Annotated in this window: 57 protein-coding genes and 1 riboswitch (2 of these 58 cut by a window edge); of the genes, 16 read left to right on the forward strand and 41 right to left on the reverse strand. The window is 73.6% G+C overall.

Annotation, left to right across the window (positions count from 1 at the left end):
- The 10 genes from Q6348_RS11045 to Q6348_RS11090 all read left to right on the forward strand — a co-directional run.
- Positions 1-660: the 3' portion of a DUF881 domain-containing protein gene (locus tag Q6348_RS11045; RefSeq protein WP_304601342.1), read on the forward strand. It extends 210 nt beyond the left edge of the window; the window shows 660 of its 870 coding nt (coding positions 211-870); the start codon falls outside the window, past its left edge; its stop codon occupies positions 658-660.
- The gene (locus tag Q6348_RS11050; protein ID WP_304601343.1) at positions 657-989 is read left to right on the forward strand and encodes a small basic family protein; all 333 of its coding nucleotides are present in this window, start codon (positions 657-659) and stop codon (positions 987-989) included. The genes Q6348_RS11045 and Q6348_RS11050 overlap by 4 nt, the downstream gene beginning before the upstream one ends.
- A 1-nt stretch (position 990) precedes the next feature.
- Complete coding sequence (locus tag Q6348_RS11055; protein ID WP_304601344.1) at positions 991-1767, forward strand: DUF881 domain-containing protein; 777 nt, start codon at positions 991-993, stop codon at positions 1765-1767.
- A 49-nt stretch (positions 1768-1816) separates the two neighbouring features.
- On the forward strand, positions 1817-2269 hold the full coding sequence (locus Q6348_RS11060; protein WP_304601345.1) for an FHA domain-containing protein: 453 nt from the start codon (positions 1817-1819) through the stop codon (positions 2267-2269).
- A 113-nt stretch (positions 2270-2382) separates the two neighbouring features.
- The gene (gene ftsR / locus Q6348_RS11065; RefSeq protein WP_304601346.1) at positions 2383-3051 is read left to right on the forward strand and encodes a transcriptional regulator FtsR; all 669 of its coding nucleotides are present in this window, start codon (positions 2383-2385) and stop codon (positions 3049-3051) included.
- Between the two features lie 54 nt (positions 3052-3105).
- Positions 3106-3615 carry a bifunctional nuclease family protein gene (locus Q6348_RS11070; protein WP_304601347.1) on the forward strand — a complete coding sequence of 170 codons (510 nt, stop codon included), beginning with the start codon at positions 3106-3108 and terminating at the stop codon, positions 3613-3615.
- 208 nt (positions 3616-3823) lie between these two features.
- Complete coding sequence (locus tag Q6348_RS11075; RefSeq protein WP_304601966.1) at positions 3824-4360, forward strand: MerR family transcriptional regulator; 537 nt, start codon at positions 3824-3826, stop codon at positions 4358-4360.
- A gap of 123 nt (positions 4361-4483) precedes the next feature.
- Positions 4484-7882 (forward strand): pyruvate carboxylase, encoded by a 3399-nt coding sequence (locus Q6348_RS11080; RefSeq protein ID WP_304601348.1) that lies wholly within the window; start codon positions 4484-4486, stop codon positions 7880-7882.
- 36 nt (positions 7883-7918) lie between these two features.
- Entirely contained in the window at positions 7919-8560 is a 642-nt protein-coding gene (locus Q6348_RS11085; RefSeq protein WP_304601349.1) for an MBL fold metallo-hydrolase, read from the forward strand.
- A gap of 17 nt (positions 8561-8577) precedes the next feature.
- Complete coding sequence (locus Q6348_RS11090) at positions 8578-8724, forward strand: hypothetical protein (RefSeq protein WP_304601350.1); 147 nt, start codon at positions 8578-8580, stop codon at positions 8722-8724.
- Positions 8725-8734: 10 nt separating this feature from the next.
- Here the strand turns inward: Q6348_RS11090 and Q6348_RS11095 are convergent, their stop codons facing one another.
- Positions 8735-9001, reverse strand: a complete 267-nt coding sequence (locus Q6348_RS11095) for a hypothetical protein (protein ID WP_304601351.1) — start codon at positions 8999-9001, stop codon at positions 8735-8737.
- A 127-nt stretch (positions 9002-9128) separates the two neighbouring features.
- Between Q6348_RS11095 and Q6348_RS11100 the strand changes: the two genes are divergently transcribed.
- The 3 genes from Q6348_RS11100 to Q6348_RS11110 all read left to right on the forward strand — a co-directional run bounded on the left by Q6348_RS11100 (position 9129) and on the right by Q6348_RS11110 (position 10706).
- Complete coding sequence (locus Q6348_RS11100; protein ID WP_304601352.1) at positions 9129-9602, forward strand: heme-degrading domain-containing protein; 474 nt, start codon at positions 9129-9131, stop codon at positions 9600-9602.
- A 120-nt stretch (positions 9603-9722) separates the two neighbouring features.
- The gene (locus Q6348_RS11105) at positions 9723-10040 is read left to right on the forward strand and encodes a hypothetical protein (protein ID WP_304601353.1); all 318 of its coding nucleotides are present in this window, start codon (positions 9723-9725) and stop codon (positions 10038-10040) included.
- A gap of 321 nt (positions 10041-10361) precedes the next feature.
- Positions 10362-10706, forward strand: a complete 345-nt coding sequence (locus tag Q6348_RS11110; protein WP_304601354.1) for an RNA polymerase-binding protein RbpA — start codon at positions 10362-10364, stop codon at positions 10704-10706.
- A gap of 74 nt (positions 10707-10780) precedes the next feature.
- Here Q6348_RS11110 and lnt read toward each other — a convergent pair whose 3' ends face one another.
- The 9 genes from lnt to Q6348_RS11155 form a co-directional block, all read right to left on the reverse strand.
- Entirely contained in the window at positions 10781-12364 is a 1584-nt protein-coding gene (gene lnt / locus Q6348_RS11115) for an apolipoprotein N-acyltransferase (RefSeq protein WP_304601355.1), read from the reverse strand.
- 290 nt (positions 12365-12654) lie between these two features.
- Positions 12655-14208: an amidohydrolase family protein gene (locus Q6348_RS11120; RefSeq protein ID WP_304601356.1), complete on the reverse strand. Its 1554-nt coding sequence runs from the start codon at positions 14206-14208 to the stop codon at positions 12655-12657.
- A gap of 41 nt (positions 14209-14249) precedes the next feature.
- Positions 14250-17060, reverse strand: coding sequence for a DEAD/DEAH box helicase (locus Q6348_RS11125; RefSeq protein WP_304601357.1), 2811 nt, complete (start codon positions 17058-17060; stop codon positions 14250-14252).
- Between the two features lie 58 nt (positions 17061-17118).
- Positions 17119-18036 (reverse strand): diacylglycerol/lipid kinase family protein, encoded by a 918-nt coding sequence (locus Q6348_RS11130; RefSeq protein WP_304601358.1) that lies wholly within the window; start codon positions 18034-18036, stop codon positions 17119-17121.
- On the reverse strand, positions 18033-18776 hold the full coding sequence (gene tatC, locus Q6348_RS11135) for a twin-arginine translocase subunit TatC (RefSeq protein ID WP_304601359.1): 744 nt from the start codon (positions 18774-18776) through the stop codon (positions 18033-18035). Before tatC ends, Q6348_RS11130 begins: the two co-directional genes overlap by 4 nt.
- Positions 18777-18825: 49 nt before the next feature.
- Positions 18826-19110 (reverse strand): twin-arginine translocase TatA/TatE family subunit, encoded by a 285-nt coding sequence (locus Q6348_RS11140; protein ID WP_304601360.1) that lies wholly within the window; start codon positions 19108-19110, stop codon positions 18826-18828.
- Between the two features lie 87 nt (positions 19111-19197).
- Entirely contained in the window at positions 19198-19518 is a 321-nt protein-coding gene (locus Q6348_RS11145; RefSeq protein ID WP_304601361.1) for a hypothetical protein, read from the reverse strand.
- A gap of 22 nt (positions 19519-19540) precedes the next feature.
- Entirely contained in the window at positions 19541-20515 is a 975-nt protein-coding gene (locus tag Q6348_RS11150; protein WP_304601362.1) for a helix-turn-helix transcriptional regulator, read from the reverse strand.
- A complete protein-coding gene (locus Q6348_RS11155; RefSeq protein ID WP_304601363.1) occupies positions 20508-21512 on the reverse strand; it encodes a helix-turn-helix transcriptional regulator in 1005 nt (334 codons plus the stop codon). The genes Q6348_RS11150 and Q6348_RS11155 overlap by 8 nt, the downstream gene beginning before the upstream one ends.
- A gap of 33 nt (positions 21513-21545) precedes the next feature.
- On the opposite strand from Q6348_RS11155, the gene Q6348_RS11160 reads away from it, so the two are divergent.
- Entirely contained in the window at positions 21546-22682 is a 1137-nt protein-coding gene (locus Q6348_RS11160; RefSeq protein ID WP_304601364.1) for a DUF3866 family protein, read from the forward strand.
- Positions 22683-22753: 71 nt separating this feature from the next.
- Here the strand turns inward: Q6348_RS11160 and Q6348_RS11165 are convergent, their stop codons facing one another.
- The 24 genes from Q6348_RS11165 to Q6348_RS11280 all read right to left on the reverse strand — a co-directional run bounded on the left by Q6348_RS11165 (position 22754) and on the right by Q6348_RS11280 (position 46900).
- Positions 22754-23203, reverse strand: a complete 450-nt coding sequence (locus Q6348_RS11165) for a PH domain-containing protein (RefSeq protein WP_304601365.1) — start codon at positions 23201-23203, stop codon at positions 22754-22756.
- A 7-nt stretch (positions 23204-23210) separates the two neighbouring features.
- Positions 23211-24059 (reverse strand): ATP phosphoribosyltransferase, encoded by an 849-nt coding sequence (hisG, locus tag Q6348_RS11170; RefSeq protein WP_304601366.1) that lies wholly within the window; start codon positions 24057-24059, stop codon positions 23211-23213.
- A 40-nt stretch (positions 24060-24099) separates the two neighbouring features.
- Positions 24100-24363, reverse strand: a complete 264-nt coding sequence (locus Q6348_RS11175) for a phosphoribosyl-ATP diphosphatase (RefSeq protein ID WP_304601367.1) — start codon at positions 24361-24363, stop codon at positions 24100-24102.
- Between the two features lie 67 nt (positions 24364-24430).
- On the reverse strand, positions 24431-25147 hold the full coding sequence (gene pnuC / locus Q6348_RS11180) for a nicotinamide riboside transporter PnuC (protein ID WP_304601368.1): 717 nt from the start codon (positions 25145-25147) through the stop codon (positions 24431-24433).
- A complete protein-coding gene (gene ribH, locus Q6348_RS11185; protein WP_304601369.1) occupies positions 25144-25647 on the reverse strand; it encodes a 6,7-dimethyl-8-ribityllumazine synthase in 504 nt (167 codons plus the stop codon). Before ribH ends, pnuC begins: the two co-directional genes overlap by 4 nt.
- Positions 25644-26912, reverse strand: a complete 1269-nt coding sequence (ribB, locus tag Q6348_RS11190) for a 3,4-dihydroxy-2-butanone-4-phosphate synthase (RefSeq protein WP_304601370.1) — start codon at positions 26910-26912, stop codon at positions 25644-25646. The genes ribH and ribB overlap by 4 nt, the downstream gene beginning before the upstream one ends.
- Entirely contained in the window at positions 26909-27523 is a 615-nt protein-coding gene (locus tag Q6348_RS11195) for a riboflavin synthase (RefSeq protein ID WP_304601371.1), read from the reverse strand. The genes ribB and Q6348_RS11195 overlap by 4 nt, the downstream gene beginning before the upstream one ends.
- A complete protein-coding gene (gene ribD, locus Q6348_RS11200) occupies positions 27523-28554 on the reverse strand; it encodes a bifunctional diaminohydroxyphosphoribosylaminopyrimidine deaminase/5-amino-6-(5-phosphoribosylamino)uracil reductase RibD (protein WP_434062052.1) in 1032 nt (343 codons plus the stop codon). The genes Q6348_RS11195 and ribD overlap by 1 nt, the downstream gene beginning before the upstream one ends.
- A gap of 88 nt (positions 28555-28642) precedes the next feature.
- Positions 28643-28787, reverse strand: a riboswitch (FMN riboswitch).
- 119 nt (positions 28788-28906) lie between these two features.
- Complete coding sequence (rpe, locus tag Q6348_RS11205; protein WP_304601372.1) at positions 28907-29569, reverse strand: ribulose-phosphate 3-epimerase; 663 nt, start codon at positions 29567-29569, stop codon at positions 28907-28909.
- Positions 29570-29598: 29 nt separating this feature from the next.
- Positions 29599-31080 carry an RsmB/NOP family class I SAM-dependent RNA methyltransferase gene (locus Q6348_RS11210; RefSeq protein WP_304601373.1) on the reverse strand — a complete coding sequence of 494 codons (1482 nt, stop codon included), beginning with the start codon at positions 31078-31080 and terminating at the stop codon, positions 29599-29601.
- Positions 31077-32012: a methionyl-tRNA formyltransferase gene (gene fmt / locus Q6348_RS11215; RefSeq protein WP_304601374.1), complete on the reverse strand. Its 936-nt coding sequence runs from the start codon at positions 32010-32012 to the stop codon at positions 31077-31079. Before fmt ends, Q6348_RS11210 begins: the two co-directional genes overlap by 4 nt.
- 44 nt (positions 32013-32056) lie before the next feature.
- The gene (locus Q6348_RS11220; protein ID WP_304601375.1) at positions 32057-34111 is read right to left on the reverse strand and encodes a primosomal protein N' family DNA-binding protein; all 2055 of its coding nucleotides are present in this window, start codon (positions 34109-34111) and stop codon (positions 32057-32059) included.
- Between the two features lie 45 nt (positions 34112-34156).
- Positions 34157-35365 carry a methionine adenosyltransferase gene (gene metK, locus Q6348_RS11225; protein ID WP_304601376.1) on the reverse strand — a complete coding sequence of 403 codons (1209 nt, stop codon included), beginning with the start codon at positions 35363-35365 and terminating at the stop codon, positions 34157-34159.
- 4 nt (positions 35366-35369) lie between these two features.
- On the reverse strand, positions 35370-36557 hold the full coding sequence (gene coaBC / locus Q6348_RS11230) for a bifunctional phosphopantothenoylcysteine decarboxylase/phosphopantothenate--cysteine ligase CoaBC (RefSeq protein WP_304601377.1): 1188 nt from the start codon (positions 36555-36557) through the stop codon (positions 35370-35372).
- Position 36558: 1 nt separating this feature from the next.
- Positions 36559-36825, reverse strand: a complete 267-nt coding sequence (rpoZ, locus tag Q6348_RS11235) for a DNA-directed RNA polymerase subunit omega (RefSeq protein WP_304601378.1) — start codon at positions 36823-36825, stop codon at positions 36559-36561.
- A gap of 87 nt (positions 36826-36912) precedes the next feature.
- Complete coding sequence (gmk, locus tag Q6348_RS11240) at positions 36913-37482, reverse strand: guanylate kinase (protein ID WP_304601379.1); 570 nt, start codon at positions 37480-37482, stop codon at positions 36913-36915.
- Entirely contained in the window at positions 37483-37794 is a 312-nt protein-coding gene (gene mihF, locus Q6348_RS11245) for an integration host factor, actinobacterial type (RefSeq protein ID WP_304601380.1), read from the reverse strand.
- 118 nt (positions 37795-37912) lie between these two features.
- A complete protein-coding gene (pyrF, locus tag Q6348_RS11250; RefSeq protein WP_304601381.1) occupies positions 37913-38758 on the reverse strand; it encodes an orotidine-5'-phosphate decarboxylase in 846 nt (281 codons plus the stop codon).
- Positions 38755-42087, reverse strand: a complete 3333-nt coding sequence (carB, locus tag Q6348_RS11255; RefSeq protein WP_304601382.1) for a carbamoyl-phosphate synthase large subunit — start codon at positions 42085-42087, stop codon at positions 38755-38757. The genes pyrF and carB overlap by 4 nt, the downstream gene beginning before the upstream one ends.
- On the reverse strand, positions 42071-43258 hold the full coding sequence (carA, locus tag Q6348_RS11260; protein ID WP_304601383.1) for a glutamine-hydrolyzing carbamoyl-phosphate synthase small subunit: 1188 nt from the start codon (positions 43256-43258) through the stop codon (positions 42071-42073). Before carA ends, carB begins: the two co-directional genes overlap by 17 nt.
- Complete coding sequence (locus tag Q6348_RS11265; protein WP_304601384.1) at positions 43255-44571, reverse strand: dihydroorotase; 1317 nt, start codon at positions 44569-44571, stop codon at positions 43255-43257. Before Q6348_RS11265 ends, carA begins: the two co-directional genes overlap by 4 nt.
- Positions 44568-45545, reverse strand: a complete 978-nt coding sequence (locus Q6348_RS11270) for an aspartate carbamoyltransferase catalytic subunit (protein ID WP_304601385.1) — start codon at positions 45543-45545, stop codon at positions 44568-44570. The genes Q6348_RS11265 and Q6348_RS11270 overlap by 4 nt, the downstream gene beginning before the upstream one ends.
- Entirely contained in the window at positions 45545-46102 is a 558-nt protein-coding gene (gene pyrR / locus Q6348_RS11275) for a bifunctional pyr operon transcriptional regulator/uracil phosphoribosyltransferase PyrR (RefSeq protein ID WP_304601386.1), read from the reverse strand. Before pyrR ends, Q6348_RS11270 begins: the two co-directional genes overlap by 1 nt.
- Positions 46103-46162: 60 nt before the next feature.
- Entirely contained in the window at positions 46163-46900 is a 738-nt protein-coding gene (locus Q6348_RS11280) for a helix-turn-helix domain-containing protein (protein ID WP_304601387.1), read from the reverse strand.
- A 77-nt stretch (positions 46901-46977) separates the two neighbouring features.
- Here Q6348_RS11280 and Q6348_RS11285 point away from each other — a divergent pair, with 77 nt between their 5' ends.
- Both Q6348_RS11285 and Q6348_RS11290 read left to right on the forward strand, forming a co-directional pair.
- Complete coding sequence (locus Q6348_RS11285) at positions 46978-50259, forward strand: proline dehydrogenase family protein (protein ID WP_304601388.1); 3282 nt, start codon at positions 46978-46980, stop codon at positions 50257-50259.
- A 54-nt stretch (positions 50260-50313) separates the two neighbouring features.
- Positions 50314-52530: a putative bifunctional diguanylate cyclase/phosphodiesterase gene (locus tag Q6348_RS11290; RefSeq protein WP_304601389.1), complete on the forward strand. Its 2217-nt coding sequence runs from the start codon at positions 50314-50316 to the stop codon at positions 52528-52530.
- Between the two features lie 3 nt (positions 52531-52533).
- On the opposite strand, the gene nusB is transcribed toward Q6348_RS11290, so the two are convergent.
- The 7 genes from nusB to aroC form a co-directional block, all read right to left on the reverse strand.
- Positions 52534-52944: a transcription antitermination factor NusB gene (gene nusB, locus Q6348_RS11295; RefSeq protein WP_304601390.1), complete on the reverse strand. Its 411-nt coding sequence runs from the start codon at positions 52942-52944 to the stop codon at positions 52534-52536.
- 1 nt (position 52945) lies between these two features.
- Positions 52946-53509, reverse strand: a complete 564-nt coding sequence (efp, locus tag Q6348_RS11300) for an elongation factor P (protein ID WP_304601391.1) — start codon at positions 53507-53509, stop codon at positions 52946-52948.
- Between the two features lie 90 nt (positions 53510-53599).
- On the reverse strand, positions 53600-54034 hold the full coding sequence (locus Q6348_RS11305) for a hypothetical protein (protein ID WP_304601392.1): 435 nt from the start codon (positions 54032-54034) through the stop codon (positions 53600-53602).
- Positions 54031-54630, reverse strand: coding sequence for a sigma factor-like helix-turn-helix DNA-binding protein (locus Q6348_RS11310; RefSeq protein WP_304601393.1), 600 nt, complete (start codon positions 54628-54630; stop codon positions 54031-54033). Before Q6348_RS11310 ends, Q6348_RS11305 begins: the two co-directional genes overlap by 4 nt.
- A gap of 82 nt (positions 54631-54712) precedes the next feature.
- Complete coding sequence (gene aroB / locus Q6348_RS11315; RefSeq protein ID WP_304601394.1) at positions 54713-55828, reverse strand: 3-dehydroquinate synthase; 1116 nt, start codon at positions 55826-55828, stop codon at positions 54713-54715.
- Complete coding sequence (locus Q6348_RS11320) at positions 55825-56370, reverse strand: shikimate kinase (protein WP_304601395.1); 546 nt, start codon at positions 56368-56370, stop codon at positions 55825-55827. The genes aroB and Q6348_RS11320 overlap by 4 nt, the downstream gene beginning before the upstream one ends.
- 65 nt (positions 56371-56435) lie before the next feature.
- Positions 56436-56829, reverse strand: the 3' end of a protein-coding gene (gene aroC / locus Q6348_RS11325) for a chorismate synthase (protein WP_304601396.1). 800 nt of this gene lie beyond the right edge of the window; 394 of the gene's 1194 nt are visible here — the last part of the coding sequence; its start codon lies beyond the right edge, outside the window — the gene reads right to left on this strand; its stop codon occupies positions 56436-56438.

Here is a 56829-nt window from a genome sequence, read left to right on the forward strand (position 1 = left end):
CCGACCGCGGCGCTGCGGGCTTCCCGGCAGCTGCTCGTCGACCAGGTCTCCGAGCGCACCCAGCAGGCGGACGACCTTGCGGCGGCGAATGCCGCGATGAGTGACCAGATCGCCGCGCTCCAGGCACAGGCCCTCGAGTCGAGCGACCCCCAGCTGCTCGCCCGGCTGCGGGGCTACGAGCTGGCGTCCGGGGCCATCGCGACGATCGGCCCCGGCCTGGTGTTCGAGCTCACCGACGCGCCCGGCGACGGCGCTCCCGCGGAACCGACGAGCCTCGTGCAGGACGTCGACCTGCGCGTCCTGGTCAACGGTCTGTGGGCCGCCGGGGCGGAGGCGATCGCGGTCAACGGCGTCCGCCTGACGGCGACCAGCCCGATCCGCAGCGTGCACCAGGCGGTCTTCGTCAACCTGGTGCCGGTGACCTCGCCGTACACGGTCAGCGCCATCGGGGATCCACAGACCATGCAGACGCGGCTGGCCCAGGGCACCACCTCGAGCTACCTGGCCCTGCTGACGAGCGCCTACGGGATCGCCGTGTCGACGAAGGCCGCCGACCACCTGGAGCTTCCGGGCGCGGGGGCGTCGGTCCTGCGCTATGCCGAGCTCGCCGATGTGGCATCGTCTGACGCTCAGGACTCGGAGGGGGTGACCACGCCATGATCGCCGTGATCGGCCTGCTCCTCGGCGCGCTGGCCGGCATCTTCCTCGAGCCGTCCGTCCCGACTGTCCTGCAGCCCTACCTGCCGATCGCGGTGGTCGCCGCACTCGACGCGCTCTTCGGCGCGCTGCGCGCGATCCTGGACGGCACGTTCGACGACCGGGTCTTCCTGGTCTCGTTCCTGTCCAACGTCCTCGTCGCCGCGCTGATCGTGTTCCTGGGCGACCAGCTCGGGGTCGGTTCGCAGCTGTCGACGGCCGTGGTCGTGGTGCTCGGCATCCGGATCTTCTCCAACGCGGCGGCGATCCGCCGGCACCTCTTCAAGGCCTGACATGGACGTGCGCGACGCTCCCGAGCCACCCCGACCGCGCGCCGGGGCGTGGCGGCGGCTGGCCCGCGCGCTCGCGCCGCGACCGACCCGCGGCCAGCTGATCGCCGGGGTGCTCTGCGCGATCCTGGGCTTCGGACTGGTGGCCCAGGTTCGCGAGACCCACGCTGACGACCTGTCGTCGTTGAGCCAGGACGAGCTCGTGCGGCTCCTGGACGAGGTCACGAAGCGGACCGACTCGCTCGAGCAGCAGGCTGTCGCGCTGCGCTCCCAGCGGGCAGACCTCGTGACCGGCGCGGACAGCGAACGCGCGGCCCTGGAGGCCGCGGCGAAGCGGGCCACCGTCCAAGGCATCCTCGCGGGCCGGTTGCCGGCGCAAGGCCCGGGCGTCCGGCTCGTGCTCACCGAGCCGGGCCCGCACCTGTCGGCCACGCTGCTCGTCGACGTGCTCGAGGAGCTGCGCAACGCAGGCGCCGAGGCGATCCAGATCGACCGCTCTCGGATCACGGCCTCGAGCTACATCCTGGACACGGCCGACGGCGTGGAGATCGACGGTGTGGCGCTACGGGCCCCGTACGTCTGGCTCGTCATCGGCGACCCGAACACGCTCGTGCCGGCCCTGGAGATGCCCGGAGGTGCGCTCGCGTCGGTGCGCGGCGACGGCGGGGGGACCAACCTGGAGACGATGAAGCACGTGGTCGTGGACGCCGTGCGCGAGCCGCCCAGCGACCACTACGCGACCCCCGCGCCCTCGCCGCCGGCAGACAGCTCCGGAGACTGACGCGACGCCCCGGGTGCGCATAGGCTTGGCCCACCGTGGAGGAGGTGTGATGGACGAGCGCGAGCCCCAGCAGTGGTCCAGCGACACGACGATCAACTTCGGCAGCTCGCTGCTGCCCGACCAGGAGCCGGCAGTAGCGCTGAGCCCGGAGGAGCATGCGGCGGTCGCTGCCCTGCCGCCGACGTCGGCCCTGCTGGTCATGCAGCGGGGCCCGAGCCACGGGGCGCGTTTCCTGCTGGACTCGGACCGTACGAGTGCGGGCCGCAGCCCGTCGGCCGACATCTTCCTGGACGACGTCACGGTGTCCCGCAAGCATGCGGAGTTCCTGCGGGAGGGCGAGGACTTCGTGGTTCGCGACGTGGGGTCGCTGAACGGCACCTACGTCAACAGGGACCGGATCGACCGGGCGCTGCTGCACCCGGGTGACGAGGTGCAGATCGGCAAGTTCCGGATGACGTTCCACCCGAGCCCGGGCCGGCACGGCTCGGCCGGAGCGCCGTGACCTCGGCCCGGACGGCGGGCCTGCCCTCGGGCGACCCGGAGCGCCCGGGCCCGCAACCGGCGCGGCCGGCCGCCGTGGAGCCCTGGCCGCAGGGCGTGTCACGCGAGCCGTCGATGCGGATCTCGGACGTGCTCGCCGACCTCCAGCCCGACTTCCCGACCCTGAGCCCGTCCAAGCTGCGCTTCCTCGAGGAGCAGGGGCTCGTCGAGCCGCGCCGAAGCCCTGGCGGCTACCGGCAGTACAGCAGGGCCGACGTCGAGCGGGTTCGCTACGTGCTTGCGCAGCAGCGGGACCGGTACCTGCCGTTGCGGGTCATCGGCGAGCAGCTCGCCGCGCTGGACCGGGGGGAGGTCACCGAGGCGGTGACCCCCCGGCTCGCCACGTCGGACGGTGAGCGCGCCTCCTTGCGCAGCGCCGGCCGGCACACGGTCGCGTCCTTGGCGGAGGAGGCGGGAGCCGACGTGACCCTGGTCGCGGGCCTGGCTGAGGCCGGCGTGATCAGTGCCGGCACGGGCGGCCACTTCGAGCCCTGGACGCTCGAGGTGGTCCGCGCCGCGGCGGGCCTGGCCGAGCACGGCGTCGAACCGCGCCACCTGCGCGGGTTCCGGACCGCGGCGGACCGGCAGGTGGCCGTGGTCGAGCAGATCGTGGCACCGCTGCGTGGGCAACGCGCCGTCGCAGCCCAGGCGCACGCCGCGAGCGTCGCGGCCGAGGTGGGCGAGCTGTGCGCGCGCCTGCACACGGCGCTCGTGCGGGCCGGCGTCGCCGATCTCGCGCCCTGAGGCCGCCTCCGCGTTCACCTGTCGCGGGGCGCCAGCGCGACGTAGCGTGGATGCATGGCTGCGGGACTCGTGGAGCTCGAGGTGCTGGGGGTGCGCCGGCAGACCTCGGTGGACCAGGTCGTGGTGCTGCTCCTGGACGTCTCGGGGCGGCGCCTGCTGCCGGTGGTCGTGGGAGCCACGGAGGGTGCCGCGATCGCCGCGGGTCAGGCCGGGGTCGTGCCTCCCCGGCCGATGACGCACGACCTGCTCGTCTCGGTGCTCAGCACGTGTGGTGTCGAGGTCGAACGGGTCGAGATCGTGGAGCTTCGCGAGGGGGTCTTCCACGCGGCGCTGGTGCTCGACACGGGCGACCGGGTCGACTCCCGGGCCTCGGACGCCGTAGCCGTCGCGGTGCGGGTGGGGTGCCCGGTGCTGTGCGCGCCCGACGTGCTCGACGAGTCGTCCCTCGAGGTCGAGGGAACCACCCCGGAGGACGAGCTGGCGGAGTTCCGCGCCTTCCTCGAGAACGTCACCCCCGAGGACTTCGAGAACGCACCGCCCGAGGGGCCGACGGAGGGGCCGTGACCCCGCGTGTCGGCCGAGCTCGGCCCACCAACTCACCTTCAACCTCATCCTGAGACACGCCGAGAACGACACGCCGGGCGCGTCGAGCCCAGCGTCGTTGACGGTCCCAGACAGCGGCCCTAGCGTGACTCATGTCCGGTGAGCGCCGGACGCATCGAGGGGAGACGCCGTGAGCGGCACCGAGCAGACCGCCGGACCGACGGGCGAGATGCCGCAGCGCGTCCAGGGCCTGCTGTTCGGGGACGAGCTCCCGGACCTCGACTCCGGCACGGGGTACCGGGGACCCACCGCCTGCCGCGCGGCCGGGATCACGTACCGCCAGCTCGACTACTGGGCTCGCACGGGCCTGGTCGAGCCCAGCGTCCGCAGCGCCAGCGGCTCCGGCACCCAGCGGCTCTACGGATTCCGCGACATCCTGGTCCTCAAGGTGGTCAAGCGTCTCCTGGACACCGGCGTGTCACTGCAGCAGATCCGCAGCGCGGTCGCCCACCTGCGCGAGCGCGGGGTCGACGACCTCGCGCAGATCACGCTGATGTCGGACGGCGCATCGGTGTACGAGTGCACCTCGGCCGACGAGGTCGTCGACCTGGTCCAGGGCGGCCAGGGAGTGTTCGGGATCGCTGTCGGTCGCGTCTGGCGCGAGGTCGAGGGAAGCCTTGCCGAGCTCCCGACCGCGCGCGCCGAGGACGAGGCTCTGCCGGGCGACGAGCTCGCCGCGCGGCGCCGGGCTCGCTCCGCGAGCTGACACCCGCCCGGACGACCCGCCGGACCTGGGCCGTTCGGCACTTGTCCGCGGATCGGATGACGGGCGCATCCCGGCGTGGTGCCGCTACGGTGACGGCACCAATGTCCGTGGATGGGGTGAGTCGTGTTCTCCAAGGTCCTGGTCGCCAACCGCGCTGAGATCGCCGTGCGCGGGTTTCGCGCGGCGGTCGAGCTCGGTGCCCGTACCGTCGCGGTCTTCCCGTGGGAGGACCGGAACTCCGAGCACCGCCTCAAGGCCGACGAGGCCTACGCGATCGGTGAGCCGGGTCACCCCGTGCGGGCCTACCTCGACATCGACGAGATTCTCCGGGTGGCGCAGGAGTCCGGGGCCGACGCCGTCTACCCGGGTTACGGCTTCCTGTCCGAACGACCGGAGTTCGCCCGGCGGGTCGCAGAGGCCGGTCTGACCTTCATCGGACCGCCGCCCGAGGTCCTCGACCTCACCGGTGACAAGGTCCAGGCCATCCGTGCCGCGCGCGAGGCCGGACTGCCGGTGCTGCCCTCGTCCGAGCCGTCAGAGGACGTCGACGCGCTGGTCTCGACCGCACAGGAGATCGGGTTCCCGCTGTTCGTCAAGGCCGTGGCGGGCGGGGGAGGGCGCGGCATGCGCCGTGTCGAGCGCGCTGCGGACCTGCCCGACGCGCTGCGGGCAGCGATGCGGGAGGCGGGCGGCGCCTTCGGCAACTCACAGGTCTATCTCGAGCGCGCGGTGCTGCGCCCCCGCCACATCGAGGTACAGGTGCTCGCGGACGCGACCGGAGAGGTCGTCCACCTGTTCGAGCGCGACTGCTCCGTGCAGCGTCGCCACCAGAAGGTCATCGAGATCGCGCCGGCCCCGAACCTCGACCCGGATCTGCGCGACGCGCTGTGCCGGGACGCCGTCGCCTTCGCCCGGCACATCGGCTACGTCAACGCCGGGACCGTGGAGTTCCTGGTGGACACCGTCGGCGAGCGGGCGGGACAGCACGTGTTCATCGAGATGAACCCGCGCATCCAGGTGGAGCACACGGTCACCGAGGAGGTCACCGACGTCGACCTCGTCGCTGCGCAGATGCGGATCGCGTCGGGGGAGACCCTGGCGGACATCGGCATCTCGCAGGAGACCGTCCGGGTCAACGGGGCGGCGCTGCAGTGCCGGATCACGACGGAGGACCCGGCCAACGGGTTCCGCCCGGACACCGGCCGGATCATCGCGTACCGCTCCCCGGCGGGAGCGGGTGTCCGTCTGGACGGCGCGACGGCGACGGCCGGTGCCGAGATCAGCGGGCACTTCGACTCGATGCTGGTCAAGCTCACCTGTCGCGGGCGCGACTTCCGTACGGCGGTCACGCGGGCCGGGCGGGCTCTGGCGGAGTTCCGCATCCGCGGTATCCGCACGAACATCCCCTTCCTGCGTGAGGTCCTCAACGATCCGGCGTTCGTCGAGGGGGACCTGTCCACCTCGTTCATCGAGGAACGCCCCGAGCTCCTTCTGATCAAGGAGAGCGCTGACCGGGGCACCAAGCTGCTCGCGTTCGTCGGCGACGTGACCGTCAACCGGCCCCACGGGCCCGCCGTGGGTCGTCTCGATCCCCGCGAGAAGCTCCCGGAGGCGGACCTCACGGCACCCGTGCCATCGGGCAGCCGCCAGCGACTGCTGGAGCTGGGCCCTGACGGCTTCGCGCAGGCCCTGCGCGCGCAGGACCAGGTGGGGGTCACCGACACCACGTTCCGGGACGCCCACCAGTCGCTGCTGGCGACCCGGGTGCGCACCTTCGATCTCGCCGCAGCGGCCCCGTACGTCGCTCGACTGACCCCGGAGCTGCTCTCGGTGGAGGCATGGGGCGGTGCCACGTACGACGTCGCGCTGCGCTTCCTGGGCGAGGACCCGTGGGAGCGGCTGGCGATGCTTCGCGAGCACCTTCCGAACGTCGCGATCCAGATGCTGCTGCGCGGCCGGAACACCGTGGGTTACACGCCGTACCCCACGGAGGTCACCGAGGCCTTCGTCACGGAGGCGGCCGCCACGGGCATCGACATCTTCCGGATCTTCGACGCGCTCAACGACGTCGGCCAGATGCGTCCGGCCATCGACGCCGTGCGGGCCACGGGGACCGCCGTCGCCGAGGTCGCGCTGTGCTACACGGGCGATCTGTCGAACCCCGACGAGGACCTGTACACCCTGGACTACTACCTGCGGCTTGCCGACGAGATCGTGTCGGCGGGCGCGCACGTGCTCGCGATCAAGGACATGGCCGGGCTGCTGCGACCGTACGCCGCGTCCCGGCTGGTCAGCGCTCTGCGGGAGCGTTTCGACCTGCCGGTGCACCTGCACACCCACGACACCGCGGGCGGCCAGCTGGCCACGCTGCTGGCGGCCGTGGAGGCCGGGGTGGACGCGGTGGACGCCGCGAGCGCGTCGATGGCCGGGACCACCAGCCAACCGCCGATGTCGGCGCTCGTGGCCGCGCTCGAGCACGCCCCGCGGGGGACCGGGCTGTCGATGCGGCACGTGATGGACCTGGAGCCGTACTGGGAGGCGGTGCGCCGCCTGTACCGGCCGTTCGAGTCCGGCCTGCCCGGCCCGACGGGACGCGTGTACGACCACGAGATCCCGGGCGGCCAGCTGTCGAACCTGCGCCAGCAGGCGATCGCGCTCGGTCTGGGGGACCGCTTCGAGCAGATCGAGGCGATGTACTCCGCGGCGGACAAGATCCTGGGTCGGCTCGTCAAGGTGACACCCTCCAGCAAGGTCGTCGGGGACCTCGCGCTGCACCTGGTGGCGCGCGGCGCAGACCCGGCGCACTTCGCGCAGGAGCCGGGGGAGTACGACGTCCCGGACTCGGTGATCGGTTTCCTGGGTGGTGAGCTCGGCACCCCGCCCGGCGGGTGGCCGGAGCCGTTCCGCACCAAGGCGTTGGCCGGTCGGCACTCCGCGCACCGCACGACACCTCTGAGCGAGCAGGACCGCGCAGAGCTCGCCGGTGACTCCGAGACCCGCCGCAACAGGCTCAACCACCTGCTGTTCCCCGGTCCGACCAAGGAGCTCGAAGCCATCCGCCTCCAGTACGGCGACGTCAGCGTGCTGGACACCGCGACGTACCTGTACGGCATGACGACCGAGCACGAGGTGACCATCCAGCTCGACAAGGGAGTCGGTCTGCTCGTCGGCATGGAGGGTGTGGGCGAGGCCGACCAGCGAGGCATGCGGACCGTGATGTTCACGCTGAACGGTCAGCTCCGGCCGCTACAGGTCCGCGACCGGTCCGTCGAGGTCGACCAGACCGTGGCCGAGAAGGCGGATCCCGGCCGCCCCGGACACATCGCCGCGCCGTTCGCGGGGGCGGTGACCCCGACGGTCCAGGAAGGCGAGCGGGTCGAGGCCGGGCAGACCGTCGCCACGATCGAGGCCATGAAGATGGAGGCCGCCATCACGACGCCCGTGGCCGGCACGGTCCATCGGCTGGCGATCGGGGCCGTGCAGCAGCTCGAGGGCGGTGACCTGGTCCTCGTCGTGGACTAACGTGCGGCTGACCGCTCCCGCCGCGAGACTGGGCGCATGGAGCTGAGCAAGTGGGGTCACTCGTGCGTCCGAATGGTCGACCACGATGTCACGGTGGTGATCGACCCGGGTGGCTGGAGCGACGTCGCCGGCGCCCTGGACGGTGCGGACCATGTGCTCGTCACGCATGAGCACGCCGACCACCTGGCCGTCGACCGGGTGGCGGCGTGGTTGGCCCATGCGCCGCAGGCCCAGGTCCACGGTCCCGCGGCGGCGCTGGCACCTCTCGAGGAAGCGGGCGTCTCACCGGAGCGGTTGAACGCCGTTCAGCCTGGGGACCGTCTGGACCTCAACGGCCTCGTCGTGCTCGTCGGTGGCGGCACCCACGCGGAGATCCACCCGGACGTGCCGAGGCCCGCGAACGTCGGTTACCTCGTGGGGCCGGTGTGGCACCCGGGTGACTCCGTCGACACGCCGCCCGAGCCTGCACGTGTGCTGCTGGTGCCGGCGGGCGCTCCGTGGCTCCGCCTCGCCGATGCCGTCGAGCTCGTCCGGGCCGTGCGCCCGGAGCTGGCGATCCCGATCCACGACGCGATCTACAGCGGCCAGGGCACCGGTCTGGCCGACTCCCTGCTCTCCCGCCTCGGAGGGGCGGGGGAGTACCGTCGCACGACGAGCGGCGAGACCCTCACGGTCTGAGCCGGCGAGGAGGCACCATGACGGTCGACGCGCACGGAGCGACCCATCCCGACCCGCACGGTCATACGGGTGCGCAGATCGAGGTCCCGGTGCTCGAGGACGACGAGACCGTCCCGCCGCGTCCCGAAGAGGACGTGGCCGACGCGGCTCGCGCCGACCCGTGACCCGGCGCGGTCAGTCGGAGCTGCCGTCCTCGGTGCGCTGGCGGGCGCGCTCGGATCGCCAGTCCCGCCACAGCTGCCACGCGCCATAGAGGGCCACGCCGGCTCCCAGCACCGCGACGGCGTAGTTGCCCCACACGGCTGTGCTCGTGACGATCGGCTGCCACTGGTACGCCACGACGGCGACCCCGATCACGGTCATGACGCCTGCGGACCACCACCAGCGTGTGGTCAGCGGGGCGGGACGCGTGTCGGGGGACTCCGGCTCGGGCTTGCTCACGTCCTGCATGGTACGGGGTGCTGCGCGGGGTCCGTACCGCGAAATGACATAATGCACATTATCGGCATACATCGTGCGACGGTCGATAGGCTGCGCTGGAGTCCTGTGCAGCCGTCAAGGAGGTCCCATGTCAGACGCCGACATCGTCGCCCGCCTCGAGGTCGAGCTCGCCCGCCTCGTCCTCGAGCACTTCGACCACAACGACGCGTGGGCGCTCGGGTGCGCCCTCGTCGAGCTCGCCCAGGAGCGATCTCACCCGGTCGCGATCGACATCCACCTCGGCCGCCAGCAGGTCTTCCACGCGGCGCTACCCGGGTCGAGCGCCGAGAACGACCTGTGGATCGCACGCAAGCGTGCCGTGGTCGAGCTCACGGGTGAACCCTCGTACCTCGTCGGTCGACGCCACGCGGCCGCCGGGACCGACTTCCATGAGCTCACCGGGCTGCCGGTGCGCGACTACGCCACGCACGGCGGCGCGGTGCCGATCCTGGTGCGCTCCGTCGGTCCGGTGGGAGTCGCGGCCGTGTCCGGGCTCGCTCAGGCCGACGACCACGCCCTCGTCGTCGAGGCGATCGAACAGATGTTCGAGGTGGGAGAGTGACTCTGGGGTGCTGACACGGCCGCCGTGCCACGGGTACCGTCGCGATCGGGCGGAACCGGACATCTCGGGCAACGACGCCCGCCCCGGCTCCTCCCGGCATCCGCGACCAAGGAGGACCCCATGAGAAGGATGCTGATCGCACTCGTCGTCGCCGCCGTCGCACTCCTGGGACTCGCCGGGCCTGCGTCGGCCGCCGGGAACGGCGTGGACTCGACGCTCAACCACGTCGAGTACTGGGAGCAGGGCGGCCTGTACACCTGCACGAAGATGGAGTACTCGGACGGCATGACCAGCGTGTTCGTCCCGCGCGGCGACGGCTTCCTCGTCGTCAAGGCCGGCCGCGACGTCCACCAGGAGTGGATGGGCGCCTACTACTACCGCTGGTGGACCTCGCCCAAGGACGTCAGCTTCATCATCACCTGCTACCACAACTCCTGACGCACCTGAGACCGAGGCCCCCGGTTGTCCGCCGGGGGCCTCGGCCGCGCTCGGCCGTCGGGCCGCGCGCGACGGGCCGCGCGCGACCGGGACTGCCTGTGCGGGCGGCCCGGGAGTCTCGTGCAGAAACGGTGATGGCCCGGCTGTCCGGTTGCGGGGCCTCGTCCTGCGGAGGACGGTGGGTTCGTCGGCTCGGGCCTTCACGGAACCCGCACACCGGGGTGGAACACGGTCCGACGACGGGACGTTCTACCACCAGAACGCGCGGACGGACCGCACCTGGTCCACCGTCACCCGCCCACCCGGAACGGAGGTGTCGCGATGGCCGACCGATCACTGCGCGGCATGCGCATCGGTGCCAACAGCCTGGAGAGCGACACGGGCGTCGAGCTCGCGCCGCGCCTCGAGGCTCACTACGACTGCCCGAACGGCCACACGATCGTGCTGCCCTTCTCAGCCGAGGCCGACGTCCCGGCGGTGTGGGAGTGCCGCTGCGGTGCCGAAGCCCTGCTTCGCGATGCCGAGCGTCCCGAGGCCAAGGCCGGCAAGCCGCCGCGCACCCACTGGGACATGCTGCTGGAGCGGCGCACGGTCGGAGAGCTCGAGGAGCTCCTGAGCGAGCGACTGGAGCTGCTGCGCGCCGGGAAGCTGCGTCGTTCGGCCTGATCCCGCCGGACGGCCAGGACGCCCTCGCACGTGACGTGCGGGGGCGTCCTGGCGTGTGCGCGGGTCCTCGCGTCTCAGCGGGCGGCCTGGCGACGCGTCGCGGGACGGCGGTCCTCGGCCGGGTCTCGTCGCCGCCGCCAGGCTCCGGCCATGCCGACGACGACGATCGCGACGCCGAGGCCGCGCAGCGCCCACGAGATCTCGTCCCCGAACCGCGCCGCGGGGGTCAGCGAGGTGCGCAACGGGAGCGCCGCCACCATGTGCGCGGCCGTGAACAGGCCCGTCCGGTCCGTCATCGCCCCGTTCGGGGCGATGATCGCGCTGACACCGACCGTGGAGATCTGAACCGTCGCGCGCCCCAGCTCCATCGCGCGCAGCCGGGACATCGCGAGCTGCTGGGTTGACTCGTCGGTGTGCCCGAAGGTCGCGTTGTTGGTCTGAACGACGAGCAGCTCTCCCCCGGCGGTGACCGCCGACCGGACGATGTCGTCGTAGGCGACCTCGAAGCAGATCACGTCAGCGATGCCGACGGTGCGCCCCAGGCGAGGTACGTCCACGGGGATCAGACCCACCCCGTGCCCGGGGAGCATGTCCGTCCTGACGCGGTCGACAGCCGACGAGAAGCGGCGGGCGACCTCCCGCATGGGGATGTACTCCGCGAACGGCACGGGGTGCTGCTTGGCGTAGATCGCGACCGGACCGACGCCGTGCTCCCAGAGCATCCCGAGGTTGTACCGGCCCCCGGTGTCCGGGTACGACTGGGTACCCAGGAGGAGCGGCACGTCGAGCGCTCCGGTCACCTTCTCCACGATCGCCTGGGTCTGAGGGTCGGTGCGCGGATCGAAGTCGGCGCTGTTCTCGGGCCAGAGCAGCAGGTCCAGCTCGCCCGGTGCCACCGTCCCGAGGAGCGCGATGCTGCCGGCCTCATGGTTGCGCACCACCTCGCGCGCCTGGTCCAGGGAGTCCAGCCCTCGGTCCGGCACGTCGCCCTGCACGGCGGCGACCTTGAGCCGACCGTCCTGCGCCGCGCTGTCCAGCGGGACGGCGAGGCCCATGACGAGGACGGCGCCGGCGAGCAGGACCGCACCGCTGGCCAGACCGATGTCGAGGCGGCGGACCCGGCGCACCGCCACCGCGAGGAGCGCGGCGACGAGCACGACCGCGACGGAGACGAGGGGTGCTCCCCCGGCCCACGCGAGACGGCCGATCGGAGAGTCGGCCTGCGAGAACGCCAGGCGACCCCACGGGAAACCGCCGAACGGCATCACCGACCGGGCTTCTTCCATGGCCGTCCACACGACCGCGACTGCCGGCACCTGCCAGCGGTCCGCCGTCCGGATGACGCGGCCCCGTCTCGCCCACGTCCAGGCCGCGCCGAAGAGCCCCACGAACCCCGCCTCGGCCACGCAGAGCGCGACCCAGGGCACCGAACCCACAGCGCCGACGATCCACGACAGCTGCGGGAGGAAGAACGCCAGGCCCCACCCGGCGCCCACGACCAGGTTCCACCGGGCGGAGTCCCGGTCGAGGGCGAGGAGGAGCAGGGCGACACCCACGAAGGCCAGTGGCCACCAGGCGGTTCCCGGGAAGGACGCGTCGGTGAGGAGGCCGCCGACGACGGCGAGCAGCACGGTCGTCCGACGGCGTGGGGGGTGCACCCGGACAGCGTACGTGAGCCGCCCGGCCGACCGGCCCGTGCGCCCTTCGTACCGGACGAATGTCCGTTGTCTACTGGACGCACGGGCCAAGCCGGAACCCGTGGTGTCACGCGTCCGCACACCTGCGACGCGGATGCCGGGACACCGAGAAACTACTCGCTCCACCCGCCCAGTCAAGCGTCCGTCTGTGCAGGTCAGGATCGTCTCCGCAGGTCACTGGCGGTCGGATTCGCCCCGATCGGATCAACTGTCGTCCGGGCGGGCGGCGTGTCGCCTACGGCGTGTCGCGGTCAGTCCAGCGCGTCGTGGATCACGGTGCCCGCCCGCAACGTCCGCAGGCACACCGGCGCGGGGAGGTCCGGACCGAGCGCCGGCAGCAACGGCGTCCCGGCACGCGGGTCCGTGCTCCACGCCGCCAGCCGCCCCTCCGGCGCCTGGACGACGAGCTCCTCCGCGCGCCACAACGCGAGATGGGCGGGTGCACCGATCCGGATCTCCCCCACGCCCTGCCCGTCGAGGCCGGCGAGTCGCCACCCGCCACGGGTGTGGGCCCGGAAGGCGGCCCGGGCCGAGATCCGCTGATCGGCCTCGCGGTGCAGCACCGCGGCGCGGATGGCCGCCCACGGGTCGAAGCCGAGCGCTCCGGAGCCGACCCCGAGCGGAACCCCGGCGGCGGCCAGGTCTGCCAGGGGAAGGACTCCGGCGGCCCGCACGGTGCCCAGGCGGGCCGTGGCGAGCGTGAGCCGCCGTTCTGCCTCCGCCGGCTGCACGACGGCTCGCAGGCCCAGGAGCACCAGGCTGGCGAGGGCCGCGGCGTCCACGAGCTCGACGCCGTCCAGCCGGTGTCCGGCCGTGTTCAGCGCCGCGATGCCCTCGACATCGCTCGCCGCCCGGATGCCAACGAGCGCCTCGGCCATGGCGCGGTCACCGTGGACCCGAAGGGCCGCCTGGACGCCGGCTCGGGTCGCCGCCCCGACGTGGTTGGCAACCTGCTCGGCGCTGAGCAGGAGCCGGCCGCGGGACTCGGGGTCGTCGGCGTACGGTGCACCCAGGGCGGCTCCCCAGGCTGCGAAGGTGCCGTCCACGGCCACGTCGCCCCCGACGCCGGTCAGCCCGGGGATGTCGGCGGCGACCTCCTTGACGTCGTCGGCCGTCTCGCACAGCTCGGCCCGGTACCCGATCGCCAGCGGGACCGTGGGATCTGCGGCGGACCACGCGAGCAGGTCCGCCAGCACCGCGCGCGCCTCGAGGGCCGGGAGGCTGTGCTCGTGCACGGCGACGATGCCGGCCGCCGCCGCGGCTGCCAGTCCGCGCCGCACGGCATCGGGAGTGCTTCCCGCGACGGTGTCGAGCAGCGATCCGACCGCGAGGCCCACGAGAGGCTCGGCGGCGTCGTCGCTGCGCAGGTCGGCACTGCCCTGCGCGCGTCCCAGGTCGGCGTCGAGCAGCACGACGCTGCGGCCTGCGCCGGCCCGCGTCAGCTCGGCCGGTGTGGGAGACGACTGGTGCGGCGAGGGCGACCAGCCCACCCCCACGACGAGGGGCTCGGCCGACCGCGCCACCGCGTCGAGGACCGCGTCACGGTCGAGCCCGGTCAGGTCCACGGGGTTCGTGGCGAGCCCTGCGAGCCCGACGTGGGCGTGGGCGTCGACGAAGGCCGGTGCGACGAGCGCACCGTCGAGGTCCACGACCTCGTCCACCTGGTCCACGAGGCGGTCCGCGGCATCATCCGGCCCGAGCCACGCGATTTGCCCGTCGGCCACCAGCACGGCTTCGGCGAACGGGTCGGCGCTGGAGTGCACGACTCCGTGCCGGTACAGCGTGGCGGGGTGCTGGGGGTTCATGATCGCAACGTAGCGCAGGGGGCGGCACGCGGCGCACCGGCTCATGCTCCGCTGTACGCCACCACACCGCGCCGGACCTGCTCGACGGCGCGACGCGCGGTGGATCGCGTGGCCTGCGAGCCTGCGGCCTGCGCCACCTGGTCGAGCAGGTCGACGACCTGCTTGGCCCACCGGACGAAGTCGCCGGCCGCCAGGTCGGTGTCGGTCAGGACGGTGCCGAGGCTCTTGCCCGCGGCCCAGCGGTACATCGCGGCGACCAGACCGAGGTCGAGGGGGCGGGTCGCCGAGAGCCGGTGCTGCTCCTCGAGGTCCGTCAGGCGCGACCACCACCGCACCGTCTCGTCGACCGCACGCGCGAGCCGCGGGCCGCCGGGCAGGGCGGGTGGTTCCCCGACGTCGTCGCGGCGGGCCTCGAAGACGACGGCCGCCACCACGGCGGCCAGCTGTGCGGCATCCAGGCCGTCCCAGGCCCCGTGCCGCAGGCACTGCGCGACCAGGAGGTCGTTCTCGGCGTAAAGCCGGCGCAGGGTCTGCCCAGGCTCGGTCACGCGGAGCTCCCCCTCCCCCGTCCCGGGAGCGAGGTACCCCGCACTGCCGAGCACGTCGCAGACGGTGTCGAACACGCGTGCGATCGAGCTGGTACGACCCTCGATGCGGCGCACGAGCGCGGCGTGCTCCTGCTCGAGGCGGTGGTGGCGCTCCGCCCACCGCGCGTGGTCCTCGCGCTCGGAGCAGCCATGGCACGGATGACTGCGCAGCCGGCGGCGCAGCTCGGCGATCGTCGCGTCGTCCTGGGCGGCCGACCGGTCGGGAGCCGTGGGGGCACGTTCCACCCGCCGCTTCGGATCGGCGAGGGCGCTGCGCAGCGAGGCCGCCAGGTCGTTGCGGGCTCGAGGGTTGCGCGGCGCGAAGTGCGCCGGCACGCGCATCCGGGCGACGGTCCGGACGCCTGCGCCGAGATCAGCGGCTCGCAGGGTGCGGACCTTCCCCTCCTGGGTGAGCACGGTGGGCTCCGGCCCGTCGAAACCGTCCGTGCCGGGGTCCAGCACCACGGCGTGGCCGGCGCGACGGCCCGCGGGGATCTCCAGCACGTCGCCGCGGCGCACGCCGGCGAGCTCGGCGCGAGCGCTCGCCCTGCGCCGGCGGGAGGACTCGCGGTTCAGGTCGCGCTCGCGTGCCGACAGGGCGCGGCGCAGCTCGGCGTACTCGGCGAAGTCACCGAGGTGGCACGTCATCGCCTCGGCATAGCCGGCCAGGGCCTCGGCGTGCGTACGGGCCTGGCGGGCCAGCCCGACCACCGCCCGGTCCGCCTGGAACTGCGCGAAGCTCTGCTCGAGCACCTCACGGGCCCGCGCCCGGCCCACCTGGGCCACGAGGTTGACCGCCATGTTGTACGTCGGCCGGAAGCTGGACCGCAGCGGGTAGGTGCGGCGCGACGCGAGGCCGGCCAGGGCCACCGGGTCGAGGTGGCCGTGCTCGACCACCACCGCGTGGCCCTCGACGTCGATCCCGCGTCGCCCGGCGCGCCCGGTGAGCTGCGTGTACTCCCCCGGCGTCAGGTCGACGTGTGCGGAGCCGTCCCACTTGGTCAGGGTGTCCAGGACGACGCTCCTGGCGGGCATGTTGATGCCCAGCGCCAGTGTCTCGGTCGCGAACACGATCTTGACCAGGCCGCGCGAGAAGAGCTCCTCGACGGTCTCCTTGAACACGGGGAGCAGGCCGGCGTGGTGGGCCGCGACACCTCGTTCGAGGGCCTGGCTCCACTCCCAGAACCCGAGCACGCCGAGGTCCGACCGTGGGATGGCGGACGCACGCTCGGCGACCAGGGCCCGGATCGCCTCCTGCTCGGCGGGTGTCGTCAGGCGCATCCCGCTGCGCACACAGTGCGCCACGGCGGCGTCGCACCCGGCGCGCGAGAACACGAAGAAGATCGCCGGCAGCAGGGCCGCACGGTCCAGCACCTCGACCACGGCAGACCGCGGCAACCGCCGCGGGCGGGGCCGGTCCTGCGGGGCGCCGCCCCGGCCGGCCCGCCCCCCCGATCGGCCCCCGTGTCGGGCGCGCCCGCCGTGCTCACGCCAGGGCTGCGGCCCGGCGCGCGAGCTGCGCCGCAGCGCCACCACCAGGTCGGGGTTGATCGGCGGGTCGACACCCGGGTCGGTCGGGTCCACGTGCCCCGCGTAGAGGTCGAACAGACCGTCGGCGCCGAGCACGTGCTGCCACAGCGGAACCGGGCGGATCTCGCTGACCACCACGGTGGTGTCGCCCCGAACCTCGGTCAGCCAGTCCCCGAGCTCCTCGGCGTTGGAGACGGTCGCCGAGAGCGACACGATCTGCACCCGAGCCGGCAGGTGCAGGATCACTTCTTCCCACACCGGGCCGCGGAACCGGTCGGCGAGGTAGTGCACCTCGTCCATCACGACGTACTCGAGGTCGTCCAGCGTGCGCGAACCTGCGTAGAGCATGTTGCGCAGCACCTCGGTGGTCATGACCACGACGGGCGCTTCACCGTTGACGGTGGTGTCGCCGGTCAGGAGCCCGACCCGGTCGGCGCCGTGCTCGGCGACGAGATCGTGGAACTTCTGGTTGCTCAGCGCCTTGATCGGGGTGGTGTAGAACGCCTTGACGCCCTGGCGCAGAGCCAGGTGCACCGCGAACTCCCCCACCACGGTCTTGCCAGCGCCGGTCGGGGCCGCGACCAGGACACCGTTGCCGGCCTCGAGGGCACGGCACGCATCGGTCTGGAAGTCGTCGAGCTCGAACGGCAGGCCCCGAGCGAACCGGGCCAGCTCGGTCCGTTCCGCCGCCGCCCTCGCGCGGGCGGCGGCGTACCGCTCGGCTGGGGACGACATGGCACCAGCCTAGGCACCGTGCAGGTCGGCGCTCGACGGGGCCGCTCGTCACCGTCCCTCAGGCGAGCAGGCGAACCGCCGACGGTACGACCTCAGCGAGCAGCGGGAGGGGCCCGACCCGCTCACCGTCTGCGTAGGCCACGGGCGGGAGCGGACCCGCGTGGCTCGGCTCCAGCAGGACGCTGCGGGCCCGGACCACGGTGCACGCCGGGTGCCGGACGTGCGTGCCGGGGAACACTCGGGGGAACAGGCCGATGAGCCCTGTGCGGCTCAGGGGCCCGGCGATCACGACGTCCAGCAGGCCGTCGTCCCAGGTGGCATCGGGAGCGATCCGCATCCCTCCGCCGAAGGATGACGTGTTGGCGACGGACACGAGCGTGCTGCGCTGCTCCCAGACCTCGCCGTCCAGCGTGACGCGGTAGCCGTAGGGCCGGAACCGCACGAGCTCGTCCAGGACGGCCCGGACATACCGTGCGGTCCCGCGTGGCCGCACGTAGGTGTTGGCTCGCGCGTTGACCGCCGCGTCGAACCCCGCGGACAGGACGGCGAGGAACCATCGGGTTGCTTCGTACCCCGGCGGACCGGTCCGCACCGCGTCGACCTGTCGACCCCCGTGCTCGAGACCGCGCTCGAGGGCGGCCACCGATGCGCTGACGTCGTGCAACGGAAGGTCACCGGCCCGGGCGATGTCGTTCCCGCTGCCGGCGGCCACCACCCCGAGCGGCAGGTCCGTGCCCGCGACGACGTTCACGCCGAGGTGGACCATGCCGTCGCCGCCGACCACCACCAGCGCGTCGAGCCCGTCCACCACGGCCTGACGAGCGCGCCCCAGGGCCGCCTCCGGCGTCGCTCCCGTGAGGTCCCGGACCTCGTGCCCCCGACGTTCCAGGGCCTCGACCAGCTGGTGGCCGCGGCGCGCGCCGCGGCCGTGACCTGCCGTGGGGTTGACCACGACACCCAGCCGGGCTCCGCTCACCGCAGCCCCTCGGCGGCCAGCCGTGCGTCCCGGCGGTGGTCGGCGAGCATGCCTACTCCGATCGCTGCGAAGTACAGCACCACGATCGGCACCATGAGGATGAACATGGACAGCGCGTCGCTCGTGGGTGTCGCGACGGCGGCGAACACCGCGGAGCCCATCACCGCCCACCGCCATCCCGCCAACCACGTCGCGGCTCGCACGAGTCCTGCGAGCGTGAGGCCGACCATCACCACGGGGAGCAGGAACGCCAGCCCGAACGCCAGCACCATCTGCATGACGAACGTCAGGTAGGTCTGGGCGTCGATGATGTTCCCGGCTCCCGGCGGGGTGAAGCCGGTCAGGATCGCGACAGCCTTGGGCAGCATGAGCCAGGCGATCGCCGCGCCCGCCAGGAACAAGGGGACGGCGGCCGCGACGAAGCCCAGTGTGTAGCGCTTCTCACGGTGGGTCAGGCCTGGTGCGATGAAGGCCCAGAGCTGGTAGATCCACCAGGGGCTCGACAGGATCACGCCGGCGAACAACGAGACCTTGATCTGGATGTCCAGCGAGGCGGCAACGCCCGCGAAGTTGACCAGCGCGGTGGTGCCGCGCCGGTCCGCGAGGTCCAGGATCGGCTTCTGCAGGGCTTCGAACAGCGGCGTGTAGACCAGCCAGCCGACGACCGCGCCGATGACCACTCCGACCGTGGCCAGCAGGATACGGCGCCGGAGCTCGCGCAGGTGGTCGAGCAGCGGCATGTGGCGCTCGGGGTCGCGCCGGGGTCGGTGCGGCCGGCTGCGCCCGAGGTCAGGAGCGCGGCCGGTCACCGTCGTCGTCGGGATGACGGATCACGGTCGCGTCGTCCGTCCCGCGGGCGCCGGTGGAGCTGCGAGAGACGGTCGACCCGTCCTGCCCGCGGGTCGCGCTGTCCTCGGCCGAGCCGTCCTGCGCCCCGTCGCCCCGGAGCTCGTCGCGCATGATGCGCGCTGACTTGCCCAGGCTGCGCGCGAGGGCGGGTAGCCGCGAGGCGCCGAACAGCAGCAGGACGATGAGGGCAAGAACGAGCCACTCCTGCCCGCGAAGACCGCCCATGTTCGTCCTCCTTCGACCGCGTCGTGCCATGGTATCTCCGCCGCGCCACCCCGGCGCGCCGCGGTCCGGCCGGTCCGCGGCGGCTGCTCAGCGGGAGAAGCTCAGCCAGCGCCGGAACGTCGCCTCGCGCCGCGCGTCCCGCCTGGCGCGCCTGTCCTCGTGCCGCGCCCGCGCGGCGTCCCAGAGCCGGTGGGCGCGAGCGGGATCCTCGATCGTCACGGGCTCCACGGGGTGGGCCGCCTCGGCGGCCGCAGCGAGCTGCTCCGCGCGTTCCTGGAGGCGCTCCAACGCCTCGGTCGCCCGGTGGACCTCCGCCAGCAGCGCCTTGCCGGACCGGATCAGGTGGCGTACCAGGAAGTAGCCGCCGACGAGCGTCGCGACGACGAGCACCACCCAGAGCCACACCATCGCACCAGGCTAGCGGGCCGTGTCACGCGTCGTCGCGGACGAGGCCGAGCGAGCGGTAGACCGCCAGCGCCCGCGCGGCGGCGCGACCGGCGTCCCGTGCGACCTCGTCGGGCTGCACGTCGCGCACGAACGGTGCGAGGCGCAGGACGAGGGCACGCAACCAGGCCGAGGTGGCCACCCGCAGGTCCATCGTGAAGCCATCCGGGTCGTCCACGACGCGCTCGGTGGGCAGCTGCTCCGCAGCCCATCGCGCACGCCCCTCAAGGCTCAGCCGAACCCGAGGATGCTGCGAGGCGGGGCGGTACGTCGTGGCGACCGGCGCCGGTGTCGTGGTCACCGCCTCGTCCTGCACCCCTGCCGCGAGGATCCGGTCGAGGCGGAAGAGCCGCTCTCCTCCCGACGTGTGGCACCACGCCGAGAGGTAGGAACGCTCGTCGCCGGTGACCACCTGCCAGGGATCCACCTCGCGCTCGGTGGTGCGGTCGGCGGCGTCGACGTAGCGCAGGTGCAGCCGCCGACCGTCCCGGAGCGCGGCCCGGACGGTGGCGAGCACCTCGGGGTCCGCCTCCAGGCTCAGGCGTACGTCCACGGTCGCCGCGGCCTCCCCGGTCGCGGCGGTCAGCGCCTCGAGCGTCGATGCGAGGAGCCGGCGTTCCGCGGGCTCCAGCGCCTCCCCCACCGACGCGTCCAGCGCGCGCAGCGCGGCGACCAGCGCGACCGCCTCGCGCGTGCCCAGCCGCAGTGCGCGAGCCATACCTCGGGACTGGGTGAGACGCAGCACCCCGGAGTCCAGCGAGTCCGCGTCGAAGTCGATCAGGTCGTCCGGGAAGTACCCGGGGGTGCCGGACATCCACAGCGTGTCCACGTCCTTGAGCACCTGGACCGGGCTCACGCCGAACTGCTCGGCCACCTGCTCGACGGGCGCCCCGGGATGCCTGTCGAGGTAGGCCACCAGGCCCAGGAGGCGGACCAGGCGTTCGGGGGTGCGCTCAGCCATCGGTCGTCACTCCCAGGCGCCGAGCCATCGCGACGGCCTCGCGCAGCCGGCGCACGACGGACTCCCGCAGCTCGGGTGGGTCGAGCACCACCACGGCGTCCGTGTACGCCGCGATCTCGTCGGCGAGGTCGCTGGCGCGCGTGTACGGGACCGCCAGGACGTCCCAGCCCTCGGGCGCCGTGGGCGGCGATTCGGTGCTCGGGCGCGCGCGCGCCCTGAGCGCGCCCGCACGCTCGGGCGCCACGCCGAGCCATGCCGTGCGTGCCTCAGCCTCCTGGGCGGAGTCGAGCAGAGCGCGCGCGTCGGCGTCGGGGGGCACAGCGAACGCGTTCTTGTCCCCGACGCTCGTGACCGAGCCGACGATGCGACTCAACCGGAACACCCGTGGCGCGCCGCGTCCCCGGTCCAGCCCGACCAGGTACCAGCCACCCCGGGACGCGAGCAGGCGCCACGGCTCGACCGTCCTGTCCCGCACCTCGCCCGTGCTCGCCGCCCGGTAGGTGAAGCGCACCGCCTGACGCGCCGCCGCGGCGTCGAGCAGCGGCCCGAGGGCCGGTCCCGCGGGGTGCACGCGCGGTGCGAGCCCGAGCAGCTGCTCGCCCTCCGGCGGTCGCGCCCCCACGACGCGAAGCTTGGTCAGGGCGCGTGACGCGTCCACCTGAAGGACCTGGTCGGACCAGAACTCGGCGGCCAGCGCGAGGATCCCCAGCTGCGCGGCGGAGAGCTGCATCGGCGGGAGCTCGTAGGCGTCGGGATCCACCCGGTAGCCCTGCTCGTCGGCGTGGGCCGCACCCGTGACCGTCACCACAGGGACCCCGAGCTCGCGCAGGGTCTCCTTGTCACGCTCGAACATGCGTTCGAAGGCTTCGGTGCTCGGCGCGCGGTCATAGCCGGCAACGGACGTGCGGATCTGCTCCTTGGTCATCTTGCCGGTGGTGTTCACCAGCGCGATGACGAGGTTGAGCAGCCGCTCCGCGGCAGGCAGGGACTCGGACATCACGCCCAACGCTAGCGCCGGTAGCGTTCAGGAGTGATCTCGTGGCGTGCAGGAGCGGTGGTTCAGGTGGGCAGGCGCTGGTCCGGCGCGCTCGAGCTGCGGGTCGCCCTCGAGCGACCGGTCGGCGACGGCGACGAGGTCCGCGCCCTGGCCTACCCCGCGCTGGTGGGAGAACCCTTGGTCGGAGATCGCGTGCTGCTGAACGTCGCGGCACAGGCCAGGGGCCTGGGGACGGGCGGGTACGCGCTCGTGGTCGCTGTGCCGGACCGCCTGCCCCCCGATCCGCCGCCCGGTCCCGGGCACCTGGTCAAGGCACGGTACACACCGCTGCAGGCGATGGTCCTGGGCGTGGACGAGCAGGAGTCCGAGCACCACGGCCAGCTCGCCGGCGCCGACGACCTCGCGGACCTGCCGGTCGTGGTCGCGGACCTGCACTCGGCGCTGCCCGCCGTCGTCGCCGGCGCGCGGTGGGCGGCCGCCACGGCCGGTCGCCGGCCGCCGCGGGTCGCCTACGTCATGACGGACGGCGGTGCGCTGCCCGCCTGGTTCTCCCGCACCGCTGCCGCGCTCCGGGGCGCCGGGTGGCTCGAGGCGACCGTGACCGTGGGCCAGGCCTTCGGCGGGGACCTCGAGGCCGTCACGGTGCACTCCGGGCTGCTCGCCGCGCACCGCGTCGTCCGGGCCGACCTCGTCGTGGTCGCCCAGGGCCCGGGCAACCTCGGTACCGGGACGCGCTGGGGATTCTCAGGTGTCGGCGCCGGCGAGGCGATCAACGCCGTGGCGGTCCTGGGCGGACGCCCGGTCGCGAGCCTGCGGGTCTCGGGCGCCGATCCCCGTGATCGCCACCGCGGCGTCTCGCACCACTCCTTGACGGCCTACGGCCGGGTCGCGCTGGCCCCCGCCGACCTCGTCGTCCCGGTCGCGGAGGCCGACGACCCCGAGCGGGAGGCCCGCGGTGCGCTCCTGCGACGTGTCGCGGAGCAGGCGGACGACCTGTGCCCACCGCACCGCCGGGTCGACGTGGCCACGGGTGCGCAGCTGCGGGAGGTCCTCGCCGAGTGTCCCGTCGAGCTGTCCACCATGGGGCGCCGGCTGCCGGAGGATCCCGAGGCGTTCCTCGCCGCGGCCGCCGCCGGCGTGCACGCGGAGTCCCTGCGGACCACCGCCTGAACCCCGCACGCGCCCACCTCCCGGAGAACGCCGAGGCCCGCCTGCTGGGGTGCGGTGGGGGTGCAGGAGGGTCAGTCGTCCACGTCGGTGACGGAGTGCAGGGCCACCAGGGTCGCCAGGCGACCGGCCTCGACGGTCGCGCGTGCGCCGTCCGAGGCCTGGACGCCCATCACGGCGAGGGTGCCACCGTCCGCCAGGTCCAGCTGGACCCATGGCCTGCCCTGGCCGAACCGGACCGACACCACCTCGGCCCAGGCGACCCGGCGCGTGAGAAGGAGGTTGCGGACCGTCAGGCCGGTCTTGTCCGGGACGGCCCGCACACTCGCCTGTCGCCCCAGGAAGGCCACCACGAGCAGGCTGAACACGACGATGCCCACGCGGTCACCCGTCGGCACGCGTCCGGGGGCTACGGCGGGCAGTGCGAGCGCCAGAGCGATCCCCGCCACGAGAACAGCCGCAGCCACCGACCACGCGACCCACCGCGCGAACCGGGGTCGGAAGACGCGGTACAGGTCGGCCACGGTCACCTCACAGGCGGCAGGCGTGGATCGGGGTCACCAGGATGGCGCGCGCGCCCAGGTCGTACAACGCGTCCATGACCTGGTTCGTCTGGTGCTGCGGCACCATCGCGCGCACGGCCGACCACTGCGAGTTGTGCAACGGGGAGACGGTCGCGGACTCGAGGCCCGGCGTCAGCTCGACGGCGCGCTCGACGAGCGTGTTCGGGACGTCGTAGTCCAGCAGCACATACCGCTGGGCAACCAGCACCCCCTGCAGGCGGCGCGTGAGGACCTCGACGGCGGCCTCCACCTCGCCGCGCCCCGCCGGTCGGATGAGCACCGCCTCGGACCGAAGGATCGGCTCACCGAAGATCTCGAGGCCCGCCGCCCGGAGCGTGGAGCCCGTCTCCACCACGTCCGCCACCACGTCGGCGACGCCGAGCTGGACCGCGGACTCCACCGCACCGTCCAGGCGCACGACCGTGGCCTGGACGCCGTGCTCGGTGAGGTAGGAACGCACCAGGCCGGGATAGGACGTGGCGACCCGTCGGCCGGCGATCCCGGCGACGTCCGACACCGTGTCGCGCCGCGCCGCGAACCGGAAGGTCGAGCCGCCGAAACCGAGCGACATGTGCTCGACGGCCTCGGCGCCTGAGTCGAGCAGCAGGTCACGACCGGTGATCCCGGCGTCGATGGTCCCCGAACCGACGTACTCGGCGATGTCCCGTGGACGCAGGTAGAAGAACTCCACGTCGTTGTCAGGGTCCACGAGCACCAGCTCGCGGGAGTCCCGACGCTGGTGGTAGCCGGACTCCCGGAGCATCGCGGCGGCGGGCTCTGACAGCGAGCCCTTGTTCGGAAGTGCTATGCGGAGCATGGTTCCTCGTCCGTCGGGTGGCCGGGTGGGCCACGGTCGGTCACAGGTGGGCGTACACGTCCTGGAGGGACAGCCCCCGAGCCAGCATCATCACCTGGAGGTGGTACAGCAGCTGGGAGATCTCCTCCGCCGCACGCTCGTCGGACTCGTGCTCGGCGGCCATCCAGACCTCGGCGGCCTCCTCGACGATCTTCTTGCCGATGGCATGCACACCCGCGTCCAGCTCGGCCACGGTGCCCGACCCGGCCGGCCGGGTCCGTGACTTCTCGGACAGCTCCGCGAACAGGGCGTCGAAGGTCTTCACGCGTCCGAGCCTAGAACGCGGTGCGCGACCCCCGGTCCCGGTGTCCAGATGGCGCAGGGGTGGGCGCTCATCCCACCACGGCTTCGTCCTCGACCCGATCCCCTCGACCACGTTCCGTGCGGGTGGCGCGCACCCACACGAGGAAGCCGTAGATGACGAAGCCGGAGTAGAACGCGTAGAGCACGGCGGTCGGGACCCGCTGGGCGTTCCAGAGCAGCGGCACGCCGACCAGGTCCACCGCGATCCACGCGAGCCAGAACTCGTTCCACCCGCGCGCCATCGCGTACGTCGCGAGCATGGAGCCCATGAAGATCCACGCGTCGCACCAGTAGTACCAGCGCGGCGCGGGCCAACCCGCGCCGATCGTGAAGAACACCCACTGGACCGCTGCGACGCCGACGAGCCAGACGACGACGAGACCCACCCGCTCTCGCATGGTCGCCCAGCGTGGGGTGATCGCCGGGGCCGACGCGTCACCGCCGCTGCCGCGCCTCACCTGCCGCCACCGCCACCAGCCGTACGCGCTGGTGAGGATGAAGAAGATCTGCCGTCCGGACTGCCCGAACAGCGGTGTGCGGTCCCCCGCGTCGAACGTCGCGCTGATGTAGACGAAGAAGAGGAGCACGTTGCCGATGATCCCGATCGGCCACGCCCACACGCGCCGGCGCATCCCCAGGATCGCCGAGGCGAGCCCGAACACCACCCCGATGAGCTCGAGCCACTGCAGCTGGTAGCCGGCCACCGGGATGCTCGCGTCGTACAGCCACCGCAGGACGTCGGTCACCGGGCGTCCCTCCCCGGCACCGGCGCGACCGCGGCAAGCTCGAGCGCGGTCGCGACCGCGGCCTGCGCCGCCTCGGCGCCCTTGTCCTCCCGTGAGCCGGGCAGACCCGCCCGGTCCAGGGCCTGCTGCTCGTCGTCACAGGTCAGCACCCCGAACCCGACCGGGACGCCCGTCTGCACGGCGACATCGGTCAGGCCCGCCGTCGCGGCCTGGCAGACGTAGTCGAAGTGCGGGGTGCCCCCGCGGATGACCACCCCGAGCGCGACCACGGCGTCGACTCCGGTGCGCGCGAGGCGAGCCGCGGCCACCGGAAGCTCGAACGACCCGGGTACCCGCACGACGCTGTCGTCGGTCACCGGGACGCCTGCCGCCCGCAGTGCGCGCAGCGCCCCCGCCAGCAGGCCGTCCATGACCTCCTGGTGCCAGCGCGCCGCCACGACGACGACGCGCAGCCCGCTGCCGTCCAGCTGCAGGGCTCCGGGTGCTCCCGATCCGCTCACATCTCCTCCATAGGGTTCTCGTCGCCGAGCAGGTGACCCATCAGCAGTCGCTTGCTCTCCAGGTACGCGGCGTTCTCCGCGGTGCGTCCGACCTCGTGCCGCACGACGCTCACCTCGATGCCGTGCGCGCGCAGCCCCTCGATCTTCGCCGGGTTGTTGGTCAGCAGCTGCACGCTGTGCAGGCCGAGGTCGGTGAGGATCGCCGCGGCGGCCCCGTACTCACGGCGGTCGGCCGGCAGGCCGAGGTCCAGGTTGGCCTGCACGGTGTCACGGCCGGCATCCTGCAGGCCGTAGGCGTCGATCTTGGCGCGCAGCCCGATGCCACGGCCCTCATGCCCCCGCAGGTAGACGACCGCGCCGCCCTCGGCCGCGACCCGCGCCATCGCGGCCTGCAGCTGCGCGCCGCAGTCGCAGCGCCGCGAGCCGAAGGCATCCCCGGTCAGGCACTCGGAGTGCACCCGGACCAGGTTCGCGGAACCCGCCCCGCCGCGCGGCACGAGCGCCACGTGCTCGGCACCGGTGCGCAGGTCCCGGTACCCGTGCATGACGAAGGTGCCGTGCGCCGTGGGCAGCACCGCGCTGCCGGTGCGATGCACGCGTCGCGCGGCGGTCGGTGGGGCGACGTCGACCTGGTCGTCGTGCGCCAGCCGCCACGACGCGAGCTCGGTGATGGTCAGGAGCACGAGGCCGACCTCGCGTGCCAGCGCCTCGGCGTCGGCCAGGCGCAGCATCGTGCCGTCGTCGTGCACGAGCTCCGCGATGCCGGCGACGGGCTCGAGCCCGGCCAGGCGGCACAGGTCCACGGCGGCCTCGGTGTGCCCGCCGCGGTGCAGCACCCCGCCGGGCACCGCACGCAGCGGGAGGACGTGGCCCGGCCGGATCACGTCGTCCGGCCCGCACGCCGGGTCGGCGAGCACCTGCAGGGTGCGCGCGCGGTCCGCGGCCGAGATCCCGGTGCTGACGCCATGGGCGGCGTCCACCGTGACGGTGTAGGCCGTCCGCCGGGGATCCTGGCTCTGGGGCACCATCAGGGGCAGGTTCAGCGCGTCCGCCCGCGTCGCGGGCATCGGCGCGCACAGGTAGCCCGAGGAGTGCCGCACGACCCACGCGACCCAGTCGGCGTCCGCGGTCTCGGCGGCCAGCACCACGTCGACCTCGTTCTCGCGGTCGGCGGAGTCGGCGACCAGCACCGGGCGGCCGGCGCGCAGCTCGTCCAGCGCCTGCTCGACGGTGCCGAGCACCGTCGTCGGCCCGGCGGCGCTCACCGGGAACCCACCCCGGGGACCGCGCCGGCAGCGACCAGACGCTCGACGTACTTCGCGATCACATCCACCTCGAGGTTGACGGGGCCTCCGGGTGCCAGCAGGCCCAGGGTCGTCCTGGCGAGCGTCGTGGGGATCAGCGAGACCCCGAACGCCCCCTCCTGGACGCCCGTCACGGTGAGCGACACGCCGCTGACCGCGATCGACCCCTTCTCCGCCAGGTAGCGGCCGAGCGGGGCCGGGTACCCAACGAGGAGGTCGTCCCAGCGCTCGCCGGGCGTGCGCGACAGCAGTGTGCCGACGCCGTCCACGTGGCCCTGCACGAGGTGCCCGTCCAACCGCCCGTCCGCCCGCACCGCGCGCTCGAGGTTGACCCGCGCCCCCGGGGCGAGCCGGCCGAGCGCGGTGCGGTCCAGGGTCTCCGGCATGACGTCCACCGAGAAGGCGTCGGCGCCCACCTCGACGACCGTCAGGCACACGCCGTCCACGGCGATCGAGTCCCCGGCCCTGGTGCCCGCGAGCACCGCAGGACCGTGGACCACCAGCCGGGCGTCGGCGCCACGGTGCTCGAGCTCGAGCACCGTGCCGAGCTCCTCGACGATCCCTGTGAACATCACTCCTCCTGGTTCCGAGCGACCACCAGGACGTCGCCGCCCACGATGGTCGCCTCCGTCACGGTGAGCCGCAGCGCACCGTCGATCGATGTGATGGCGAGGTCGCCGACCGCGGCCGGACCCGCGCCGAGGTACGCGGCTGCGAGGTAGGCGTGCACCTCGTCGACGAGCCCCGCGCGCAGGAAGGCCGCCGCGACGGTCGGTCCACCCTCGACGAGCACGTGCCGGACCTCGTGCTCCGCCAGGCTGGTGAGTACCGCCGACGGGTCGTGGTCACGCACCTCCACCAGCGGGCCGCCCAGGCCCCGCAGACGTGCGCCTGCGGGGACGGTCCGGCGCCCGACCACGACCCGCAACGGCTGGTGGGCGCTGAGGCCGCCGTTCTCGTCGCGGGCCGTCAGGGCAGGGTCGTCGCGGAGCGCCGTGCCGGTCCCCACGACGATCGCGTCCACCTGCGCCCTGAGCCGGTGCGCGTGCCGGCGCGCCGCGGGCGACGTGATCCACCGGCTCGAGCCGTCCGCTGCCGCGACGCGCCCGTCCAGCGTCGTGGCGTGCTTGAGGGTCACCCAGGGCCGCCCGCGCCGCACCGCGGTGAGCCACGGGTGCACGATCGTGTCCGCCTGCTCGGCCAGCAGCCCGCCGACGACCTCGAGGCCGGCCGAGCGGAGCACCCCAGCACCTCCTCCGGCGGTCGGTGAAGGATCGTCCAGCGCGTACACCACGCGCGCCACCCCGGCGGCGATCAGCGCGTGGGTGCACGGTCCCGTACGGCCCGTGTGCCGGCAGGGCTCAAGGGTGACGACCATGGTCGCCCCCCGGGGGTCGTGGCCCGCCGAGCGCGCGTCCGCCAGCGCCGCGGGCTCGGCGTGCGGAGTGCCGGCCCCCGCATGCCACCCCTCGCCGATCCGCCGACCGGCCGGGTCCAGCAGTACGGCGCCGACCTGCGGGTTGGGCCCGTGAGCGGGCCCTCGCGCCGCGAGCTCGAGCGCGCGCCACATCGCCTCACGTTCGTCAGCGTCCCGCCGTGGCACCGCTCCACCCTCCCGGTCATCGGCTCCGGGAGTGGCGACAGGCGCCACGCCGCCGTTCAGCTCCCCGCGAGCGGGTCCGCGAACGACGTCACGTGCTTCCTCCCATCCGGACTTTCACCGTCGGTCCTGGAGTTCCACCAGGTCAACCGTCCCGCCCGGGTTGTGAGCCCAGGTGAGCCGGGTCGCGGACTGTCACCGCCGGTTCGGACTTTCACCGACCCCGGAGCACGTGTGTTCGCCGCCAGTCTGCCACAGGCGCGCGGGTGGTCCGACGGGACCGAGGACCCGAGCGCCCGGGTCGCCGCGGCGCTGACACGGACCTCCGTGCGGTCCCGACCCCCGCCGCGACGCCTCAGTGCCGGTGCTGCTGCGCGAGACGGCGCAGCTCGGCGATCCGCGCCGAGGCGTCCTGCGCCCCGTACACCGCCGAGCCCGCGACCATGACGTCCGCCCCCGCCTCGGCGGCCCGCGCGACGGTCTGGGTCGAGACCCCCCCGTCCACCTGCACCCACACCGCGAGCTCCCGCTCCTCGATCACCCGGCGCGCGCGGGCGATCTTCGGAAGCATGGAGTCAAGGAACGACTGGCCGCCGAACCCGGGCTCGACCGTCATGACCAGGAGCATGTCGAACTCTCCCAGCAGGTCGAGGAACGGCTCTACCGGCGTCGCCGGCCGCAGTGCGAGACCGGCCCGGACCCCGGCACCGCGCAGCTCGCGCGCCAGCCGGACAGGAGCCTGCGCGGCCTCCGCGTGGAAGGTCACGGAACCGGCCCCCGCCTCGGCGTACTGCGGTGCCCAGCGATCCGCGTCCTCGATCATGAGGTGCACGTCGAGGGGCACCGGGCTCACCTGGGCGAGCCGCTGCACGATCGGGAGGCCGAGGGTGAGGTTCGGCACGAAGTGCTGGTCCATCACGTCCACGTGCGCCCAGTCCGCGTCGCGGATGCGCTCCAGCTCCGCGGCGAGGTTCGCGAAGTCGGCGGACAGGATGCTCGGGTTGATCTGGACCGTCATGGGCCCCAGTCTGCCGGGTCCAGCCGGTTTCAGTGGCGGCGCACCAGTGTCAGGTGCATCGCGTCCGTCCCGTGCACGTGTGGCCACAGCTGGGCGTGCGGCCCGGGACCGAGCGGGATGGCCGGGGCGACCGCCCGGATCGCGTCGACCGCGTCGAGGATCTCGACGTCCGGGTGCTCCGCCAGCACGTCGGAGACCACCACCCGGGTCTCGGCGACGTGCGGGGAGCACGTGACGTACGCCACGACCCCTCCGGGCGCTGTCGCGTCGAGCGCAGAGCTGAGCAGCGCTCGCTGCAGGTCGCCCAGCGCGGGAACGTCAGCGGGGCGCCGGCGCCACCGGGACTCGGGCCGGCGGCGCAACGCGCCTAGCCCGGTGCAGGGCGCGTCCACGAGCACGCGGCTGTAGCGTCCGGGTTCCTCCCGGCCCACCTGCCGACCGTCCGCGACCCGCACCTCGACGTCACCGAGGGCTCGCACGGACTGCCGGACCAGGGCCGCGCGGTGCGGCTGCACCTCGGTGGCCACGACCGAGACGCCGCGTTCGGCGGCCAGCGCGCCGAGCAGGCCCGTCTTGCCTCCCGGGCCCGCGCACAGGTCCAGCCACGGGCCGGAGTCGTCGTCGACCGGCACCGACGCCAGCGCGAGAGCCACGAGCTGGCTGCCCTCGTCCTGGACCGCGACGGTCCCGTCTGCCAGGCCGGGGACCGAGGCCGGGTCGCCGCCGGCGAGCCGGACCGCCGTAGGCGTCCAGCGACCGGGCTGGGCGTCCGGGAGCGCGGCCAGGAGGGCCTCCCGGTCGACCAGGCCTGGCCGTGCGACGAGCGTGACCTGCGCCGGCACGTTGTCCGCCTCGAGAACCGCTACCAGCTCGTCGGCGGGCCGCCCGTCGGCGACGAGGGCCTGGCGCAGGGCGCGGACCACCCATGCGGGATGCGACGTGGCCGTGGACAGCCGCGCGATCTCGTCGCCTGTCGCGACGCGATCGAGCCACTCCTGCAGGCTGCTCGCGGCAACGCGTCGCAGCACCGCATTGACGAGCTGGGCGGGCCCGGCACCGACCCGGGACCGCGCCAGGGCCACGGTCTGGGACACCGCCGCGTGCGCCGGGATACGCATCCCGAGCAGCTGGTGCGCACCGAGCCGAAGCACATCCAGCAGCGGCGGGTCGAGCTCCTCGACCGGCCGGTCAGCGGCGACGGCCAGGATCGCGTCGTAGCGGCCCTGGAGCCGCAACGTGCCGTACGCGAGCTCGGTCGCCAACGCAGCGTCGCGGCCCACGATGCGGCGGGTGCGCAGCAGCGGGGGCAGCACGAGGTTTGCGTACGCGTCCGACTCGGCGACCTCCCGCAGCACGTCGAACGCCGCCTCCCGGGCGGGGTCGGCGCCCCGGCGGCGCTCGGCGGGCCGCTGGGCGGTACGGGACGTCCGGCGCTGCGCGCGAGCCGCACCGCGCTGGCGGCCCCCGGCGTCGCGGCGGTCGTGGCCACCGGTGCCTCGTTCCTGCGTCACCGCTCCCCCAAGGTGGCCTCGGAGGTCAGCCGGGCGCCGCGCGCCCAGTCCGCCGCGGGCATCATGCGCCGGCCCGAAGGTGCGACGTCGCCGAGCTCGACGGGGCTGCTCGCGGTGCCGACCAGGACCTGCGACGCGGTCGCCCGTACCACGCCGGGCGCCAACGGCTCGGCGTCGGGGCGCGGCACCACCGGCCCCAGCTTCAGCCGGCGTCCCGCGGGGTCCGTCGTCCACGCCCCGGGTGCCGGGGTGCAGGCCCGGACGCGGCGGTCCACGGCGATGGCGGGGTGGCCCCAGCGGACGCGCGCGTCGTCCGTGGTCAGCCGGGGGGCCGACGAGACGCCGTCGGCCGGTTGCGGGACGGCGACGAGCTCCCCGGACGCCAACCCGTCCACGGTTGCCGCCAGCAGGTCGGAGCCGGCGTCCGCGAGGCGCGCGAGCAGGTCGCCCGCGGTGTCGCGTGGCCGGATCGTCTCGGTCAAGGTCCCGTAGACGGGTCCGGTGTCCAGCCCCTCCTCGAGGCGGAAGGTGCAGGCCCCGGTGATCTCGTCGCCGTGCAGGAGCGCATGCTGGACGGGAGCGGCGCCGCGCCAGGCGGGCAGCAGCGAGAAGTGCAGGTTGACCCACCCGTGCCGGGGCAGGTCGAGCAGGCCCACGGGGACGAGGCCACCGTAGGCGACCACCGCGGCGAGGTCGGGGGCCAGCTCGGCGATGCTCGCCGCTGCGTCCGGGTCGCGCAGGGAGCGGGGTACCAGGACGGGCACCCCGGCCTCCGCCGCAGCGACGCGCACGGGGCTCGGCGCCATCCGCCTGCCCCGTCCCGCGGGCGCATCGGGCCTGGTCAGCACTCCGACGACGTCGTGGTCGGAGGCGAGCAGCCGGGTCAGCGCGGGCAGGGCCACCTCGGGCGTCCCGGCGAAGATCACACGCATCCGTCGATCCTAGGTGACCGGCCCGGCACGCTCACCCGGCGCGCTCAGCCGACGTCGGTCGGTTCGACGCGGACCCGCACGATCCCCTCCCGCGCGGCGCTGCGGGTCGCGAGCACCGCACCGAGATCCGCTACGAGCGCGGCCGCCTGCGGCCACGGGGTCTGCAGCAACGCCCGCACGGGACGGGACCGTTCGGGATCGAGCACGCCGTCCGGCGCAGGCCCGGTGGGGATGGGACCGCGGACCGTGGTCCGGACGTGCAACCCGTCCGCGACCGCCTGCACCGCTGCGCGTTCCCCCTCGAGCACCACCAGGTGAGCCGCCGGCGGGAGCTGGACGGCGGCGCGCTCGGCGAGCACCCGCTCCGCGAGTCCCGCGGGGTCCCAGCGGACGAATGCCCCGGCCAGCGGGGCGGGCACGTCACCGATGAGGACCGCGACGCCGCCCTCGGAGCTGGGGCGCACCAGTGCGGCGGCTGCGAGCCAGTGCCGCAGCGCCGCCTGGTCCGCGTCCAGCCCGGGCCGGGAGGCGGTGACCTGCGCGTCCAGCAGGACCGCCGCGGCGTACCCGCTCTCGGCGATGGGCTCGGCACCCGTGGTGGCGACCACGAGCGAACGCCCGGCAGGCACGGAGCGCAGCACGCCGTGCTCAGCGCTCGAGCGCCGCAGGGCTACGCCGGGGAACGCCCGCCCGAGCTCCTCGGCAGTGCGTGCAGCACCCACCGCGATCGAGCGCAGCCCGGTGTGGCCGCACTCGCCGCAGCGCCACGCGCTGGCCAGCCCGCCGCACCATCCGCACGCCGGCAACGCGTGAGAGCCGGCCAGGCGCAGCGGACCCCCGCAGGTCGCGCAGCGTGCCACGGTGCGGCACCGCGCGCAGGCCACGGCCGGGAGATATCCGGCACGTGGGACCTGCACCAGGACCGGCCCGTGCTCGAGCCCGTCGCGGATGGTGCGCCACGCCGCCGAGGGAAGCCGGGCAGCCGCCGCCGGCCCCTCTCGGGCGAGCTCGGCCCGGTCGAGGTGCACGGGGCGGGGTGTCGAGCGACGCAGCTCGGTGCGGTCGGCGACCAGTGGACGCGCGCGGTCCAGCTCGACCCAGCGCTGCGCCGCGACGGAGCGCGAGTACCCACCCACCAGGAGCGCTGTCCCCTCGCCGGCGCGCATCGCGAGCACCTCGCGAGCGTGGGGGTACGGGGCTCGCGGCTCCTCGTGCAGCGGGTCTGCGTCGTCCCAGCAGACCGCGAGGCCCAGCCGGGCGACGGGGGCGAACGCCGCGGCCCTCGTGCCGACCACCACGTCGGCGGCACCCCGCACCGCCGCGAGGAACGCCCGGTACCGGGCGGCCGGCCCCTCGTCGGCGACCAGCCGCACCCAACCCCCGGCCGAGCCGGGCCGCCACGGGGCGACCCCGTGCCGCTCGAGGGCGTCGACGGCCAGGTCCACCTCTGCACCGGAGGGCACCACCACGAGGGCGCCGCGGCCGCCCGCGCGGGCCGCTCCGACTGCCTGGGCGACCTGGTCGGCCCACGGCTCCACCGTCCAGGGCAGCGCCTGCCAGACCGCCCATGGTGCCTCGCCGGCCGCGACCCGGCGCAGGAATGCCGGACCTCCCGGTGTCCGCTGCCAGGCGGAGTCCTGCACGTCCGGCCGGGGAGGCACCGAGCCGTCGGGCCACTCCTCCCGTTCGACCGCCGCGTGGCGTGGTGGTACCGCGAGGCGCAGGACGTCCGCGACCGTCCCCGCCCACCGGCGGGCCACGGCCGTCACCAGGTCGAGGGTCTCGGTCGGGAGCACGACCTCCGCGGAGACCAGGCGGCGCAGCGGTGTCAGGCGACCGGCGTGCTCGCTCTCGGCCACCCGGTCCACGACCCAGCCGTCGACGTCCTGCCCTGCGAACCGGACCTTGACCCGCACGCCGGCGCGCACCCGGTCGGCGAGCTCCGCCGGGACGAGGTAGTCGAAGGGCCGGTCCAGGTGCGGTTGAGGACGGTCTACCAAGACACGGGCGACCGGGAGCTCGTCGGCGACCTGAACCCCCGCGGCACGCCTGCGTCGGGTGCGCGGCATCCCAGGCAGAGCCGGCTGCTCGAGATCCACGCGACCATCCCACCATGCGCCGCCGCCACTCGGCGGCCGTGCAGGTCAGGCCCTGCCGAGCGCCTCGTGCAGGTCGAGCACCCGGTCGGTGCGCTCCCACGTGAAGTCGGCCAGCTCCCGGCCGAAGTGCCCGTAGGCCGCCGTGCGGGAGTAGATCGGCCGCAACAGGTCCAGGTCGCGCACGATCGCCCCGGGGCGCAGGTCGAAGACCTCCCGGATCGCCGCCGTCAGGCGGTCCACGGGCACCGTCTCGGTGCCGAACGTCTCCACGTAGAGCCCCACTGGGTGCGACGAGCCGATCGCGTACGCGACCTGCACCTCGCACCGCCGCGCCAGCTGCGCGGCGACGACGTTCTTGGCGACCCAGCGCATCGCGTAGGAGGCCGATCGATCCACCTTGGACGGGTCCTTCCCGGAGAACGCCCCGCCGCCGTGCCGGGCCATGCCACCGTAGGTGTCCACGATGATCTTGCGACCGGTCAGGCCGGCGTCGCCCTGTGGACCACCGATCACGAAGTGCCCGGTCGGGTTGACCAGGAGTCGGTGGCCGACGGTGTCGAGCTCGAGGTCGTCCAGGACGGGCGCCACGACGTGCTCGGCGATCTCCGGGGCCAGCCGCGAGTCCAGCGGGACGCCCGGGTCGTGCTGCGTCGAGACCACGACCGTGTCCAGCCGCACCGCGCGTTCGCCGTCGTACCCGATCGTGACCTGCGTCTTGCCGTCCGGGCGCAGGTAGTCCAGGGTCCCCTCCTTGCGCACGGTGGCCAGCCGTTCCGCGAGCCGGTGGGCAACCCAGATGGGCAGCGGCATCAGGGACGGGGTGTCGTCGCACGCGTAGCCGAACATCAGACCCTGGTCGCCGGCCCCTTGGGCCTCGATCGGATCGTCGACGCCCGTGCCGTCGTTGCGGATCTCCCAGGCCTTGTCGACGCCGGCGGCGATGTCGGCGGACTGCTGGCCGATCGAGACCGACACCCCGCACGAGTGCGCGTCGAAGCCGATCTCCGAGGAGGTGTAACCGATCCTGCTCAGGGTCTCGCGCACGACCTGCGGGATCTCGACGTACGCCTCGGTGGTCACCTCGCCGGCCACGTGCACGAGACCCGTGGTGACCATCGTCTCCACGGCGACCCGCGCACCAGGGTCCTGCGCGATCATCGCGTCGAGGATGCCGTCGGAGATCTGGTCGCAGACCTTGTCGGGGTGGCCCTCCGTGACCGACTCGGAGGTGAACAGGCGCAGATCGGAGCTCATCGGCTCAGCCTAGCCGGGCCACCACGCTGTCCCAGACCGCGTCCGCGACGGCGTCCTTGGTGCCGTCGGCGGCCGCCACCACCGCGCCGTCGGACCCCAGGATCGTGGCACTGGTCAGCACGTCGCCGAACCCGACGGCGTCCCCCACCGGGTTGACGACCAGCAGGTCGGCTCCCTTGCGCCGTGCCTTCTGCGCGCCGTGGGTCAGCACGTCGCCGGCGGCGTCGCCAGTCTCCGCGGCGAACCCCACCACCACCTGCCCGGGCCGCCGAGCGGCCACCAGGGAGGCGAGGATGTCCTCGGTCTGAACGAGGTCCAACCTCGGCACGGTGTCCCCGGACTTCTTGAGCTTGGTCGCCATCGGAGCCGCCGGCCGGAAGTCGGCGACAGCCGCCGCCATCACCACGGCATCCGCGGACTCGGCGGCCTCGTGCACCGCGGCCGACAGCTCGACCGAGGACTCCACCGGCACGACGTGCACCCCGACCGGCGACGGGAGCGACACGTTGGCCGCGACGAGGGTGACGTCCGCGCCGCGCCGTGCGGCGGCCCGCGCGAGCGCCCATCCTTGCTGGCCGGTGGACCGGTTGCCGAGGAACCGGACCGGGTCGATGCTCTCGCGGGTGCCACCGGCTGTAACCACGACGCGCCGGCCGGCCAGGTCCTGCGGGGCGACGAGCGCGAGCGCCCGGGCGACGATCTCCTCCGGCTCCGGCAGACGTCCGGGTCCGGAGTCCGGCCCGGTGAGCCGGCCGACGTCGGGGTCCATGACGTGCACGCCCCGGGCGCGCAGCGTGGCGACGTTCGCCTGGGTGGCGGGGTGCAGCCACATCTCGCTGTGCATCGCCGGTGCCATCAGCACCGGGCACCGGACCGTCAGGAGCGCGGCCGTGAGCAGGTCGTCGCAACGCCCGACCGCGGAGCGCGCCAGCAGGTCCGCCGTGGCAGGGGCGACGACGACCAGATCGGCTTCTCGTCCCAGGGCGACGTGCTCGACGGCAGGGACGTCGTCGAAGACGTCGGTCGTGACGCGCTCGCCGGACAGGGCCTCCCAGGTGGCGCGACCGACGAACTCGAGCGACGCGGGCGTGGGCACCACGTGCACGTCGTGCCCGGCCTCGGTGAACCGGCGCAGCACCAGCGCGACCTTGTAGGCGGCGATGCCGGCACCGACGCCGAGCAGGATGCGCAAGTCAGCCCTCGGTGGTCGGCGTGACCGTGAGGAGTCCGGCGTTGATCTCGCGCATGGCGATGGACAGCGACTTCTCCTGGTGCTTGGCCTCGACGAGCGGGCCGACGTACTCCAGCAGGCCCTCGTTGAGCTGCGAGTAGTAGGCGTTGATCTGGCGCGCACGCTTGGCGGCGTAGATCACCAGGGCGTACTTCGAGTCGGCGGCGGCGAGCAGCTCGTCGATCGGCGGGTCGGTGATGCCCTCGGGCTGGGCGATGGTTCCGGCCATGGCGGTGGGTGCTCCCAAGATCGTGGACAGGTCCGGTGGCGGTGGGCGCCGCGCAGGCGCGGGTGCCCCGACCGCGAACGTCTGAGTCTAGCGCGGCGTCAGGCCCATCACCTCGATGAGCTCGTCCGTGGCCCGGCGGACGGTGTCGTTGACGATCGTGTGGTCAAACTCGGACTCGGCCGCGAGCTCGACCCTGGCCGTCGCGAGCCGCCGCTCACGTTCCGCAGCGCCCTCGGTGCCGCGGCCCACCAGTCGCCGCTCGAGCTCCTGCCAGCTCGGGGGGGCCAGGAAGACGAACCTGGCCTCCGGCATGGCGGCGCGCACCTGTCGAGCCCCGGCAAGGTCGATCTCGAGCAGCGTCGGGACACCGGCCGTGAGGCGCTCCAGGACCGGGCCGCGGGGCGTCCCGTACCTGTGCCGGCCGTGCACCACTGCCCATTCGAGGAACTCGCCGGCCGCGACCATCTGATCGAATCGCTCGGGGCTGACGAAGAAGTAGTGCACCCCGTCCACCTCGCCCGGCCGAGCCGGTCGGGTGGTCGCGGAGACCGACAGCCAGACCTCCGGGTACCGCGCCCGGACGTCGGCGGAGACCGTGCCCTTGCCGACCGCGGTCGGGCCGGCGAGGACGGTCAGGCGCGCCGGGGGAACGTCCACTCAGCCGAAGCGCTGGATGAGGGCCTCGGCCTGGTGCGGCCCGAGCCCGCGCAGCCGGCGGCTCTCCGAGATGCCGATCTCGGCCATGATCGCGCGAGCCTTGATCTTGCCGACACCCGGCAGGGACTCCAGCAGCGCGGAGACCTTCAGCTTCCCGATCACCTCGTCCGTGCGGCCCTGCTCGATCACCTCCGCCAAGGACCCCTGGGAGTACTTCAGGCGGTTCTTCACCTCTGCCCGGGCCTGACGTGCTGCGGCAGCCTTCTCCAAGGCAGCAGCACGTTGTTCCGGGGTCAGCGGGGGTAGGGCCACGCCGGGTCACCTTCTTCGCGCGTACGAGCGTGTGGTCGGGACGAACCTAGCGACCAGGCCCCGACCTCGGCAACGCGGGCGCCCGTGAATCGGGCGCTGACCTGGACGACTGGACCCCTCAGCGCAGCGCGGCCGCGGCCTCGGCGGTCGCCCGCGACGCGGCCGACGCGAGCGCCTGCGGGTCGGGACCCGCCGTGAGAACCGCCCGGGACGTCGAGGCCAGCACGGCGTTCCGGGCCGCGCCGAACACCTGGCGGAGCTCGGCCGCACCGGCACCCTGGGCCCCCACACCGGGAGCGAGCAGCGGCCCGCGCACGGCAGCGAAGTCCAGGCCGAGCTCCGACACCGCGTCGCCCACGGTCGCCCCGACCACGAGCCCCACGGGCCCGAGCGGCTCCCCCGCCGCTACCGCGGTCGCGTTCTGCTCGGTCGCCCAGCGCACGACGCCCGCAGCAACGCCGTCGCGCCCACCGGCGTGCTGCACCGCGGCGCCCTCCGGGTTGGAGGTCAGGCACAGCACGAAGAGCCCGCGGCCGCCCCGGATGGCGGCCTGCACCGCCGGCCCGAGCGAGCCCGGCCCCAGGTAGGGGCTCACGGTGAGAGCGTCCGCCGCGAGCGGGGAGCCGTCGCGCAGGTACGCGTCCGCATACCCCGCCATCGTGGAGCCGATGTCCCCGCGCTTGGCGTCCAGGATCACCTGGGTCCCGGAGCCGACCGAGGCCCGCAGCACCTCCTCCAGGACGGCCACGCCCGCCGCGCCGTGCCGTTCGAAGAACGCCGACTGCGGTTTGAGAGCCGCCACCCGTCCCGCGAGTGCGTCGACCACGCGCAGGGCGAAGGTCCGCAGCCCGGCGGCGTCGTCCGACAGTCCCCATGCGGTCAGCAGGCCGGGGTGCGGGTCGATCCCCACGCACAGCGGACCGTGCTCATCCATCGCGGCCGCCAGCCGTGTGCCGAACGTCATCGCAGCGCGTCGCGGAGCTCGAGGTGGTGGTCCTGCAGGCTGCGCACGGAGAACGGTCCGGCGCGACGGGACTCGATCGCCTGCACCGCCGCGGCGAGCTGCTGGACGGTGGTCACGATCGCCTTGTCGGCCGAGACGGCGGCCGTGCGGATCTCGTAGCCGTCCGCCCGTGCTCCCTGGCCCGACGGGGTGTTCACGACCATGTCCACCTCGCCGGCCACGACGAGATCCACGATCGTCGGCTCGCCGCCGGGCCCCCGACCCGCGGAGTGCTTGCGCACCACGGTGGAGGTGATGCCGTTGCGGCGCAGCACTGCAGCGGTGCCCTCCGTGGCCAGGATCTCGAAGCCGAGCTCGGCGAGCCGCTTCACCGGGAACGTGATGGCCCGCTTGTCGCGGTCCGCGACGGAGATGAACACCCGCCCGCCGTCCGGCAGTCCACCGAACGCAGCGGCCTGGGACTTCGCGAAGGCGGTCGGGAAGTCCACGTCCAGACCCATGACCTCACCGGTGGAGCGCATCTCCGGGCCGAGGACGGCGTCGACCATCTGCCCGTCGGCCGTGCGGAACCGCCGGAAGGGCAGGACCGCCTCCTTCACCGCGATGGGGGCGTCGAGCCCGATCCGGCCGCCGTCGCCGTGCGCGGGCAGCACCCCGGAGGCCCGCAGCTCCGCGATCGAGGCGCCCGCCATGAGGAGCGCCGCGGCCCGCGCCAGCGGCACCCCGGTCGCCTTGGCGACGAACGGCACGGTGCGGCTGGCGCGCGGGTTGGCCTCCAGCACGTAGAGCACGTCGGAGACGAGCGCGTACTGCACGTTGATCAGCCCGTGCACGCCGACGCCGCGCGCGATCGCCTCGGTCGAGGCGCGGATCCGGTCCAGCTCTGCAGCGGACACCGTGACGGGCGGCAACGCGCACGCCGAGTCACCGGAGTGGATACCGGCCTCCTCGATGTGCTCCATCACGCCGCCGAGGTACAGCTGTTCCCCGTCGAACAGCGCGTCGACGTCCAGCTCGATCGCGTCGTCCAGGAACCGGTCGATGAGCAACGGTGGGATCTCACCGGCCCGGCCGACCGCCGCAGCGTCGTCCAGGGCGCGCCGGACGTACTGTGCGAGCTGCTCGTCGGAGTACACGATCTCCATGCCCCGCCCGCCGAGCACGTAGGACGGGCGCACCAGCACCGGGTAGCCGATCCGTCCGGCGATCGCCGTGGCCTCGGGCAGCGACCGCGCGGTGCCGAACGCCGGGGCCGGTAGCCCCGCGTCGGCCAGGACCCGGCCGAACACGCCGCGATCCTCCGCCGCGTCGATCGCGCGGGGCGGAGTCCCGAGGATCGGCACTCCCGCGGCCTCGAGCCGGTCCGCCAGGGAGAGGGGCGTCTGACCACCGAGCTGCACGATCACACCGGCCACGGGGCCGGCCGCGAGCTCGGCGGCGTACACCTCGAGGACGTCCTCGAACGTCAACGGCTCGAAGTACAGCCGGTCCGAGGTGTCGTAGTCCGTGGAGACCGTCTCGGGGTTGCAGTTCACCATGACGGTCTCGTACCGGTCGCGCAGCGCGAGGGCGGCGTGCACGCACGAGTAGTCGAACTCGATGCCCTGGCCGATGCGGTTGGGGCCCGACCCCAGGATCAGGACCGCGGGCCGCTCGCGCGGGGCCACCTCGGTCTCGTCCTCGTAGGACGAGTAGTGGTAGGGCGTCCGGGCGGCGAACTCGGCCGCGCACGTGTCGACGGTCTTGTAGACCGGGCGCAGCCCGAGCGCGTGCCTCAGCTGCCGGACCGTCTCTTCACCCATCCCGCGCAGGCGCGCGACCTGGGCGTCGGACAACCCGTGCCGCTTGGCGCGGCGCAGCAGGTCCCGGTCCATCCCGGGCGCTTGCGCGACCTCGTCCGCGACCTGGTTGACCAGGAGGACCTGGTCGAGGAACCACGGGTCGATGCCGGTCGCGTCGAACACGTCCTGCACGCTCGCGCCGCCGGCGTGCCCGACCGATCGCAGCACCTGCTGGACCTGCACGAGTCGCTGCTCGGTGGGCGTCCGGATCGCCTCGAGGAGGGCTGCCAGGGGCGCGCCGGACGGGACGGGACCGTCCCAGTGGAAGCCGGTGCCGCCCTTGTCGATCGAGCGCATGGCCTTGCCCAGCGCCTCGGTGAAGCTGCGCCCCAGGGCCATCGCCTCGCCGACGGACTTCATCGTCGTGGTCAGGGTCGGGTCCGCACCTGGGAACTTCTCGAACGCGAACCGCGGCACCTTGACCACGATGTAGTCGAGCGCGGGCTCGAACGACGCCGGCGTGGAGCCGGTGATGTCGTTGGGGATCTCGTCGAGCGTGTAGCCGATGGCGAGACGGGCTGCGATCTTCGCGATCGGGAACCCGGTGGCCTTGGACGCCAGGGCCGAGGACCGGGACACCCGTGGGTTCATCTCGATGACCACGATGCGCCCGGTGTCCGGCTGTACCGCGAACTGGATGTTGCAGCCCCCGGTGTCGACGCCGACCTCGCGGATCACCGCGATCCCGATGTCCCGCATCCGCTGGTACTCGCGGTCGGTCAGCGTGAGGGCCGGGGCCACGGTCACGGAGTCCCCGGTGTGCACGCCGACCGGATCCACGTTCTCGATGGAGCAGACCACGACGACGTTGTCCGCGTTGTCGCGCATCAGCTCGAGCTCGTACTCCTTCCAGCCGAGGATCGACTCCTCCAGGAGCACCTCGGTGGTCGGCGAGTAGTGCAGGCCCGCGCCGGCGATCCGGCGCAGGTCCGTCTCGTCGAACGCGATGCCCGAGCCCAGACCACCCATGGTGAACGACGGCCGGACCACGAGCGGGTACCCGAGCTCGTGCGCGGCCGCGAGGACCTCGTCCATCGTGTGCGTGATGATGCTGCGGGCGCTCTCGGCGCCGCACCGTTCGACGACGTCCTTGAACGCCTGGCGGTCCTCGGCCAGGTGGATCGAGTGGGTGTTGACCCCGATCATCTCGACGCCGTAGCGCTCCAGGACCCCGGCCTCGTCGAGCTCGATCGCGGTGTTCAGCGCGGTCTGACCGCCCAGCGTCGGCAGGATCGCATCCGGTCGCTCGGTGGCGATGATCTGCTCGACGACCTCGGCCGTGATCGGCTCGACGTACGTCGCGTCGGCGAACTCGGGGTCGGTCATGATGGTCGCCGGGTTCGAGTTCACCAGGATGACCCGCATCCCCTCGGCGCGCAGCACCCGGCACGCCTGGGTGCCGGAGTAGTCGAACTCGGCGGCCTGGCCGATCACGATCGGCCCGGACCCGATCACGAGAACGCTGGAGATGTCAGTGCGCCGCGGCATCGCCGGCCTCCGTCCTGGTCATGAGGTCGACGAACCTGTCGAACAGGTACGCCGCGTCGTGGGGTCCGGCCGCCGCTTCGGGGTGGTACTGCACCGAGAAGGCCGGCAGGTCCAGGCACTCCAGGCCCTCGACCACGTCGTCGTTGAGGTCCACGTGCGACACCCGCACCCGCCCGTAGCGGCCGTCGTCGTGCGGCGCCACGGTGTCGCCCGTCAGCGGTGCGTCGACCGCGAAGCCGTGGTTGTGGGCGGTGATCTCGACCTTGCCCGTCCTGCGGTCCATCACGGGCTGGTTGACCCCGCGGTGGCCGTAGGTGAGCTTGTACGTGCCCAACCCGAGTGCCCGGCCCAGGATCTGGTTGCCGTAGCAGATCCCGAAGAACGGGATCCGCCGGTCCAGCACGCCGCGCAGGAGATCGACCTCGTGCGTCGCCGCAGCGGGGTCGCCCGGCCCGTTCGAGAAGAACACCCCGTCGGGCCGAAGGTCGAGGATGTCCTGCACCTCGACCGACGCCGGGACCACGTGGGTGCGTACGCCGCGCTCGGCCAACCGCTGAGGCGTCATCGACTTGATCCCCAGGTCCACCGCCACCACCGTCAGGGCTGCGGCGCCCGCCGGCACCGTGCCGGGGCCCGGTTCGACGGTGTACCGCTCCCCCACGCTCACCTGGCCGGCGAGATCGGCACCCGCCATCGGCGGCGCCTGCCTCACCTGGTCGCGAAGGTCCTCGAGCGGCCGCGCGCGCCCGGAGGCGTCGACCAGCGCCTCGCCCGAGAAGATCCCGGCCCGCATCACACCCTGCTCGCGCAGGTGCCGGGTGATCGCGCGGGTGTCCACGCCGGCGATGCCGACGATGCCCTCGGCCACGAGCCCCTCGTCGAGCGACCTGCGCGACCGCCAGCTCGAGGGTCGGACGGCGGGGTCGCGCACGACGTACCCCGCGACCCAGATGCGGGTCGACTCGGGGTCCTCGTCGTTCAGTCCGGTGTTGCCGATGTGCGGTGCGGTCATCACGACGATCTGGCGGTGGTACGAGGGGTCGGTCAGCGTCTCCTGGTAGCCGGTCATACCGGTGTTGAACACGATCTCCCCGACCGTCGCACCGGTCGCGCCGAACCGCTCCCCCCGGTACGTGCGCCCGTCCTCGAGCACCAGGACGGCCTCGCTCATGCGTGCTCCTCCTCGGTCAGGGCACCGTCGAGCACCGTCGGACGGCCGCGCAGGAAGGTGGCGATGACCCGTCCGGTGAGCTCCGTGCCCCCGTACGGGCTGTTGCGGCTCGTGCTGGCGTGCCGGGACGGGTCGACCGTCCAGCGCGCCGTCGGGTCCACGAGCGTGACGTTGGCGGGCTCCCCGACGGCCAGCGGCCGACCGTGGGCATGGGGTCCGGAGGCCACCCTGCCGATCCGAGCGGGTGTCGTGGACATGACGCGCGCGACGTCGGCCCAGGTCAACCGCCCGGTGGCGACCATCGTCGTCGAGACGATGCCCAGGGCGGTCTCCAGTCCGGTCATCCCGAACGCGGCCGCGGCCCACTCGCAGTCCTTGTCCTCGCGCGTGTGCGGGGCGTGGTCCGTGCCCACCACGTCGATGGTGCCGTCCGCGAGGCCGGCCCGGACGGCCTCGACGTCCTCGGCGGTGCGTAACGGCGGGTTGACCTTGAACAGCGGGTCGTAGCCCCGCGCCCGCTCGTCGGTGAGCGACAGGTGGTGCGGCGTCGCCTCGGCGGTCACCGCGATGCCGCGGGCCTTGGCCCACCGCACGATCTCGACCGAGCCCGCCGTGGACACGTGCAGCACGTGCACGCGGGAGCCGACGTGCTGGGCGAGCAGCACGTCCCGCGCGACGATCGACTCCTCCGCGACGGCCGGCCACCCGGCCAGGCCCAGCTCGGCGGAGACGATCCCCTCGTGCATCTGGGCGCCCTGCGTCAGGCGAGGCTCCTGGGCATGCTGGGCGACCACACCGTCGAACGCCTTGACGTACTCCAGGGCACGACGCATGAGGACCGGGTCGTGCACGCACATGCCGTCGTCGGAGAACACCCGCACCCGGGCCGCGGACTGCGCCATGGCGCCCAGCTCCGCGAGCTGTTCCCCGCGCAGGCCGACGCTCACCGCACCGACCGGGAAGACGTCCACCCGTCCGGCGTCCTGGCCGAGTCGCCAGACCTGCTCGACCACACCCGCCGTGTCGGCGACGGGTGAGGTGTTCGCCATCGCGTGCACCGCGGTGTAGCCACCCAGTGCCGCGGCGCGCGAGCCGCTCGCCACGGTCTCGGCGTCCTCGCGGCCCGGCTCTCGCAGGTGCGTGTGCAGGTCCACCAGCCCGGGCAGCGCGACGAGCCCGTCGCCGTCCAGGACCGTCGCCGACCCGGCCTCCCGGGACGCGTCGGCCCCGATGGCGACGATCACCCCGTCGGCCAGCAGCACGTCGGTGCGCTCGCCCCCGAGCGGCGCGACGCCGCGCAGCAGGTGCCTCATGCCTTCTCCCTCTCCCCGGCCAGCAGCAGGTACAGCACGGCCATCCGCACCGCCACCCCGTTGGCGACCTGCTCGACGATGACCGCCCGTGGCGAGTCCGCCGCGTCGGCCGAGATCTCCAGGCCCCGGTTCATCGGACCGGGGTGCATGACGATGGCGTGCTCCGGCAACCGGGCCAGCCGTCGGGCGTCCAACCCGTACTGCCGGGTGTACTCCAGCGGGCTGGGGAAGAAGCTCGTGGCCCCCCCACCTCCGCCCATGCGCTCGCGCTGGACACGCAGCATCATCACCGCGTCCGGTCCGGCGTCGACGACCTCGTCCAGGTGGTAGGACACCTCGCACGGCCAGGTCTCGGCGCCCACCGGGACGAGGGTGGGCGGCGCGACCAGGGTGACCCGTGCGCCCAGCGTCGTCAGCAGGTCCACGTTGGAGCGGGCGACCCTGGAGTGCAGGACGTCCCCCACGATCGCCACGTGCAGCCCCGCCAGATCGCTGCCGACCCCGTCCGGCTCGACGTCGGTGCCGCGCAGGTGGCGGCGCACCGTGAAGGAGTCCAGCAGCGCCTGGGTGGGGTGCTGGTGGGTACCGTCGCCAGCGTTGAGCACTGCCGCCTCGAGCCAGCCGGCGTTGGCCAGCCGGTGGGGCGCGCCCGACGCCTGGTGCCGCACGACCACCGCGTCCGCGCCCATCGCCTGCAGGGTGAGCGCGGTGTCCTTGAGGGACTCGCCCTTGGAGACGCTCGAGCCCTTCGCGGAGAAGTTGATGACGTCCGCGGACAACCGCTTCGCAGCGGCCTCGAACGAGATCCGGGTGCGCGTGGAGTCCTCGAAGAAGAGGTTGACCACGGTGCGACCGCGCAACGTCGGGAGCTTCTTGATCTCCCGGGACTGGGTCTTGGCCATCTCGGCGGCCGTGTCCAGGATGTGCACGGCCGTGGTGTGGTCGAGGTCCGCGGCGGAGAGCAGGTGTCGCATCAGCGGGCCTCGATCCTGACGCTGTCCACGCCGTCGGTCTCGGCCAGCCGCACGGCGACCGTCTCCTCGCGGGACGTGGGCAGGTTCTTGCCGACGTAGTCGGCGCGGATGGGCAGCTCGCGGTGGCCGCGGTCGACCAGGACGGCGAGCTGGACGGCTCTCGGCCGCCCGAGGTCCGCCAGGGCGTCCATCGCCGCCCGGATGGTGCGTCCCGAGAACAGCACGTCGTCGACCAGGACGACCAGCTTGTCGTCGATCCCCCGGTCGGGCAGGGACGTCGCGCCGATGGTCCGGGTGGGGTGCCTGCGCAGGTCGTCTCGGTACATCGTGACGTCCAGGGCCCCGACGAGCGGCTCGGGGTCCACGCCCTCGACCTGGCCGATCGTGGCGGCAAGGCGCCGGGCGAGCGGCAGGCCGCGGGTCGGGATACCCAGCAGGACCAGGTCGTCCGCGCCCCGGGCACGCTCGAGGATCTCGTGTGCGATGCGGATGAGGGCCCTGGCGATCTCCGGCGGTCCGAGGACTTCGCGCGATCCGGGCGTCGTGGCAGCAGTCACCTGCCGACCTCCTTCCCCGCCTCACGGGACGGGCCTTAAAGGATGTCTGTCGCCGTCACCCTAGCCCAGCGCGGCGGCTCCGCCCGCCGAACGACGTCGGAACTGCGCCGGCGTCTCGCCCGTCAGACGCCCGAAGGTCCGCGTCAATACCGACTGGTCGTAGAAGCCGGACGCGTGCGCCACCTCCGCGATGCTGTGCCGCGTGCCCGCCAGGAGCTCCGCGGCACGGTCGACCCGGCACCGCAGGACGTACTGCTGCGGTGAGAGCCCGTAGACCGCGCGCATCCGCCGCTCCAGGGTCGAGGCCGAGCACTGCGCCGCCCGAGCCATGTCCTGCACCCGGACCGGGCCGGCGCCGCGCTCCTCGACGAGGGCTGCCACGCGCTCGAGCGAGGCGATCACGGCGTCGTCGGCATCCCGACGCCGCAGGTCCTCCGAGACGCTCACCAGCCCCAGCACGACCCCCTGGCTGCTGACCACCTCCTTGGAGGTCAGGTACCAGCCGGCCTGCCCGCCGGGCCGCACGATGAGCTCGAGCGAACGGTGCAGCGGACGCCCTGTCGTGAGGACCTCGGCGTCCTGCGCCTCGTAGTGCTGGGCAAGGTGCGCGACGAACAGGTCCTCGGCCCGTCGACCCACCACCTCGCGGACGGACGACCGCCCCGCCCGCGCCACGAAGGCGGGGTTCGCGGCCACGTAGCGGCCGCCCAGGTCCTTCGCGCAGAACGTGGTCCCGCTGAGCTGGTCGAGGAGCGCGAGCGTCGCGGGTGCCAGCGCGTCGAGCAACGTCGTCGCCATGGCCGGACCGTACCCCCGTCGCGTGGGGCGACGGATCCGTGCAAGACACGACGCCGGGCGGAGCGCAGCATGGAGCGATGGGTACCGATGGTCTCCAGCCGCACGTCCCCGCCGCCATCCGGACGGCCGACTCCTGGCTGGCCGCGACGGCCGACGCCTCCGACGCAGCGGAACGTCGTAGCGCACAGCGCCTCGCGGCCCTGGTGTCCGACCGGGCGGGCCTGGATCTCGCCGTGCGCTTCGTGGACCGCGTGGCGCGTCCCGAGGACCTGCACGTCGCTGCGCACGAGCTGGCAGCGCTCGCCGGTGACGCCGACGCCGCACGCTTCGTCGGCGCGCTGGACCGTGCCCTGCTGAGGCTCGGAGGACGGCTCGCGCCGCGCGCGCCGGGCCTCGTGGTGCCTTCGGCCCGGGCCCGGCTGCGCGGCCTCGTCGGCCACCTGGTGGCCGACACGGCGGACCTGACCCGGCACATCGCCCGTGCGAGGGCGCAAGGCTTCCGCCTCAACCTCAACCTCCTGGGCGAGGCGGTGCTCGGCGAGCGGGAGGCGGCCAGGCGCCTGGCGGAGATCACCCGGCTCGCGGAGCGGGCGGACGTCGACTACGTGTCGGTCAAGGTCTCCGCCGTCGCCAGCCAGCTCGTGCCCTGGGACCTCGACGGCAGCACGGCGCGCGTGGTCGACCGGCTGCTCCCGCTGTACCGCGCGGCCGCTGCGCACGGCACCTTCGTGAACCTCGACATGGAGGAGTACCACGACCTGGACCTGACCGTCGCGGTGTTCGAGCGACTGGCGCAGGAGGACGACCTGCTCGGCCAGCCGATGGGTATCGCGCTCCAGGCCTACCTGCCGGACGCCTCGGGAGCCCTGGACGAGGTGGCGCGGATCGCCGCGCGCCGGGTCGACGCCGGTGGTGCGCGGCTCAAGGTGCGGCTGGTCAAGGGCGCGAACCTGGCCATGGAGCAGGTCGAGGCACAGCTGCGCGGCTGGCCCCAGGCGCCGTACCCGTCGAAGGCCGAGGTCGACGCCCACTACGTGCGACTGCTGGACCGCACGCTCGACCCGGACCTCACCAGGGCGCTGCGGGTCGGGGTGGCCAGTCACCACCTCTTCCACCTCGCTCTGGCCCACGTGGTCGCGACCGAGCGAGGGGTCGCGGAGGCCGTCGACATGGAGATGCTGCAGGGCATGGCGCCCGCCCAGGCCCGCGCCGTGCGCGACACCCACGGGTCCGTGCTGCTCTACACGCCGGTGGTGGCGCGCCGCGACTTCGACGTGGCGATCGCGTACCTGGTGCGCCGCCTGGAGGAGAACTCCGCCGAGCAGAACTTCCTGCACGCCCTGGTCTCCCCCGCACGGCAGTCCGAGGCGGTCGCCGCGCAACGTGAGCGGTTCATCGCCTCGGTGCACGACGCCGCCACGGTACCCACCGAGCCCCGCCGCACGTCGCGCGCACCCCGGCCGTCCCAGGGGCCCGGATTCCGGAACCTGCCGGACACGGACCCCGCCGTCGCGGACAACCGCCGGTGGGCGGCAGCGCTGCTCGCGACGGCGCCGTCCGAGCCACTCGCGGCGCCCGCCACGTCCATCGCTGAGGTCGACGCCGCGGTTGCGCGCGCGGCCTCCGTCGCACAGTCGTGGGGAGCCACGCCGCCCGCGCGCCGCGCCGAGATCTTGCGGCAGGCCTCCGCAGCCCTCGACGCCGCACGCGGAGACCTGGTCCGGGCCATGGCGCACGAAGCGGGCAAGACCGTCGGCGAGGCCGACCCCGAGGTGAGCGAGGCCGCCGACTTCGCGGCCTACTACGCTGATCGCGCAGCCGAGCTGGCCGACGGCACAGACCCCCTGGCCCGCTTCCGGCCGGACGGGGTCACCCTCGTGACACCGCCCTGGAACTTCCCCGTCGCGATCCCGATCGGCGGCGCGCTCGCCGCCCTCGCCGCCGGGTCGCCGGCCATCCTCAAGCCCGCACCACAGACCCCGCGCTGCGCGTCGGTCGCCGTGGACGCCGTCCGGTCAGCCCTCGCCGTCTCGGGCGTGGACCCCGACGTGCTCCAGCTCCTGCAGGTGGCCGAGGACGAGGTCGGGCGGCACCTCGTGACCCATGCGGACATCGCTCGGGTGGTGCTGACCGGCTCGATCGAGACGGCGCGGCTGTTCGCGGGCTGGCGCCCGGACCGCGACGTGCTGGCCGAGACCTCGGGCAAGAACGCCCTCGTCGTGACCCCGTCGGCGGACCTCGACCTCGCGGTCGCCGACGCCGTGCGGTCCGCGTTCGGGCACGCCGGGCAGAAGTGCTCCGCGGCGTCGCTGCTCATCCTGGTGGGCTCGGCGGGCCGCTCGCCCCGGCTCCGGCGGCAGCTGGCCGACGCGGTCTCGTCGCTCGCCGTGGGCGCCGCGACCGCGCTCGGGACCACCATGGGTCCTCTGGTCGAGCCAGCGCAGGGCAAGCTGTTGCGGGCCCTGACCACGCTCGACCCCGGCGAGCAGTGGCTGGTCGAGCCGCGCCGGCTGGACCAGGACGGGCGCCGGTGGACGCCCGGGGTCAAGCACGGGGTCTCGCCCGGGTCGTTCTTCCACGTCACCGAGTGCTTCGGGCCCGTCCTCGGCGTGATGCGGGTCGGCACGCTGGACGAGGCGATCGCGGTGCAGAATGCCACCGCGTTCGGGCTCACCGGGGGTCTGCACTCGCTCGACCCCGACGAGATCGAGCACTGGCTCGAGCACGTCGAGGTCGGCAACGCCTACGTGAACCGGCACATCACCGGCGCCGTCGTGCAGCGCCAGTCCTTCGGTGGCTGGAAGGCGTCGGTGGTGGGCCCGGGCGCCAAGGCCGGCGGCCCCGGCTACGTCGCACAGCTCGGCACGTGGGCCGACGCGCCCGACCTCCCGGCCGACCCGCAGGCGTGGCTCGAGACCGCTCTGGCCGACGACGCGCGGGTCGCGGCGACCACGTTCGCGCCGGCGGACCGCACCGGCCTGCCGGCGGAGGAGAACACCCTGCGCTACCGCGCGGTGGGCCACCTGTGGATCCGGCGTGGCGCGGACGCCGTCCCGGTGCATGTCGAACGCGTACGTGCGGCGGCCGCGCGGTTCGGTGTCCCCGTGACGCAGAGCAGCGCCGAGGCCGAGAGCGACGAGGCGTTCGCGGCACGCGTGCGCTCCGGCGAGGTGAGCGGCCGGATCCGTGTCATCGGCAGCGCGCCGGGGCTGCGCGAGGCCGCCGCGCCACGGGCCGGTGACGTCACGGTGCTCGATCAGCCGGTGCTGGCGAGCGGCGCGCGTGAGCTGCGCACGGTCCTGCGTGAGCAGGCGGTCTCGCGGACCCGGCACCGGTTCGGCCACCTCGACGTCACCTGAACGGACGATCGACGCACCCTCAAGCGTTGCTGAGCCCTGACCGATACAACCCCTGTGTCCGGTTCTGTCCCGACCTGGTCGATCGCGATCCAGTGCACCGTCGCTGGAGCCGTGGTCGGGCTCGTCGCGCTCCAGGCCGTCTGGCTGTCGGCTTCCCGGGCACTGCGACCGGGTGCGCCAGGTCGTCTGACGGCCGGATGGACCCTTGCGTGGTCCTCGGCGCTCGCCGCCGCGACCCTGGTGACGGCCCTGACAGGACTGGTCGGTGACGCCGCCGTCGTTGACTCTGTCGTCGGGGATGGCCTGGCGGCGGCGCGCATGGTGGCTCTGGGCGCTTCCGTGACGCTCGCGCTGCCCGTCGTCCGTACCCTGACCGCGGGTCCCGGTGTCCGTACCGGGATGCTCGCGCTGTCCACGTGGTACGTCGTGGCCGCGGCCCTGTGGTTCACCACCGACCTTCCCGTCCGGTCCGTCGACACCGTGCACCTCGTCCCGCTCGTCGTCGTCGCAGGCTACGTCGGGCTGGCCACACGCCAGCTGCGCATGAGCGCACGGGGGGTCGCCCTGGCTCTGGCAGGTAGCTCGTCGGCGCTGCTGCTGGCGGCGTCCTGCCTTCCCGCGGCACCACCCGCCGGCGACCTGCTCGCCGGGCTGTGGGCCGTCCCCCTCGTGGCGGGGCTGCACGGCGTCGCCGCCCGGCGGGTCACTGACCTGCGGGCCTCCGACACCCGCCGGGAGGTGCTGCGGTCCACCCTCGCGACCGTCGCCGAGCGCGCGTGGGAGAGCCGGACGACGGCGGACCTCCTGGGTCTCGCGTGCGACGCGGCCCAGGAAGCGCTCGACGTCGAGGTGACCGCCGCGCTGCGCCTCGTCGGGCCCGAGCGGTTCGAGGCCGAGCTCGCGTGCGACCGGACCCTGGACGACGACGCGCGGGCGTTCTTGGCCGATCTGGCCAGAGTGGTCCAGGCCGCCGCGGAACGCCTGGTGCTGTCCGACCGGTTGCGCCGCTACGCCTACGTCGACGCGCTCACGGGCTTGCCCACCCGCACGGCCCTCGATGAGCACCTGGCGGCGACCATGTCGGCGGGCCGTCGCCCAGCTCTCATGCTGGTCGACGTCGAGGGCCTCAAGCGCGTCAACGAGCGCCACGGCCATGCGGGCGGGGACCGGGTGCTGCAGCACGTCGCTCAGCACCTGCGCGCGGTCCTCGGCGCGGGAGCGTTCGTGGCGCGAACCGGTGGCGACGAGTTCGCCGCGGTGCCGGCGGGTGAGCCGACCGCCGACGACCTACGAAGCCTGGGCAGCCACCTCCGCAGCTCCCTGAGCGTCCCCCCCGGCATCACGGTGCGGCCTCGCCTGACCGTGGGGCTCGCACCGGCGTCCGGTGGCGGCCCGGCGGAGCTTCAGCGGCACGCCGACCTCGCGATGACCGAGGCCCGCAGCACCCACGCCGGCGTCGTCTACTTCGACGCGCGCCTCCAGGAGCGCGAGGCGTCGCGGGCTGCCCTCGTGGAGGATCTCGAACGCGCCATCGCCGGCGGCAGGATCCTGGCGCACTTCCAGCCTGTGGCGGATGCCACGACCCTTCAGGTCCTGGGTGTCGAAGCCCTCGCGCGCTGGCAGGACGGCGACACGCTGCGCGCGCCGGCAGGCTGGCTGCCGCTCGCCGAGGAGACCGGCCTCATCGTGGAGATCGGCCGGCAGATGTTCGCCGCCGCTCGGGCCGGGATGGAGAGGTTCGGGCTGCCGGTCGCGGTCAACGTCTCGCCGCGCCAGCTCGACGAGCCCGACGTGCTGCGCACGATCGAGGCAGGTTGGGGTCCGGACGCCTGGGACATGCTCACGATCGAGGTCACCGAGAGTGCGCTCGTGCACGACGAGCAGCACGCGCGCGACACCCTGACCCAGCTCGCCGCGCGCGGTGCGCGGATCGCCCTGGACGACTTCGGGACGGGGTACAACTCCCTCGCACGACTCGGGACCCTGCCGCTGCACGTGCTGAAGATCGACAAGTCCCTCGTCGACGAGGTAGCGACGCCGGAGGGCGTCGCGGTGCTGCGCGCGATCGTGGCCCTGGCCGAGGCGCACGGGCTCGAGGTCGTCGCCGAAGGCGTGGAGCGACGCTCGCAGCTCACGGCCTTGCTCGGCATCGGCATCGGCGTGGTGCAGGGGAACCTGGTCGGGCGCCCCCGGGCGGACGGCCCGGACCGCACGAGCGCTGCCCCGTCCCAGCGCGTCCGGCTCCCGGCGCGCAGCGTGGCACCGGCGTGATCGTCACAGGGTGGGCTTGAGCTCCAGCAGGCGCCCCAGCACCCCGTTGACGAACGCCGGCGAGTCGTCCGTGGAGAGCGCACGCACCAGCTCGACCGCCTCGTCCACGGCGACCGCGTCAGGGACGTCGTCGTTGAAGAGCAGCTCCCACGCCCCCAGACGCAGCGCGGCACGGTCCACCGCCGGCATGCGCTCGAGGACCCAGCCGCGCGAGTACGTCGTCAGGAGCTCGTCGATCTCGGCGCGCCGTGCGACGACGCCCTCCACGAGCTCGACGGCGTACTGCGGCAGCGCCGCCTCGGTGCCCGGTTCCGCGAGACGAGCGGTGAGCACGGCGAGCGGGTCCTGCCCCCGCTGATCGGCCTCGAAGAGCACGTCAAGGGCCCGTTTGCGGGCCTTGCTGCGTGCGGCCACCTCAGTCGTTCACGCGGCCCAGGTACGACCCGTCCCGCGTGTCGACCTTGACCTTGGTGCCGGTCTCCAGGAACAGCGGGACCTGGATCTCGGCCCCGGTCTCGAGCGTGGCGGGCTTGTTGCCCGCGCTCGAGCGATCCCCCTGCAGACCGGGCTCGGTGTAGGTGATCTCGAGCACCACAGATGCGGGGAGCTCGACGTACAGCGGGTTGCCGTCGTGGGTCGCGACGATCGCGTTCTGGTTCTCCAGCAGGAAGCGCGCGGCGTCTCCCACCACGTCCTCGGAGACCATGAGCTGCTCGTAGCTGGAGGTGTCCATGAAGACGAAGTCGGCGCCGTCCTTGTACAGGTACTGCATGTCGCGCTTGTCGACGTTGGCGGTGTCGACCTTGACGCCGGCGTTGAACGTCTTGTCGACGACCTTGCCGGACAGCACGTTCTTGAGCTTGGTGCGCACGAACGCGCCGCCCTTGCCGGGCTTGACGTGCTGGAACTCCACGACGGTCCACAGCTGGCCGTCCAGGTTGAGCACGAGGCCGTTCTTCAGGTCGTTCGTCGTCGCCACAGGATGTCTCTCTGTCGTGGGGGTCGCCCGCCGCGCACGCCACGCGAGGCGGCGACCAGTGTAGCGGGGACCGTGGCCGACGGGCTCCGCTCAGCCGAGCAACGCTCGGCCGGCCGCCCCCAGGGCCGCGGCCCATACGAGCGAGGCCAGGGACCCGATCACGAACCTCTCGGACACCTCCGGGTTCCGCGCGATCTCCGGATAGCGCCCCAGACCCTTGACCGCCACCACGACGGCCACCCCTTCCGGGTGCCCGAGCAGCACCGTGCCGGTGACCGCGAGCCGTTCCAGGAGCCCGATCCAGGTCCCGCCCCGCAGGACGCCCTGACCCGGCCGCTGCGCCGCCGGTGCGTCGACGTCCGGGTCCCCGCCCGCGCTCTGCTCGCCGGGACCGCCGCGCGTCGAACCGCCGGAGTCCTGGGACCGCGCGGCGAGTGCGAGGATCCCGGCGACCACGAACCAACCGGCGAGGACGCTGACCACGAGCGTGGCCAGGGCGACGAGCGCGGCCGGGAGCCCGGTCACGACTCGGCCTCGGCGAGCAGCCGGGCGACGACGGGGCGGGCGGCCCGCTCCTCGTCCCACAGCGCGGCGGCGAGGCGCTGGCTCACGGCCTGCTGGCTCACCCCCAGGTCGGCGGCGATCTCCTCCTGGGTCACCCCGTCGCCCCGCGCGAGCCAGGCGTCGATCGCGTCCCAGCCACCGCCGGTCCGGCGGGACGCCACCGAAGCGAGCAGGGTGAGGACGGCCTCCGCCTCCGCTGCACGATCGGGCCGCACGCCGTCGACGGCCACGGGCGCGGGCCTCTGCCTGCTCTTCGCCCGCTCGACCGCGTGCCGGGCGTGCACGAAAGCCGCGCCCGAGCCGGCCCGGGCCTCGGCGGGCATCGGCTCGTCCACCGGGCCGGCACCGACCCCGACGCTCCACTGCCCGCTGCGCAGGACCCCCAGGACGACCCGCACCACGGCGTCCGGATCCTCGATCACCGCCTGGACCTCGTCCCCGACCGTTCGCTCCGGTCCCCGCACCAGCGCCGGGTCGCCGTCCAGCGCCTGGATGAGCGACGGCACCTTGTCCGTGCTGCGCCGACTGCCTCGCTGGTCGATGGTCAGCACGAACATGGACACAAGCCTAGAGCCTGGTTGGACGCGGCACAACCCGCTGGGCTTGTTGTATGACAAGCCTGGCGCCTTGTTTTTTGCGCTACAAGGCTCGGGCCGAGCCTCGGTCCGCCGCGATCTCCGCATAGGCAGCTGCGAGCAGCGTGGGATCCGGGCCCTCCAGGCGGGAAGGACGTGCCACCCCGTCCAGGACGACGAAGCGCAGCAGGTCCCCCCGGGTCTTCTTGTCCCGTCGCATCGCCGTGAGCAGGCGGTCCCACTGGTCGGCGGCGTACGTGGTCGGCAGTCCGAGCGCTGCCAGCACCGACCGGTGCCGAGCGACCGTCGCCTCGTCGAGCCGGCCGGCGAGGCGCGCGAGCTCCGCGGCGAACACCATCCCCACCGCGACGGCCGCACCGTGCCGCCACCGGAACCGCTCGACCTGCTCGATCGCGTGGCCGAAGGTGTGCCCGTAGTTGAGCACCTCGCGCAGGCCGGACTCGCGCAGGTCCCGCGAGACGACGTCGGCCTTGACGCGCACCGCACGCTCGACGAGCTCCCGCAGCACGGGCCGGACGTCGGCGGTGAGCTCGGGGGCCCGCAGCGCGTCTGCGTGGGCCTCGACCAGGGTGAGGATCTCCGGGTCGGCGATGAAGCCCGCCTTCACCACCTCCGCCAGACCTGCGACCCTGTCGTGCACCGGCAGGCTCTCCAGGGCGACGAGGTCGCACAGCACTCCCCCCGGCGGGTGGAAGGCGCCCACCAGGTTCTTGCCCTCCGCCGTGTTGATCCCGGTCTTGCCTCCGACCGCCGCGTCGACCATGGCGAGCAGCGTGGTGGGCACGTGCACCACCCGCACGCCGCGCAGCCACGTCGCGGCGACGAACCCGGCGAGGTCGGTGGTCGCCCCGCCGCCCAGACCCACGACCGCGTCGCTGCGGGTGAAGCCCGCCTGACCGAGGACACCCCAGCAGAACGCCGCCACCTGGGCGGTCTTGGCCTCCTCGGCCTCGGGTACCTCGGCAGTCGCGACCTCGAAGCCGTGCTCCTCGAGATCCGCGCGGACCTGCTCCGCGGACGCGGTCAGCGCCCCCGGGTGCACGATCAGCACCCGCTGCGCTCCCGTCAGCATCCCGGCCAGCTCGCCGAGCAGGTGCTCGCCGACCACCACCTCGTAGGGCCTGTCGCCGCCCACCTCGATGCGCACGGGCTCGTTCACGCCGTCTCCTCCTGCTCCCGGATCGCGGTGACCACGTCCGACGCCACGTCGTCCGGCCCTCGCCCGTCGGTGTCCACCCGCACCGAGGCGACCTCGAGGTAGTGCGGTCGGCGCTGCTCCATCAGGGCCTGCCAGATCGCCCGTGGGTTGCCCGGCAGCACCGGGCGCGGCTGGTTGAAGCCGAGGCGCGGCACGGCGTGCGCAAGGGTGACGTCGCAGAACACCACCACTCCCCCGGCGGCTCGGAACTCCTCGAGGGCCCCACGCGTGCTCGCGTCGACGACGGCGCCTCCGCCGAGTGCGACCACACCGGCCGTGTGGAGCGCCTCGGTCACCGCCCGGCGCTCGAGCGCGCGGAACGCCTCCTCGCCGTCCGAGACGATGACGTCGCCGACCGGTCGGCCGGTGGCGCGTTCCACCTCCACGTCCGTGTCGACCAGGGGGAGCTGGAGCCGGGTCGCGACCGCCGCGGCGACGGCCGGCACCCCCGATCCCGGCGGGCCCACCAGCACGACGCTCGGACGCGGGTCTGATGAGGTCACGAGCGGAACGCTACCCGGCCTGCCGGACCGGCGGCTCCGCCCGCCCGCCACGCGGCCCGGGCGCCTCAGCGCTGCAACGGTGGGATGGACTCGAGGTAGGCGGCGTGGTTGCGGGCGACCTCGGCCACGCTGTCGCCACCGAACTTCTCGAGCACCGCGTCCGCGAGCACCAGCGCGACCATGGCCTCCGCGACGACGCCTGCGGCCGGTACCGCGCACACGTCGGAACGCTGGTGGATCGCCTGGGCCGCCTCCCCGGTCGCCACGTCCGTGGTGTCCAGGGCCCGCGGCACGGTCGAGATCGGCTTCATCGCCGCCCGCACGCGGATCACCTCACCGTTGGACATCCCACCCTCGAGGCCGCCGGCCCGATTCGTGCGGCGGCGGATCCCCCCGGTCGCCGGGTCGCGCTCGATCTCGTCGTGCGCGGCAGAGCCGCGCCGCGTCGCGGTGCGGAAG

The organism is Actinotalea lenta, from assembly GCF_030586465.1.
Classification (GTDB): domain Bacteria; phylum Actinomycetota; class Actinomycetes; order Actinomycetales; family Cellulomonadaceae; genus Actinotalea; species Actinotalea lenta.

Excerpts from the sequence above, each read along its gene's own strand:
- Q6348_RS11105 (WP_304601353.1), top strand. The coding sequence starts at position 9,723 with ATGAGAAGGATGCTGATCGCACTCGTCGTCGCCGCCGTCGCACTCCTG.
- Q6348_RS11050 (WP_304601343.1), top strand. The coding sequence starts at position 657 with ATGATCGCCGTGATCGGCCTGCTCCTCGGCGCGCTGGCCGGCATCTTC.
- Q6348_RS11085 (WP_304601349.1), top strand. The coding sequence starts at position 7,919 with ATGGAGCTGAGCAAGTGGGGTCACTCGTGCGTCCGAATGGTCGACCAC.
- Q6348_RS11070 (WP_304601347.1), top strand. The coding sequence starts at position 3,106 with ATGGCTGCGGGACTCGTGGAGCTCGAGGTGCTGGGGGTGCGCCGGCAG.
- pyrF (WP_304601381.1), bottom strand. The coding sequence starts at position 38,758 with ATGACGTTCGGCACACGGCTGGCGGCCGCGATGGATGAGCACGGTCCG.
- ftsR (WP_304601346.1), top strand. The coding sequence starts at position 2,383 with ATGCGGATCTCGGACGTGCTCGCCGACCTCCAGCCCGACTTCCCGACC.
- Q6348_RS11120 (WP_304601356.1), bottom strand. The coding sequence starts at position 14,208 with ATGAACCCCCAGCACCCCGCCACGCTGTACCGGCACGGAGTCGTGCAC.
- Q6348_RS11270 (WP_304601385.1), bottom strand. The coding sequence starts at position 45,545 with ATGCGACACCTGCTCTCCGCCGCGGACCTCGACCACACCACGGCCGTG.
- metK (WP_304601376.1), bottom strand. The coding sequence starts at position 35,365 with ATGAGCTCCGATCTGCGCCTGTTCACCTCCGAGTCGGTCACGGAGGGC.
- Q6348_RS11075 (WP_304601966.1), top strand. The coding sequence starts at position 3,824 with ATGCCGCAGCGCGTCCAGGGCCTGCTGTTCGGGGACGAGCTCCCGGAC.
- Q6348_RS11100 (WP_304601352.1), top strand. The coding sequence starts at position 9,129 with ATGTCAGACGCCGACATCGTCGCCCGCCTCGAGGTCGAGCTCGCCCGC.
- hisG (WP_304601366.1), bottom strand. The coding sequence starts at position 24,059 with ATGCTCCGCATAGCACTTCCGAACAAGGGCTCGCTGTCAGAGCCCGCC.
- Q6348_RS11265 (WP_304601384.1), bottom strand. The coding sequence starts at position 44,571 with ATGAGGCACCTGCTGCGCGGCGTCGCGCCGCTCGGGGGCGAGCGCACC.
- Q6348_RS11280 (WP_304601387.1), bottom strand. The coding sequence starts at position 46,900 with ATGGCGACGACGTTGCTCGACGCGCTGGCACCCGCGACGCTCGCGCTC.
- Q6348_RS11285 (WP_304601388.1), top strand. The coding sequence starts at position 46,978 with ATGGGTACCGATGGTCTCCAGCCGCACGTCCCCGCCGCCATCCGGACG.
- rpoZ (WP_304601378.1), bottom strand. The coding sequence starts at position 36,825 with ATGGCCGGAACCATCGCCCAGCCCGAGGGCATCACCGACCCGCCGATC.
- Q6348_RS11140 (WP_304601360.1), bottom strand. The coding sequence starts at position 19,110 with ATGGGCGGTCTTCGCGGGCAGGAGTGGCTCGTTCTTGCCCTCATCGTC.
- Q6348_RS11125 (WP_304601357.1), bottom strand. The coding sequence starts at position 17,060 with ATGTCGTCCCCAGCCGAGCGGTACGCCGCCGCCCGCGCGAGGGCGGCG.
- Q6348_RS11310 (WP_304601393.1), bottom strand. The coding sequence starts at position 54,630 with ATGTTCGTGCTGACCATCGACCAGCGAGGCAGTCGGCGCAGCACGGAC.
- Q6348_RS11060 (WP_304601345.1), top strand. The coding sequence starts at position 1,817 with ATGGACGAGCGCGAGCCCCAGCAGTGGTCCAGCGACACGACGATCAAC.
- Q6348_RS11155 (WP_304601363.1), bottom strand. The coding sequence starts at position 21,512 with ATGTCCGAGTCCCTGCCTGCCGCGGAGCGGCTGCTCAACCTCGTCATC.
- Q6348_RS11195 (WP_304601371.1), bottom strand. The coding sequence starts at position 27,523 with ATGTTCACAGGGATCGTCGAGGAGCTCGGCACGGTGCTCGAGCTCGAG.
- fmt (WP_304601374.1), bottom strand. The coding sequence starts at position 32,012 with ATGCGTGTGATCTTCGCCGGGACGCCCGAGGTGGCCCTGCCCGCGCTG.
- carA (WP_304601383.1), bottom strand. The coding sequence starts at position 43,258 with ATGAGCGAGGCCGTCCTGGTGCTCGAGGACGGGCGCACGTACCGGGGG.
- Q6348_RS11110 (WP_304601354.1), top strand. The coding sequence starts at position 10,362 with ATGGCCGACCGATCACTGCGCGGCATGCGCATCGGTGCCAACAGCCTG.
- Q6348_RS11150 (WP_304601362.1), bottom strand. The coding sequence starts at position 20,515 with ATGGCTGAGCGCACCCCCGAACGCCTGGTCCGCCTCCTGGGCCTGGTG.
- Q6348_RS11145 (WP_304601361.1), bottom strand. The coding sequence starts at position 19,518 with ATGGTGTGGCTCTGGGTGGTGCTCGTCGTCGCGACGCTCGTCGGCGGC.
- Q6348_RS11055 (WP_304601344.1), top strand. The coding sequence starts at position 991 with ATGGACGTGCGCGACGCTCCCGAGCCACCCCGACCGCGCGCCGGGGCG.
- Q6348_RS11090 (WP_304601350.1), top strand. The coding sequence starts at position 8,578 with ATGACGGTCGACGCGCACGGAGCGACCCATCCCGACCCGCACGGTCAT.
- carB (WP_304601382.1), bottom strand. The coding sequence starts at position 42,087 with ATGCCGCGGCGCACTGACATCTCCAGCGTTCTCGTGATCGGGTCCGGG.
- rpe (WP_304601372.1), bottom strand. The coding sequence starts at position 29,569 with ATGACGGTCCAGATCAACCCGAGCATCCTGTCCGCCGACTTCGCGAAC.
- tatC (WP_304601359.1), bottom strand. The coding sequence starts at position 18,776 with ATGCCGCTGCTCGACCACCTGCGCGAGCTCCGGCGCCGTATCCTGCTG.